52 protein-coding genes (1 of these 52 running past the window's edge) are annotated in these 57,671 nt (G+C 30.0%); 39 read left to right on the top strand and 13 right to left on the bottom strand.

Features of this window, described 5'->3' with window-relative positions:
* From CXF68_RS00270 to CXF68_RS00235, 8 genes are all read left to right on the top strand, one after another.
* On the top strand, nucleotides 1-461 hold the 3' portion of the coding sequence (locus CXF68_RS00270) for a hypothetical protein (RefSeq protein WP_101042372.1). Its footprint begins 358 nt before the window's first position; only the last 461 of its 819 coding nucleotides appear in the window; the start codon falls outside the window, past its left edge; its stop codon occupies nucleotides 459-461.
* Between the two features lie 147 nt (nucleotides 462-608).
* Nucleotides 609-1,193, top strand: coding sequence for a Crp/Fnr family transcriptional regulator (locus CXF68_RS00265; RefSeq protein WP_232771586.1), 585 nt, complete (start codon nucleotides 609-611; stop codon nucleotides 1,191-1,193).
* A 61-nt stretch (nucleotides 1,194-1,254) separates the two neighbouring features.
* Complete coding sequence (locus tag CXF68_RS00260; protein WP_101042370.1) at nucleotides 1,255-1,833, top strand: NAD(P)H-dependent oxidoreductase; 579 nt, start codon at nucleotides 1,255-1,257, stop codon at nucleotides 1,831-1,833.
* A gap of 129 nt (nucleotides 1,834-1,962) precedes the next feature.
* Nucleotides 1,963-2,451: a hypothetical protein gene (locus tag CXF68_RS00255; RefSeq protein ID WP_157821820.1), complete on the top strand. Its 489-nt coding sequence runs from the start codon at nucleotides 1,963-1,965 to the stop codon at nucleotides 2,449-2,451.
* Complete coding sequence (locus CXF68_RS00250) at nucleotides 2,452-2,787, top strand: hypothetical protein (RefSeq protein ID WP_101042368.1); 336 nt, start codon at nucleotides 2,452-2,454, stop codon at nucleotides 2,785-2,787.
* A gap of 309 nt (nucleotides 2,788-3,096) precedes the next feature.
* A complete protein-coding gene (locus tag CXF68_RS00245; protein ID WP_101042367.1) occupies nucleotides 3,097-6,252 on the top strand; it encodes a S41 family peptidase in 3,156 nt (1,051 codons plus the stop codon).
* Nucleotides 6,253-6,330: 78 nt separating this feature from the next.
* Entirely contained in the window at nucleotides 6,331-8,445 is a 2,115-nt protein-coding gene (gene recQ / locus CXF68_RS00240; protein ID WP_232771585.1) for a DNA helicase RecQ, read from the top strand.
* Between the two features lie 9 nt (nucleotides 8,446-8,454).
* Nucleotides 8,455-9,171, top strand: a complete 717-nt coding sequence (locus CXF68_RS00235; protein WP_101042366.1) for a hypothetical protein — start codon at nucleotides 8,455-8,457, stop codon at nucleotides 9,169-9,171.
* Between the two features lie 41 nt (nucleotides 9,172-9,212).
* Here CXF68_RS00235 and CXF68_RS00230 read toward each other — a convergent pair whose 3' ends face one another.
* Together CXF68_RS00230 and CXF68_RS00225 are read right to left on the bottom strand one after the other, a co-directional pair.
* Nucleotides 9,213-9,830, bottom strand: coding sequence for a hypothetical protein (locus CXF68_RS00230; RefSeq protein ID WP_101042365.1), 618 nt, complete (start codon nucleotides 9,828-9,830; stop codon nucleotides 9,213-9,215).
* A complete protein-coding gene (locus CXF68_RS00225; RefSeq protein WP_101042364.1) occupies nucleotides 9,814-10,296 on the bottom strand; it encodes an RNA polymerase sigma factor in 483 nt (160 codons plus the stop codon). Before CXF68_RS00225 ends, CXF68_RS00230 begins: the two co-directional genes overlap by 17 nt.
* Nucleotides 10,297-10,414: 118 nt before the next feature.
* Between CXF68_RS00225 and CXF68_RS00220 the strand changes: the two genes are divergently transcribed.
* From CXF68_RS00220 to CXF68_RS00170, 11 genes are read left to right on the top strand one after another with little or no spacing between them, the layout of a single operon-like run.
* Entirely contained in the window at nucleotides 10,415-10,921 is a 507-nt protein-coding gene (locus CXF68_RS00220) for a GbsR/MarR family transcriptional regulator (RefSeq protein WP_101042363.1), read from the top strand.
* Between the two features lie 38 nt (nucleotides 10,922-10,959).
* The gene (locus tag CXF68_RS00215; protein WP_101042362.1) at nucleotides 10,960-11,337 is read left to right on the top strand and encodes a hypothetical protein; all 378 of its coding nucleotides are present in this window, start codon (nucleotides 10,960-10,962) and stop codon (nucleotides 11,335-11,337) included.
* A complete protein-coding gene (locus tag CXF68_RS00210; protein WP_101042361.1) occupies nucleotides 11,334-11,684 on the top strand; it encodes a hypothetical protein in 351 nt (116 codons plus the stop codon). The genes CXF68_RS00215 and CXF68_RS00210 overlap by 4 nt, the downstream gene beginning before the upstream one ends.
* Nucleotides 11,681-12,172, top strand: coding sequence for a pyridoxamine 5'-phosphate oxidase (locus CXF68_RS00205; RefSeq protein WP_101042360.1), 492 nt, complete (start codon nucleotides 11,681-11,683; stop codon nucleotides 12,170-12,172). Before CXF68_RS00210 ends, CXF68_RS00205 begins: the two co-directional genes overlap by 4 nt.
* A gap of 23 nt (nucleotides 12,173-12,195) precedes the next feature.
* Nucleotides 12,196-12,570 (top strand): hypothetical protein, encoded by a 375-nt coding sequence (locus tag CXF68_RS00200; RefSeq protein WP_101042359.1) that lies wholly within the window; start codon nucleotides 12,196-12,198, stop codon nucleotides 12,568-12,570.
* 43 nt (nucleotides 12,571-12,613) lie between these two features.
* Nucleotides 12,614-13,087: an SRPBCC family protein gene (locus CXF68_RS00195; RefSeq protein ID WP_101042358.1), complete on the top strand. Its 474-nt coding sequence runs from the start codon at nucleotides 12,614-12,616 to the stop codon at nucleotides 13,085-13,087.
* Nucleotides 13,066-13,479, top strand: coding sequence for a DoxX-like family protein (locus CXF68_RS00190; RefSeq protein ID WP_232771584.1), 414 nt, complete (start codon nucleotides 13,066-13,068; stop codon nucleotides 13,477-13,479). The genes CXF68_RS00195 and CXF68_RS00190 overlap by 22 nt, the downstream gene beginning before the upstream one ends.
* On the top strand, nucleotides 13,466-14,200 hold the full coding sequence (locus CXF68_RS00185; protein WP_101042356.1) for a DUF2071 domain-containing protein: 735 nt from the start codon (nucleotides 13,466-13,468) through the stop codon (nucleotides 14,198-14,200). Before CXF68_RS00190 ends, CXF68_RS00185 begins: the two co-directional genes overlap by 14 nt.
* Nucleotides 14,191-14,937, top strand: coding sequence for a class I SAM-dependent methyltransferase (locus CXF68_RS00180; RefSeq protein ID WP_101042355.1), 747 nt, complete (start codon nucleotides 14,191-14,193; stop codon nucleotides 14,935-14,937). The genes CXF68_RS00185 and CXF68_RS00180 overlap by 10 nt, the downstream gene beginning before the upstream one ends.
* A 9-nt stretch (nucleotides 14,938-14,946) precedes the next feature.
* A complete protein-coding gene (locus CXF68_RS00175) occupies nucleotides 14,947-15,342 on the top strand; it encodes a hypothetical protein (protein WP_101042354.1) in 396 nt (131 codons plus the stop codon).
* A 6-nt stretch (nucleotides 15,343-15,348) separates the two neighbouring features.
* Complete coding sequence (locus tag CXF68_RS00170) at nucleotides 15,349-16,053, top strand: YqjF family protein (protein WP_101042353.1); 705 nt, start codon at nucleotides 15,349-15,351, stop codon at nucleotides 16,051-16,053.
* 51 nt (nucleotides 16,054-16,104) lie between these two features.
* Here the strand turns inward: CXF68_RS00170 and CXF68_RS00165 are convergent, their stop codons facing one another.
* The 6 genes from CXF68_RS00165 to CXF68_RS00140 all read right to left on the bottom strand — a co-directional run bounded on the left by CXF68_RS00165 (nucleotide 16,105) and on the right by CXF68_RS00140 (nucleotide 24,872).
* Entirely contained in the window at nucleotides 16,105-16,752 is a 648-nt protein-coding gene (locus tag CXF68_RS00165) for a DUF2459 domain-containing protein (protein ID WP_101042352.1), read from the bottom strand.
* A 159-nt stretch (nucleotides 16,753-16,911) separates the two neighbouring features.
* Nucleotides 16,912-18,819 carry a DUF4209 domain-containing protein gene (locus CXF68_RS00160; RefSeq protein ID WP_101042351.1) on the bottom strand — a complete coding sequence of 636 codons (1,908 nt, stop codon included), beginning with the start codon at nucleotides 18,817-18,819 and terminating at the stop codon, nucleotides 16,912-16,914.
* 273 nt (nucleotides 18,820-19,092) lie between these two features.
* A complete protein-coding gene (locus tag CXF68_RS00155; RefSeq protein WP_101042350.1) occupies nucleotides 19,093-19,515 on the bottom strand; it encodes a hypothetical protein in 423 nt (140 codons plus the stop codon).
* Nucleotides 19,516-19,968: 453 nt separating this feature from the next.
* Nucleotides 19,969-20,661: a DUF547 domain-containing protein gene (locus CXF68_RS00150; RefSeq protein WP_101042349.1), complete on the bottom strand. Its 693-nt coding sequence runs from the start codon at nucleotides 20,659-20,661 to the stop codon at nucleotides 19,969-19,971.
* Nucleotides 20,662-20,673: 12 nt separating this feature from the next.
* A complete protein-coding gene (locus tag CXF68_RS00145) occupies nucleotides 20,674-21,309 on the bottom strand; it encodes a peroxiredoxin-like family protein (protein WP_101042348.1) in 636 nt (211 codons plus the stop codon).
* A gap of 110 nt (nucleotides 21,310-21,419) precedes the next feature.
* The gene (locus CXF68_RS00140) at nucleotides 21,420-24,872 is read right to left on the bottom strand and encodes a methylmalonyl-CoA mutase family protein (protein WP_101042347.1); all 3,453 of its coding nucleotides are present in this window, start codon (nucleotides 24,870-24,872) and stop codon (nucleotides 21,420-21,422) included.
* Between the two features lie 1,180 nt (nucleotides 24,873-26,052).
* Here CXF68_RS00140 and CXF68_RS00130 point away from each other — a divergent pair.
* Entirely contained in the window at nucleotides 26,053-28,254 is a 2,202-nt protein-coding gene (locus tag CXF68_RS00130) for an alkaline phosphatase D family protein (protein ID WP_101042345.1), read from the top strand.
* Nucleotides 28,255-28,316: 62 nt separating this feature from the next.
* Here CXF68_RS00130 and CXF68_RS00125 read toward each other — a convergent pair whose 3' ends face one another.
* Entirely contained in the window at nucleotides 28,317-29,195 is an 879-nt protein-coding gene (locus CXF68_RS00125; protein WP_101042344.1) for a LysR family transcriptional regulator, read from the bottom strand.
* Nucleotides 29,196-29,274: 79 nt separating this feature from the next.
* Between CXF68_RS00125 and hutH the strand changes: the two genes are divergently transcribed.
* From hutH to CXF68_RS00110, 3 genes are read left to right on the top strand one after another with little or no spacing between them, the layout of a single operon-like run.
* Nucleotides 29,275-30,762, top strand: coding sequence for a histidine ammonia-lyase (hutH, locus tag CXF68_RS00120; protein WP_101042343.1), 1,488 nt, complete (start codon nucleotides 29,275-29,277; stop codon nucleotides 30,760-30,762).
* A gap of 15 nt (nucleotides 30,763-30,777) precedes the next feature.
* Nucleotides 30,778-32,772, top strand: a complete 1,995-nt coding sequence (locus CXF68_RS00115) for a urocanate hydratase (protein WP_101042342.1) — start codon at nucleotides 30,778-30,780, stop codon at nucleotides 32,770-32,772.
* Between the two features lie 11 nt (nucleotides 32,773-32,783).
* Nucleotides 32,784-33,314: a DUF4136 domain-containing protein gene (locus CXF68_RS00110; RefSeq protein ID WP_101042341.1), complete on the top strand. Its 531-nt coding sequence runs from the start codon at nucleotides 32,784-32,786 to the stop codon at nucleotides 33,312-33,314.
* A gap of 58 nt (nucleotides 33,315-33,372) precedes the next feature.
* Here the strand turns inward: CXF68_RS00110 and CXF68_RS00105 are convergent, their stop codons facing one another.
* A complete protein-coding gene (locus CXF68_RS00105) occupies nucleotides 33,373-34,422 on the bottom strand; it encodes a hypothetical protein (protein ID WP_101042340.1) in 1,050 nt (349 codons plus the stop codon).
* Nucleotides 34,423-34,588: 166 nt separating this feature from the next.
* Here CXF68_RS00105 and CXF68_RS00100 point away from each other — a divergent pair, with 166 nt between their 5' ends.
* The 5 genes from CXF68_RS00100 to CXF68_RS00085 all read left to right on the top strand — a co-directional run bounded on the left by CXF68_RS00100 (nucleotide 34,589) and on the right by CXF68_RS00085 (nucleotide 40,507).
* Nucleotides 34,589-35,476 (top strand): ABC transporter ATP-binding protein, encoded by an 888-nt coding sequence (locus CXF68_RS00100; protein ID WP_101042339.1) that lies wholly within the window; start codon nucleotides 34,589-34,591, stop codon nucleotides 35,474-35,476.
* Between the two features lie 42 nt (nucleotides 35,477-35,518).
* Nucleotides 35,519-39,172: a M1 family aminopeptidase gene (locus CXF68_RS00095; protein WP_101042338.1), complete on the top strand. Its 3,654-nt coding sequence runs from the start codon at nucleotides 35,519-35,521 to the stop codon at nucleotides 39,170-39,172.
* A 76-nt stretch (nucleotides 39,173-39,248) separates the two neighbouring features.
* Entirely contained in the window at nucleotides 39,249-39,413 is a 165-nt protein-coding gene (locus tag CXF68_RS20435; RefSeq protein ID WP_157821819.1) for a DUF5522 domain-containing protein, read from the top strand.
* Between the two features lie 51 nt (nucleotides 39,414-39,464).
* On the top strand, nucleotides 39,465-40,175 hold the full coding sequence (locus CXF68_RS00090; RefSeq protein WP_101042337.1) for a DUF4197 domain-containing protein: 711 nt from the start codon (nucleotides 39,465-39,467) through the stop codon (nucleotides 40,173-40,175).
* Nucleotides 40,176-40,309: 134 nt separating this feature from the next.
* On the top strand, nucleotides 40,310-40,507 hold the full coding sequence (locus tag CXF68_RS00085; RefSeq protein WP_028890082.1) for a hypothetical protein: 198 nt from the start codon (nucleotides 40,310-40,312) through the stop codon (nucleotides 40,505-40,507).
* Here CXF68_RS00085 and CXF68_RS00080 read toward each other — a convergent pair.
* Nucleotides 40,490-41,257, bottom strand: a complete 768-nt coding sequence (locus tag CXF68_RS00080) for an ABC transporter substrate-binding protein (RefSeq protein ID WP_101042336.1) — start codon at nucleotides 41,255-41,257, stop codon at nucleotides 40,490-40,492. The genes CXF68_RS00085 and CXF68_RS00080 overlap by 18 nt on opposite strands.
* A 20-nt stretch (nucleotides 41,258-41,277) precedes the next feature.
* Nucleotides 41,278-42,060 (bottom strand): LytTR family DNA-binding domain-containing protein, encoded by a 783-nt coding sequence (locus CXF68_RS00075; protein WP_101042335.1) that lies wholly within the window; start codon nucleotides 42,058-42,060, stop codon nucleotides 41,278-41,280.
* Between the two features lie 269 nt (nucleotides 42,061-42,329).
* On the opposite strand from CXF68_RS00075, the gene CXF68_RS00070 reads away from it, so the two are divergent.
* Together CXF68_RS00070 and CXF68_RS00065 are read left to right on the top strand one after the other, a co-directional pair.
* Nucleotides 42,330-45,404, top strand: coding sequence for a TonB-dependent receptor (locus CXF68_RS00070; protein ID WP_101042334.1), 3,075 nt, complete (start codon nucleotides 42,330-42,332; stop codon nucleotides 45,402-45,404).
* A gap of 10 nt (nucleotides 45,405-45,414) precedes the next feature.
* Nucleotides 45,415-46,611 (top strand): RagB/SusD family nutrient uptake outer membrane protein, encoded by a 1,197-nt coding sequence (locus CXF68_RS00065; protein ID WP_101042333.1) that lies wholly within the window; start codon nucleotides 45,415-45,417, stop codon nucleotides 46,609-46,611.
* 266 nt (nucleotides 46,612-46,877) lie between these two features.
* On the opposite strand, the gene pyrF is transcribed toward CXF68_RS00065, so the two are convergent.
* Nucleotides 46,878-47,687, bottom strand: a complete 810-nt coding sequence (gene pyrF, locus CXF68_RS00060) for an orotidine-5'-phosphate decarboxylase (protein ID WP_101042332.1) — start codon at nucleotides 47,685-47,687, stop codon at nucleotides 46,878-46,880.
* A gap of 63 nt (nucleotides 47,688-47,750) precedes the next feature.
* On the opposite strand from pyrF, the gene CXF68_RS00055 reads away from it, so the two are divergent.
* The 9 genes from CXF68_RS00055 to CXF68_RS00015 form a co-directional block, all read left to right on the top strand.
* Nucleotides 47,751-48,827, top strand: a complete 1,077-nt coding sequence (locus tag CXF68_RS00055) for an ABC transporter permease (RefSeq protein WP_101042331.1) — start codon at nucleotides 47,751-47,753, stop codon at nucleotides 48,825-48,827.
* Between the two features lies 1 nt (nucleotide 48,828).
* Nucleotides 48,829-49,311 carry a thioredoxin-like domain-containing protein gene (locus CXF68_RS00050; protein ID WP_101042330.1) on the top strand — a complete coding sequence of 161 codons (483 nt, stop codon included), beginning with the start codon at nucleotides 48,829-48,831 and terminating at the stop codon, nucleotides 49,309-49,311.
* Nucleotides 49,308-49,799 (top strand): redoxin family protein, encoded by a 492-nt coding sequence (locus CXF68_RS00045; protein WP_101042329.1) that lies wholly within the window; start codon nucleotides 49,308-49,310, stop codon nucleotides 49,797-49,799. The genes CXF68_RS00050 and CXF68_RS00045 overlap by 4 nt, the downstream gene beginning before the upstream one ends.
* Before the next feature lie 34 nt (nucleotides 49,800-49,833).
* Entirely contained in the window at nucleotides 49,834-50,328 is a 495-nt protein-coding gene (locus CXF68_RS00040) for a thioredoxin-like domain-containing protein (RefSeq protein ID WP_101042328.1), read from the top strand.
* A 22-nt stretch (nucleotides 50,329-50,350) separates the two neighbouring features.
* Nucleotides 50,351-51,109, top strand: coding sequence for a triose-phosphate isomerase (gene tpiA, locus CXF68_RS00035; RefSeq protein ID WP_101042327.1), 759 nt, complete (start codon nucleotides 50,351-50,353; stop codon nucleotides 51,107-51,109).
* Nucleotides 51,109-51,948: a 50S ribosomal protein L11 methyltransferase gene (prmA, locus tag CXF68_RS00030; protein WP_101042326.1), complete on the top strand. Its 840-nt coding sequence runs from the start codon at nucleotides 51,109-51,111 to the stop codon at nucleotides 51,946-51,948. The genes tpiA and prmA overlap by 1 nt, the downstream gene beginning before the upstream one ends.
* Nucleotides 51,949-52,224, top strand: a complete 276-nt coding sequence (locus tag CXF68_RS00025; protein ID WP_101042325.1) for an ATP-dependent Clp protease adaptor ClpS — start codon at nucleotides 51,949-51,951, stop codon at nucleotides 52,222-52,224.
* A gap of 1 nt (nucleotide 52,225) precedes the next feature.
* Nucleotides 52,226-52,498, top strand: a complete 273-nt coding sequence (locus CXF68_RS00020; protein ID WP_101042324.1) for a hypothetical protein — start codon at nucleotides 52,226-52,228, stop codon at nucleotides 52,496-52,498.
* Between the two features lie 1,563 nt (nucleotides 52,499-54,061).
* On the top strand, nucleotides 54,062-57,671 hold a 3,610-nt coding region (locus CXF68_RS00015; RefSeq protein WP_157821818.1), incomplete at its 3' end, for a choice-of-anchor L domain-containing protein.

Below are 57,671 nucleotides of genomic sequence, written 5' to 3'. Positions count from 1 at the left end.
AACTTTTAGATAGCTTAAATAAAGCAAATTTATTATCAGTTTCAGAAGCTAAAATTCACGATAAGTACAATGCTCTTTTAGAACCGTTAATAGTATTAGCATCTAAATCTCCCGAAAATTTCAATAATCCGACAACCGATAGTATTTGTGCAGAAAGACAATATTATCAATATAAAATGTTGACAAAAATCACGAATAAAAGAGATGAATTTAAAACTTATTTTCATAAGAAACCAAATGGGGAAAAAATAAGTTATAGAGAAGGATTTCAGTTAGCAGGTGATTTTTGGGATTTAAGAAATCAAACAATGGCTAAAAATATAATGCGAATATCTGAACAAAATCAAGGTAAAAGAATTGTCGTACTCTGCGGGTTTATGCATAGATATTATATTTTAAATCAATTGAAAGAATTGACAAAAAATAAAAACATTACCTTAAAAGAGTATTACGAAAAATAAAACAAGGTATTTATAAACAATGAAATTTTAGGTTCGCAATTTTGATGACTTGTGTATCTTTACATTCAGTGTAAAACCTTTTTATAAAATAAAAATACTGTCTTGTAGGAACGCTATGATCAGTAGATTTTATATTTCCTGTTAACTATGGTCGCAGTAATAAGTAAAATGAGAAGTTATTTAGAAACATTTAATATCTTAACCAGTGAGGATATTGATTTATTTGAACAAAAAGTAAGGTTAAAAAAAATTAAAAAAGGAGATCTCTACATTAGAGAAGGCCAAGTTTGTAAAGAAGTTAGTTTCGTAACCTCTGGTTTATTTAGGTCATTTTATCACTCCTCAATAGAAGAAGAAGTTACATATTGTTTTATTTTCTCCAATACCTTTGTTAGCGCTTATTCTTCATTTTTATTACAAAATAAAACAGCTGAAAATATTCAGGCTTTAACTGATGTTGAATTATTAACTATTTCAAGAGAAGATATTCTAAAATTAGAAGAATTAAGTATCAAATGGTTGAAGTTTTTAAAGATTATTGCAGAGCAAGAATATATTAAGCTAGAAAAAAGAGTTTTCTTATTACAAAGAGAAACAGCAGAGCAGCGATATCGTGATTTACTTACCAATCAGCCAGAACTCTTGCAGTTAATTCCACTTACCTATCTTTCTTCATATTTAGGTATTACTCAAAGACATTTAAGTAGAATACGAAAGTCTATCTCGAATTAGACATATGTCCTTTCAAAAAAGTTAAAAGGTGCAGTTCTTTGTAAAAATATATAGAACAAGCATGAAACAAATTTTAATAATTAACGGCCATCCAGATAAAGAGAGTTTTAATTACGCTTTATCAATAGCTTATATAAAAGGGGTAAGTAAAACGGATTCTGAACTTACTCAAATTAACATTTCTGATTTAGATTTTAACCCTAATTTAAGGTTTGGCTATCGAAAAAGAATGGAGTTAGAACTAGACCTTATTGATGCAATTGATAAAATTAAAAAAGCAGATCATATTGTATGGGTATTTCCAATATGGTGGGGAGGTTATCCTGCATTAATGAAAGGTTTTATTGATAGAACATTTTTACCAGGAATTACCTTTCAGCCAATTGAAGGAAAACCATTACCTCAGAAACTTTTAAAAGGAAAATCAGCACGGTTAATTATTACTTCAGACACACCAAAATGGTATGATTTTTTAATTATGAAACGACCAGCTATTAATCAGTTTAAAAAAGGGACGCTACAGTTTTGCGGAATAACGCCTGTTAAAGTTACTTTTATTTCAGTAATTAAAGGTTCTACTTTAAATTTTAGAGAAAAATGGTTGAAAAAGATAAGCTTGTTAGGAGAAAAAATGGGATAACTATAAGAAATTAGATGGTGATGGTATTGTAAAATTTAGTTTGATTTTATTTCTTTTTTAGCTAATTTCGTTAACATTGAATATAATTCATTAAAATGAAATTATATTCTTAACTGTGTTGGGTAAAAAGTGAAAAAAATGATAAATAAAGAAGAGTATAAAAGCTCATTTGAAGATGAAGTAGATTGGAAAATAATAGAACAATTACATTCAGCAACAGCCAGATTTAGTTCTGCAAGTACTGAGTTGAAAAAAATGTGTCTAATATTAATTGGGATATCAATTCCTGCAATTATAAAACTATCAAATAATTCATTAGATTTTTCCTTATTTGTCACGTTATACATACTAACCTTCACATTTTGGTATTTGGATAGCTACACCTATTTTCATCAAGAAAATTTGAGAGAAAAAATGGATGAAAGGTTTAAGAAATTAAAAGAGAGGAATACAATAAGCAATGAAAATTTTGATAGCGAAGAATTTACCTTAGAAGATAATAGAACAAAAATTGATAGATGGAAAAGAGCCCTAAAAAATCCGTCAGTTAGAATGTATCACGTTTTCATAGGATTAAATACTTTTACTTTAATTTTATTTCTCTTTAAAGTAATTTAAATGAAATATTTCATAAGCTATACGACAAGAGACAAAATAATATCATTAGATTTTTTGACAAGCGTAAATGATATGTTTTCTGAATATGGAGAGGTCTATATTGACCTTTTACATAATAATTCCATAAACAAACAACAAAGAGTTTTTGAGGAGCTAGAAAAGTGTGATGAAATTATTTTAATTGAAACTGAAAGTGTATTTAAATCGGACTGGGTTAAAATTGAAATAGAAAAGGCAAAGGAATTACAAAAAACGATTAGAAAATTTACTTACGCAGAATTAATTCAAAAAGTTAATAAAGGTATTAATAATAAAAGAATGAAAGTCATTTGTTAATAATTACTAAGTTTAGTGCTTAATCTAAAGCTAAGAACTTTTAATTAGATTTGCCAGATATTTTTGATTTGACTTTAGAATAAAAAAGGTAATAACAAAATAAAAAGTTATTATTAAGTGCTTAATCAGAAGTTCATTATTTTTATTCACATACTAACCGTAACGGAAACATTAATGAAATTACGCTTACAATAAAAATATACACATTTTAAGAATTATATATCGTTTATAAGTATAAACGTTAAAATTTCTTAAAATTTATGTAGAATATTCATAAAAATCTAACTTCGTTTATATAAAACCAAACGAATGTTTAAAAATACTTTATTCCTGCTAGGTACACTATTTAGTATAGGCGTATCAATATCACAAAATGCTTTAATTCGAAAACCTGCTATAAGCAATGATGCTTCCCAAATGGCATTTAGTTATTATGGAGATATTTGGATATATAATTTTAATAATAAGCAATCCAAAAGGGTAACAATTCATAAAGGGTATGAAAGTAACCCGGTTTGGAACACTAATGGAACAGCGTTAGCTTTTTCGTCAAATAGAAAAGGGAACGACAATATATTTACAACTTCTGTAAATGGAGGAGTACCAAAGCAATTAACATATTACCCTACGGCAAACATACCAACTAACTGGACAGAAAAAGGCGATGTTGTTTTTACAACTCGTCGTGTATTTAGAGGGCCAGAATGGGATGCGCAAATGTACACTGTAAACGAAAAAGGAGGAACACCACAACGTTTATTAACAGCCTATGGAGAAATGGCAACAGTTTCACCAAACGGAAAGTTAATAGCTTTTACTAAAGGAGCTTGTCGTATTGCACGTGAAGATTATTCAGGTTCAGCACAAAGAGATATTTGGATTTATAATACAGAAACGAAGAAGTACATTCAAATAACAAACAATAATATCAATGATCATTCTCCTATTTGGGATGCTGCTGGTAACTTATATTATGTAGGTGCAAAAAGTGGAAGATACAACGTTTATAAGCAATCAATTTCTTCAAACGGAACTTCGAATGGAGTTGCAACTCAATTAACTTCAGAGAAAAAAGATGGTGTTAGAGCATTTTCAGTAAGTAATAAGGGAATGTTTATTTATTTAAGCGGTGTAAATTTATTTAAAGTTGAAAACGGTTCGAAGCAAAAAATAAACTTAACTATTTTTTCTGATAATCGATTTGAAGAAGAAGAAACGAAAACAGTTTCTAACGGAATTAGTAGTTATGCAGTTTCACCAAACGGAAAAAGTATAGCACTCGAAATTAACGGAGAAATTTTTGTAAAAGAAAATAATAAAGAAAAGAAACGCTCGAACAATGTGAGTAAACATTCGTTTAGAGATCGCAATCCACAATGGGTAGATGATAAAACGGTTGTTTTTTCATCCGATAGAAGTGGTGTTTATCAGTTATATAGTACAGTTTCTACAGATACATTGGTTGGCTTACATCGTAGTTTAAAAACTAAAGTAACGAAGTTAACCAACAGTAAAGAAGATATAGAAAGTTCTTTAGTTTCTCCTGATGGTAAGAAAATAGCATATCAAGTTGGTCGAGGAGTTTTAATGATTGCCGATTTAAAAGACGGTAAAATTGTTAAATCGAAAGAGTACTCAAACTCATGGGCAGCAGCCGAAGGCGTTTCATGGAGTCCTGACAGTAATTATATCGCATACTCACAAGAAGATTTAAATTTTGATAGCGAAATATTTATTCAGTCTATTAAAAATCCTTCAACTAAGATGAATGTCTCAATGCACCCAAGAAGTGATGGAAATCCTGTTTGGAGTGCAGATGGTAAAAAGTTAGCGTTTTTATCAAATAGAAGCGGAATTAATTATGATGTTTGGATGGTTTGGTTAGATAAATCTGATTGGGAAAAATCTAAGAAAGATCATGAAGAAGGTTCTTATTATCCAGAGAAAAAAGAAAAATCTAGTAAAAAGGATAAGAAAAAGGAGAAAGAAGTAATTGTTAAGATTGATGAAGATAAAATATACAATCGTTTAGTTCAGGTAACTTCTTTACAAGACAATGAATATAGCCCAGTTTTTAGTGCAGATAGTAAGTTTATTTATTTTTCAGCAACAGATCCTGCAAGTAAAAAAAGAAGTACTTACAAAGTGAAGTGGGATGGAAGTAAACCAAAAGCAATTAAAGCAGTGCGAGGTGCAAGAGGAATCTCTGAAAATAAAGGAAAAGTTTACTTTACAACAAGAGGAAGTTTAAGTAATTTAGATACAAAGTCTGATAAAGTAACAAAATTACCACACTCGGCTACGTACACCAAAAATAGAGAGAAAGAATATGAGCAGGTTTTTAATGAAGGAATCAGAGCTTTAACGGCTGGTTTTTATGATCCTGAATTTCATGGATATGATTGGAGCGGGTTGGTTAAAAAATATAGACCTTGGGTATTATCTGCAAGCACACATCAAGATTATACGTATATGTATAATTTATTATTAGGCCAGTTAAACGCAAGTCACATGGGATATCGAGGAACTGCCCCTAAAAATACAAGTGATAAAGTAGGTTTATTAGGCTTAGATGTAACAAATTCTAATGACGGAGTAAAAGTGAACTATGTTTTAGAAAATACAGTTGCAGATAAATCGAAAAGTAAATTAAATAAGGGAGATATTATTGTTGCTATAAATGGTGCTAAAATTGCTAAAAATACAAACTTTTATAAATTATTAAAACAAACCCAAGGAAACGAAGTTTTGTTGAGTTTAAAAGGCAAAGAAGATGTGGTAATAAGACCACAAAGATCTATTAGAGGGCAACAGTATGAAGCGTGGATAACTTCTCGTAAAAAATTAGTAGATGAATATTCAAACGGAAAATTAGGATATATTCATATTCAAGGAATGAACATGCCAAGTTTCGAACGTTTTGAGCGTGAATTAAAAGCAAGTGGTTATGGTAAAAAAGGAATTGTAATTGATGTGCGTTATAATGGTGGTGGTTGGACAACCGACAGATTAATGGCTGTTTTAAATGTAGATCAACATGCTTATACAATACCTAGAGGAGCGGTTAAGAGTTTAAAAAATAATAAGAAGTTTGCAGGGAATTATCCGTTTAATGAACGTGCAATCTTATCAGTAAACACAAAACCAGTAGTTGCTTTGTGTAATGAGAATAGTTACTCGAATGCTGAAATTTTTTCACATGCTTTTAAAAATTTAGGATTAGGGAAGTTAGTAGGGCAACCAACATTCGGAGCCGTAGTTTCTACAGGAGGAAAAAGATTACAAAACGGAGCAATTCGTATGCCGTTTAGAGCTTGGTTTGTTAAAAAAACAGGAAAAAACATGGAAAATGAAGCGCCTGCAGTTCCTGATTATTTAGTTAAAAATGCACCAGGATGGAAAGAAAGAGGTGAAGATGCACAACTTAAAAAAGCAGTTGAGGTTTTATTGAAAGATTTAAACTAGAAATAACTGATTTTACTAAAAATAAAATGAAGCATAGAAATTATTTTCTATGCTTTTTTTATAGCTATTTTTGCAAATATGATGCAGATAACAGAGAACGATTTATTAGAGAAATTAAAAGCAAATTTTGGATATGATAGCTTTCGATTAGAGCAACAAAAAATCATTGAAAATGTTTTAGCTAAAAAAGATACCTTGGTAATAATGCCAACGGGTGGAGGAAAATCGATATGTTTTCAATTGCCTGCATTGTTTTTTGACGGAATAACATTAGTTATTTCACCATTAATTGCCTTAATGAAAGATCAAGTAGATAGTTTAAAGGCAAACGGAATAGCAGCAACATATTACAACAGTAGTCAATCACCTGAAGAGCAACAACAAGTTTTTGATGCGATTGTTAATAAAACAGTAAGATTAGTATACGTTGCTCCAGAAAGTTTAGCATTGCTTCAAAATATATTAAACCAAACGTATATAAGTTGTGTTGCTATTGATGAAGCGCATTGTATATCTGCTTGGGGGCATGATTTTAGACCTTCCTATAAACAATTATCATTTTTAAAAAGAACATTACCAGACGTACCTATTGTTGCATTAACAGCAACAGCAGATAAAGCAACTCAAGAAGATATATTAGAACAATTAGCAGTACCTCATGCAACTAAATATGTAAGCTCTTTTAATAGAGCAAATATAAGTTTAGAGGTACGACCTGCAAATGACAGGGTTCAACAGATACTTAAATTTATCAATAAAAGACCAAATGAAGCTGGTATTGTGTATTGTTTAAGTAGAAAAGCAACAGAGCAATTGGCAGGGAAGTTAAAGCAGCAAAAAATAAATGCAAAATCGTATCATGCGGGATTAACTTTTGAAGAACGCTCTAAGAATCAGGAAGATTTTATTAAAGATGAGGTTCAAATTATTTGTGCTACAGTTGCATTTGGTATGGGAATCGATAAATCGAATGTGCGTTGGGTGATTCATTATAATATGCCTAAAAATATTGAAGGTTATTACCAAGAAATAGGACGTTCTGGGCGTGATGGTTTGCCAGCAAAAGCATTGTTGTTTCATAGTTATGCAGATGTAATTCAGTTGCGTCAATTTATTGCGAATAGCAGTAATCAAGAAGTACAAGAAGCGAAGTTAGATCGTATGAAGCAGTTTGCAGAAGCAACTGCATGTAGACGAAAAGTTTTACTAAGTTATTTTGGTGAATTAATAGAAGATGATTGTGGTAACTGTGATGTGTGTAAAAATCCAGTGCAGTTTTTTGATGGAACAGTTATAGCTCAAAAAGCACTTTCTGCTATTTATAGATTGCAAGAAAAAGAAGCTATGGGTACGGTGGTTGACGTATTAAGAGGTGCAAAAAATGCAGGAGTTTTAGATAAAAATTATCAAACTTTAAAAACCTACGGAATTGGAGCAGATATTTCTTGGAAAGATTGGCAGCATTATATTATTCAGTTAATAAACCAAGGATATTGTCAGATAGCATTCCATTTAAATAACACATTACAATTAACTGATTTTTCTAAGAAAGTACTTTTTAATGGAGAGAAAATTCAATTAACAGTACCTGTTGAATTTAAGAAAGAAGAAAAGGTAACCAACTCTAAAGGAAGAAAGGTATCAAAAACAGCTGTTAAAGACACTTTGTTTGAACGTTTACGAAAACTACGTTATCGTATAGCGCAAGAAGAAAATATTGCCGCTTATTTAGTTTTTAGTGACGCGACTTTACGAGAATTAGAAAATGAACGCCCGCAAACAGATTCGGCATTTATGACAATAAGTGGCGTAGGGAAACGAAAACTAGAAGTGTATGGAGGCGAGTTTATGGAAGAGATTAAAACCTTTGTTAAAGAAAAAAAGAAAGGTAAAAAAGATACGACTTTAGAAACGTATGCTTTATATAAAGAAGGTTTTTCAATAGATGATATCGCAGAAAAACGAAACTTAAAAGCACAAACAATATTTTCTCATTTGTCTAAATTATATTTAGAAGGAAAAGATGTGAGTTTAGATGAATTTATTGATGCAAATACTATTAAGTTAATTGCAAATGCAAAAAAAGTATTAAAAAACGAACCTACTTTAAAACCTTATTTTGAGTTTTTAGGAGAGAAAGTACCTTATGAGCAAATAAGAATAGGACTTACTATTTTACAAAAGAAAAGATAAGGTTGTTGTATGAAAGATAGTGAATCTCTTATTAAAAAAACGGATGTAAATCTTTTAAAATTAAAAGAAAAGATAGTTTCTTTAAAGAAAGAAATTAATCAAATAGAGCAGGATTTATTTCCGTTTGAACAATCTTTAAGAAATGCTATTGCAGATTTATTAGTTGAAGAAAGAGAATTAACTATCTTATATAAAATCCAAAAGAAAGCTAAAAAAGAAAAACGTTTAGCGCAGAAAAAGAAAGATAAAAACGATGTTGCCACAACAGGCCTAAAAATAGTTAAAAAAAGAGCACTCCTTTCTGAAGACTCTAATCAAAAAGAAAAAAAGCGTTTATACAAAGAGGCTATGTTATATGTGCATCCTGATAAGTTTTCTTTGAAAGAAAATGAACAAGAACTAGCTACTGATATTACAACCAAACTTATTGAAATATATAAAACGGGAACATTAGAAGAATTACAAGCATATCACGCACATATTTTTAATGGAAACACTTCAATTACATTAAATAATGTGTCAATAAAGAGTAATGTTATTGATAATAATGCTTATTTGAAAAATCAAATAATAGCGTTAGAGCGTCAGTTAGAAAGTTTATTATCTTCACATACGTATACAGTTTTAACATCTTATGAAAAACCAATGTTATTTGTAAATGAACTAGTAGCTTACTATGATGACCGTATTTTTAAATTGAAAAAAAGAACACGTACCAAAAAGTAAAACGGAATTATATTATGATACAATTCCGTTATAATTTAAGTTTAGTTTTTTAACTCTTCCATTTCTTTAATAATGCTATCTAGTTTTGAAATTAGCGTTGCATATAAAATTTTAGTAGATAGTTTAAAAATTAGTATTCCAATAAAAGAAACAATAATAGCAACGATTAAACCAATACCTAAAACTTCAATAATTGTTGTGTCGCTTGAAATAAATTTTGATAAGAAGCTCTTTTCTTTAATAGTATATGCAATTGCGAAAATTGATAAAACTGCCATTGGAATCGCAAAAACAAAAAGTTTTTTAGTAGATTTTGTAATTAAAGTAATAATGTTTCTATAGCTTTTTAAATAAGTTAAGTTGTCAGATTTTACATCAATTGTCTTAAATTTATTCAATAAACGTTGGTTAAAAAAATACAAACTTAATAATAAGAAAGCGCCGTAAATTCCAATAATTGCTTCAGAAAACATACTCATTCCTATAACTAATATGAAAGCCATAGGTAGCAATCCTTTATTATCTATTTCATAAGTTCTTCTTATTTTATTGATAACCGACTTTGATTTTTGATTGTATAATCCATTTATTTTTGGAGCAATTAATGCTTGTTCGTTAATAAATGCTTCGTTCCATATTTTTTCAATTGATTTTTCCATCTAGTATAATTTTTAATTGTTTTTTAATTCTGTTAATACGAACTGCAATGTTATTTGGGCTCGTTCCTATAATTGTAGCAATTTCTTTGTGCGGATTTTCTTCCAGATGCAATAAAATAACTGCCCTATCTGTCTCTGACAATTTTTTGATAGCATCATACAGTAAATTCAAATTCTCATCTTTAAAAGCGGTGTTTTTTTCAGACTCTTCATGAAGTATTTCTACATTAGTCCCTCTTCGTTTGTTCTTCTTATTTAAAGTTAGACAAACATTTAGTGTGATTCTGTATATCCAAGTACTCCACTTCGATTTTTCTTTAAAAGCATCTCTGCTTTTCCAAATTTGTAAGCATGCCTCTTGATAAAAATCTTCAAAATCTTCCTGAGAATCTGTATATGCTCTACATATTTTAATTATAAGACCTGCATGCGGTACTATAGATGTTGTGTAAAAGTCGTTACTCAAAATTGTTTTATTGATTAGTATTCATAGAATTAAAAGTATTACAAGATAACATAAAAAAATATATTATTTTATTTTCAATAATTATTGAAAGTTTAATAATATGTTATATATTTGCTGTATGAATTTAGAAGCTGCAAAATTAAAGTACATACATACCTGGGGAAGTTTAGCAACTAGTTGGGGAATAAACAAAACCATGGCGCAAGTTCATGCACTTTTATTAGTATCTACAAACCCTTTATCAGCAGATGATATTATGGGAATTTTACAAATTTCGAGAGGAAATGTAAACATGAATGTAAGAGCATTGATTGATTGGGGAATTGTAAGGAAAGAGTTTGTTATGGGAGAACGTAAAGAGTTTTTTGTTGCAGATAAAGATATTTGGGAGTTGTTTAAACAAGTTACCAAAGAGCGAAAGAAGCGTGAAATTGAACCTGTTTTAAAAGTTTTAGAAGAATTACAAACGGATGTTGAAGAAGAATCGGAAGATGTTGAAGCTTTTAAAAAGGTTATGAAAGACTTATCTACCGTAACAACTACCGTAAATAATATTCTAGATAAAACGATAAAGGCTGATGAACATTGGTTATTATCAAGCTTTACAAAAATGATAAAAAAGTAAAAAAATTTGAAAATTAACTTTCAATAATTTCTGAAACTATGAAAATAAATATCTCGATTATGACATGGATTAATAGAATTTTAATGATTCCATTTTTAATACTGCTATTAATTGGAATAGTAGAAAAAGACTATTTTTCATTAGCAGCCATTTTAGCTTTCGGAATAGGTGTATACCAAGTTTTTTCATCTTTAATGACTCTTTTTTATTTAAGGTTTATAGATATGAAATATTGTAGGCAAATTCTAGGTTATTTTAGTACGGTAATAATCTATTTTATCTTACTGTATGTTTTAGCTCATTTTTATAAAAACTCTACAAATGAAGGGTTTATTTCGATAGTAATGTGTGTTGTACCTGTATTGTTATCACTCTTCTGGACATATATTTTAGAATCTCTAAAACAGGAAGTATGAATCAACTCACCTATGTTATTTATATTTTATTATCAAGTGCGATCGTTATTTGGGTAGGAAACATGTGTTATAAAAATGGACAGGTATATATATTAAATTATTTTCCAGATAGAATAGCTTTTGGAAACGGTATTAACAAACTACTAAGAATTGCATATTATTTATTAAATATAGGATTAACTGTTTGGAGTTTAAATTCACTAAAAGAAATTAACAGTGCGACAATGATGATTCTCGAAATATGTAATCGATTAAGTTATATTTTGTTGATTATAGCTTCGCTACATATTATAAACATTTACACAGTATATATAATCCATAAACAATTTAAAAGCACAACAATATGAAACTAAGTTTAGAAAAAGATTGGCCAAAAATTAAGGTACACTTTAAAAAAAGTTTCGGAGTAAACATGCACGTTTCTATAGCTTCAGTAAACGTACATAATGAACCAACAGTTACACCAATAGGTTCTTTGTTTTTAAATAAGAATCAAACAGGTTTTTATTTTGAAAAATTTGCAACGAAACTAGGTGAAAATGCTAAAGAAAATAAAAACGTTTGCATACTAGCAGTGAATTCTAGTAAATGGTTTTGGCTTAAGAGTTTATTTAAAGGTACGTTTTCTCAGTATCCAGCAGTGAAATTATATGGTGAGTTAGGTGTAAAAAGAAATGCTACAAGTAATGAATTACGTGCTATGCAACGAAGAGTAAAATCAACTAAAATGTTAAAAGGTAATAAGTATTTATGGAATGATATGCCCATGGTACGTGAAATAAAATTTATAAAAATAGAAAAAATAAACCTAGGTAAAATGACTAGAGAATTATAATAAAAACAATTAAAAATAAAATTATGAACACATCATTAGAATTAATCGCGTATTTAATTTATTTACCAATTAGTATTGGATTAACAACACTTGTATCTCAACATCTTTTTAAAAATAGTAAAATATTTATGTTAGATATATTTCATCAAAAAGTTGAAATAGCCATGGCTACCAATAAGCTTTTTAAAATTGGTTTTTATTTATTAAATATTGGTTTTGCGTTAAGAATTATCAAAATTTATGGATTGGTAGATTATAAAGATTTAGTTGAAACTTTAAGTAGTAAAATAGGTGGTTTTTCAATCTATTTAGGAGTTGTAATGATCTGTTTTATTCTTTTTTTCTTAAAAGGAAGAAAAGCAAGCAGGCAAGGAGAAACGGAACTAGTAAATGAATAAATAATTTGTGTGAAAAAATAATGAACACCTAAAAACAGAAATTATGCCTACAATTGTATTATTCACCAAAATAAAAGCGGCTCAAAAATTAGTTTTTGACCTTTCTAGAAGTATAGAACTACATAAAATTTCTACTAAAAAAACAAATGAAAAAGCAATTTCAGGGAAAACGGAAGGATTAATAGAACTAGATGAAACAGTTACATGGAGAGCGAAACATTTGGGTGTATATCAGAATTTCACATCAAAAGTAATAGGATGTGACTCACCAAATTATTTTGCCGACATAATGCTTTCAGGTGCTTTTAAAAGTTTTAGGCATGAACATTATTTTTCATATGAAGATAATATAACAACTTTGGTGGATGTTTTACAGTATGTTTCTCCATTAGGAATATTGGGTAAATTAGTAGACCTATTGTTCTTGAAAAAATATATGACCAACTTTCTAATTCTTAGAAATGATACCATAAAAGCATTTGCAGAAACAGAAAAATGGAAAGAAATACTTACATGAATTTAAAAGTAATCAATAGTTTAGTAACTTATTTTATTAGTGCGGTTTGGCTAATAAATGGACTTTTCTGTAAGGTTTTAAATTTTGAACCAAGGCATCAACAAATTGTTTCAAGAATTTTAGGTGGTGAATATACTAGTGAATTAACCATATTAATAGGATTGTCAGAACTAGTAATGGTGGTTTGGGTTTTAAGTCGATTTAAATCTAGGTTAAATGCTATTTTTCAAATAACAATAGTTCTTGTAATGAATATTATAGAATTCTTCTTTGCTTCAGATATATTGCTCTGGGGTAAGTTCAATATTATTTATGGCTGCTTGTTTGTTGCATTGGTGTATTACAATGAGTTTGTACTAATTAAAAAAATAAATAAAGATGTCGTTTCTTAAGAATCATTTATTCGGAGTAGAAGCTTTTTTTGAAAGTTCACTTGTTTTAACTTTTGCTGTACCAAAGGAAGAATTAGCAGAGTTAATACCGGAATGTTTGGAGTTGGATTTGTTTAAAGATAAATGGGCGTTTATAGCAATGGCAACCGTGCAAACAAAAAACTTAAGGCCAAAAGGGTTTCCGAATTTTTTAGGAAATGATTTCTTTCTAATAGGGTACCGTGTTTTCGTTCGCTATACGAATGCAAAAGGAAAAAAATTACGAGGGTTGTATATTTTAAAGTCAGAAACAAATAAAAAGAAGATGGCTTTTATGGGGAATATCTTCACACATTATAATTATACAGCTACAGATATCAATCAAATTAAAAAAGAAGATGTTACAGAAATATATTCAAAAAAATCTAATTTTAAGATCGTAATAAAAGAAACGATAGGTGCTATTGATTTACCTAAGTCATCACCTTTTGATAATTGGAAAGAAGCAAGAAGGTTTGCAGGCCCGTTACCATTTACGTTTACGTATAATGAAAAATCAAAAGAAGTTTTAATTATTGAAGGAGTACGAAAGAACTGGAAGCCAAAACCTGTAAATATAACAGCGTATGATATTTCTTTTTTAGAAGATTTAAAACTAGAAAAAAGTGTGCTAGCCAATGCTTTTAAAATAGAGAACGTACCGTATTACTGGAAAAAAGGAGTAGTAGAATTATGGAAATAGCGAGAAGAAAATTTCAAGGAGTTTTAAATATTTTAAGTTTTAATAGACACTTCTATATTATCGGTTTAATCGTTCTAGCAGTATTAGTTGGTAGTCAATTTTTATTAAAATGGCCAGATAGTTTGTTTTTGAGTGTTCTATTGTTATTTCTTTATGGATTTATAATGCCATTAATAGTCTCGATGTATGTGTATGATTTCTCAAAGTATTATACATTGTCTTGGTTAGATAGTATTATAAAATTTAAGACTAAAGATATCGTAAATATAAATGCAGGTTTTGATGAAACAAGTTTTATCATTAAACATAAATTTCCAAATGCGACTTTAAAAGTTTTTGATTTTTACAATGTAAAAGAACATACTGAAGCAGCTATTGTAAGAGCTAGAAAGGTCACAATGGAATATCCAAACACACAAGAAATTAAGACAAGTTATATACCATTAGAAAATGCATCTGTAGATGTTGTTTTTCTGTTGTCAGCAGCTCATGAAATAAGGAAAGAGTCTGAGAAAGTTCAGTTTTTAAAAGAGTGTTACAGAATTTGTAAACCAGAAGGAAAAATAATAATGGTAGAACATTTACGAGATTTTCCAAATTTCATAGCATTTTCAATAGGGTTCACACATTTTTTTTCTCGAAAAGTGTGGGAAAGAGTATTTAAAAAAGCAGGTTTTAATTCTGTTTCAGAAGTTAAGTTTACGCCATTTATGTCTGTTTTTAGTTGCAATCCATAAAAAATATCTATGTATATTCATTTAAAAATAATAGGAGTATTATTAACTCTACTAGCCTTTTTGCATATCGGATTTTCAAAATATTTTAATTGGAAAGAAGAGTTAAGTACATTGAGTTTAATTAATCAACAAATGATGAAGGTTCATACCTTTTTTATAGCTTTTGTTGTTTTTTTGATAGGTGTTTTATGTTTTACATTAACAGAAGAAATTATTGAAACAAACTTAGGTAGAAAAATAGCTTTTGGCTTGTCTCTTTTTTGGTTCGTGAGGCTCGTTTTTCAATTATTTGTATATTCTCCGATGTTATGGAAAGGGAAAATATTTGAAACAATAATGCATGTTTTGTTTACATTGTTTTGGGTGTATTTAAGTGTGGTTTTTTTTATAATATATTTAAATTAAAAAAATATGAGTTTTTTAAATGCAGCATGGCGAAAGTTGGTAATGATTAATTACGAAGTAAATCCAGGAATATTACAAAAGTATGTGCCGAATGGTACTGAACTCGATTTTTTTAATGACAAATGCTATGTTAGCGTTATTGGTTTTATGTTTTTAGACACTAAAATATTAGGAATGAAGATTCCGTTTCATAGAAACTTTGAAGAAGTAAATCTTCGGTTTTATGTAAAAAGAAAAGTTAAGAATGAATACAAAAGAGGAGTAGTGTTTATTAAAGAAATTGTACCAAAATCGGCAATAACATTTGTTGCAAATACCATTTACAACGAAAATTATGAAACCTTACCAATGAAACATATATGGGAGGAATCTGATGAAAAATTAAAGGTTTCTTACCAATGGAAAAAAGCTAAGAAGTGGAATGAAATTTCTGTTGAGGTTTCAAATACTTTGTGTGAAGTTGAAGAGAATTCAGAAGCTGAATTTATTGCAGAGCATTATTGGGGCTATGCTAAAAATATAAATATAACAACAGAGTATGAAGTGAAACACCCAAAATGGAAACAGTATTTAGTAGAAGATTATAAGGTTGCTATAGATTTTTTAGCAACTTACGGAAAGTGCTTTAAAGAGTTAGAAAATCAAAAACCAACTTCCGTATTTTTAATGGAAGGTTCAGAGATTTCTGTAGAAAATAAGATCGTGTTCTAAAAGAGTAATTGTTGAATTTATAGAATGGAGTATTTTTTATGTGCTAGATTTTTATTCATACTTGTTCATTAATCCAAAGTCGAAAGGTGTCCATAAACAAGATTTTAATCCGCTTTCTTTAAATCCTATATTTACCCAGCTATTACAAGTTTTAAAACATGAATAACTCCCTTTTGCTTTATAAAAATTATCTATTGATGAATAACTTTTATTTTTAAGGATTGTTTTCATTCCGTTTTTATTAATTTCAAATGTATTTAGTAAATAACTGTTTAGTTTTTGTAATTCAGATTCGTTTACTTTTATTTCAATCCAATCTGAACGTTTTTGTTTATAGCGAGTTACGTGTATTAAAGTTGAACTTTCCAAAAATAATGCTCTAAAAGCATTATTGATAGTCAAATCTCCCCAAGTTGGTGTATTGATATAAAAGTTTTTATCTCCCCAACCAAAAGATAAATACTTTTCGTTTCTATTGTGTTTTATTCCAGATAACACTAAGTCCTCAACGTTTTCTATTGGAATTACAATATCTAAATGAACTCCATTTGTATTTAAATAAACCAGTTTTTCAGAACTTTCATTATTTACAATTCTACCGACTGTTATTGAAGATAGTATTAAAGAAATAATTATATATACTATTGGAATTAACAGTAAGTATAAAATCCATTTAATTATTTTTTTTCCTATTTTCATATAGATCAACTCTTATGTTTGCTAACGTGTTTTACATGATTTGTTTGCGTGAATTTAACAAATAATTACAAGCCTTTGAAGTCCACGAGATTTTTCCGAATGAAAAACTTATTAAGTAATTAATTATGCACGGTGTTGGTGGTAGTGTTTTTCAATTCGTTATTTTTCTGTGAATGAATATTTACTGATTTTTAAAATTATCGATAACGTGACAATGATATTTGAAAATGTATATTCGTAAATATCCAATAAACCGTGTGCAACAGTATTCCTTAAATTCAATCCGGCTTTTTCGGATAAAACATACTTTATAAAAATTCTATCTTCTTCGTCAAATCCAGTTTGATTTATGACAGAATGTTTAATATCAGCGAGCATATCATCTAGTAATTTTTCCATTACTAATTTGTCTTTACCTTTTTGCCTTGTCTTAAATGTAGCAATTCCAATTTTTTCACAAAAGTTTCTGATTAAAGTTTCTATTTTTAAAACTAAACTGTCAGTTATAGTTACACAATCTACCTCATATTCATTATTGGTTGAATAATTATCCAATTCTTCAAAAATTCTTTTTATACTAGGTTTAATTAAGTCAATTGGAATAATCTCAACATCTTCTCCATTATATTTTCTAATAATTGGTTCATTCAACCAAGTATTTTCTAAATAACTTATAATAGATTTAAAACTAATTTTTCCCGATGTATATGCTACTACAAAAAATTGATGCATATTTTGTTTACCAACTTGAAAATTGAAACCATAAGATCGCCAAAAATTAAATAAATTTTTTTCTTCTTCTGTGTGAAAAGTTTCAATAGTATTACCGAATTTATCTAAAATTGAAGAACCTAATATTGGTATAAAAACATTTTCCTTTTTAGACTCTTTTGCTATAGATTGAATAGATTCAATTTTATTAAACCAAGGTGTGCTTATTAGGTAATATATAATTTGATTTTCACTACTTGAACTTACAACCTCGTTTATATACGAAGTTATATTTTCATTATATTCTTTAGGGAAATCTTGCCGAATTGTTGCTAGTTTAAATTTCCCTCTTTGTTCTGAATATTTTTTTTCAATTTCAGATATTTTGCTTTTGTTTTTTAATTGCTGGTAAATTCTTAATGCGTTTTCTGTAAACGTTACCGCAGCCATATTGTTTCCCTTTTCTGCATTATCAGAAAGTTTTATATATAATTCAGCTTTGTATTCTAATAAATAATTAATGTTCTTATTGGTTTTTTCTCCAATGTCAATAGTTAAGTCTGTTATGTATATAGCTCCCCAAATATGAGTTTTTTCTTGTTCTTTAGCCCCTAATATATTTTTAGAGATTATCTTATCATAATCAACTTTAGTCTTGAATATTTTATAGTATTCAGAAGTTAAACCAGATAAATCAAGTAAAATACGAAGTGAACCACCTCGAGTTATATCCCAAGTATTGTGCGTTTTGTATATTGATTCTATTATTAGGTTAAGTTCTTCTTTCAGTTTGGATTTATGAGCAATAAGAAATGCATTATTAAGAGTTGTAATATAATCTAAATTGTAGCGTTTTTTATCACTAGGGTTTATAGCATTTTCTAAATATTGTTGACTTAAGGAATACAATTTATTAAAGAGCTGTTTTTTAAAATCAGTATGTTTGGAATAGACTGTTTTACTACCAAAATAAACTAAAAGACCAAATTCAGTTTTTGCATAGAGGTTACTACAATTCTTATATCTATCTTCGAAATATTGAAAATCTTTTTCTTGTAAATCTCTTACATCTGGCCAATAAAAAGGTCCAGTTGTTCCATCTTCGAAAGTTTGTGTTCCAGCTGTTTTCCAACCAAGTCCATCAATTGTTCCATCATAGTCATTTTGTTTTTTACCAAATGATTTTGAAATGGAAAAAGCTTGTCTTTCAAGTTCTGATATTTCTAGAGTAGAAAAGTCTCCTTTTTCATTAAGAATTTGAGATATTTCTTGTAATTCAGAGTTTATAGTATGGTTTGAACGACAGTCATAACCGCTTTCATTTAGCTTTTCATAAAATTGTTCTAGTTCGTTCATCTTTAATTATGGACTGTTGTCAGCATACCCTATTATTCTGATATATTAGAAGGCTATGCAGAGTTTTTGAATTAAAAAAGGCTTTTTATTCTTCATAATTTTTAAGTAATAAATGTAGCACTTTTTTAGAAGCTATCAAATGAGTTTTTATGTTAGATAGTTTTTTTGTTGAAACATGTGTGTGAATGATTGTGCTTACAACCAAAAATTCTCAGGTAAATGCTACCTGAGAATTTTAAAACCTGTATGATTTATTAGATGTCACTAATTAAATTAGTGTCCTTGTTCTTCTAAGAAGTTAAAACTACTCGAATTTTTAATATTAACTTCTTCAGAAAAATCACCATGAATAATTAAATTATTTTCGTGACGATTAATTAATTTACTCATTTTGTTACGGTTTAATAATAAAACAGTTTTAGAACCAGAATGATCTTTGGCTTCTAAAATATTCTCACCATTAAATTCAATAATCCATCCACTTTCTTTGATGTTCTTTTCGTACTCTAATTCGATTATTGGCATTTTATAAAAACGATAATCTTGTATATACCCTAACTCTATTTTTAAACGTAAATTACCACCTTCAACAGTGTACGAACTTTCTTTTAAACCAGCTTCTTTTAAAGAAAATTTGTTAAAAGCAGGTTTATCCATTACAATTTTTAACTGTCCTTCTGTTGTACTTAATTTCATAATTGATCTTTTGATTTTTGTTTATACTAATTTACGACTACTAATTTTTTAGAAAAATGACATTTATCATTATTCCTTAAAATTATGTGATTTCGATATGAAAATTTTTGATTTTTAAATTGTCACTTCGAGTGATTTTTGATGGAAAATAGTATCGAGAAGTATAATTTAAAAACGAAAAAGGTTGTTCTCTATACTAAATTCTTCCAGAATTTCACTCGAACTGACACCTTTTCCTTATGTTGAATTCACGTTAAAATTGAATAGTTTTTTGTTAAATATTTAAAGTTACAAGTATTCTATAAGTAGAAAATTTAGTAAACAAAAAACCTCACAAATAGATGTGAGGAGTTAAGTGTTTATCTGAAGGCATTGCCTTCTATATTGCTTACCAATTTTAAATAAAGCTTCGGTAATTTGGCTTAGAAAAGGAGAACTTGGTAGCTGTGGTATTTAAACTTCAGCTCTAAAGTTGGCTAAATCTTCTTCCCAAGAATATTCTTTGTACTTTATTTTATAATCAGAAATATCTTTACCTAGTTGCGTTTTAAATATACTTTTAATTCCTTTTATGCCTCCGAAATCTGCTAAAAACCATTTAAAAAGAACAGTTGTATGTATTTCTTTTTTATCAGGATGAAAATCTGTCTCACTTTCTAAAAAAGATTGAGTAGCTAAGTTTAATTCTTCTTCGATATTTAAAGGAGTATAAAAGGCAATTGGCGGACAACTTTTTGCGCCACAATTTAAAGCAAAGTGAATACGATAATCAATTTTAGAAACAGCAAGTTTTTTAATTATTTTAGGAGGAAATAAATTAGCAATAAAACCCAATGAATATTTATAGCGATACCTTCTTAATATTCCGTGTTCTACATCATCTAAACTAAATATTGTACCAGCAATTGTGAATAGTTTTTTCTTGTAGATGATTTGTTTGTCAATTTTCTCTTTTTCTCTTAATATTTGATAAAAAGCATTGTAGATATTAATCCAAAATGCTTTTTTTTGAGTGTCATTAATAAGCGTATTGTTTAATTTTTTAAAATCGAAACACTCTAACTCTAAACGAATTTCTGAGACGTTTTTATCTAGTTTTACATGAAGTAAAAGTTGCTCAGAAAGTTTATTTAAGTGTTTAGGCATTATTAAGGTATTTTAAAGAGCAGCGATAATAGCTAAAGGATCGGCTCTTAGTTTATAATCTTCAACAATATAATCGTACGTTATTTTTTTATCTGTATCAATAATATAAGTTGCAGCAATAGGTAATTCATTCTCATTGTTCCCTTGACTTTTAAGAAGGTTAATTCCAAAACTATTATAAAGAGTTGTTAAGTTTTCTGGTAATTTATATAACAAGCCTAAAGACCTTGCTAAATCATTATTGCTATCTGTTAATATTTCAAACTCTAAATTGTTTTTTTCTTTTGAATTAAGAGAGTTGTCAGGCGTTTCTGGGGTAATTGCAATAAGCGTAGCTCCTTTGTCATTAATTTCAGGAAGTGCGTTTTGCAATGCTTTTAAAGCTAAATTACAATACGGGCACCAACCACCTCTGTAAAAAGTAAGTACTATTTTTCCTTTTTTAAGAAGCGTATCAAGAGCGGTTAATTCACCAGTTGCATTAGGTAAAGAAAAGTCAGGAAATGTATCACCAGTTTTTGTAACCTTGGCTAATATAGTTGTTTTTTCTAGTTCGGTAATAGCAGCTTTCATGATGTTTTGAGGTTCACCAGGATGCCTTTTTTCACTATTGTCGGCTAATTCTTTTAATTGTTGTGTAAGTGTCATAATTACATTTTAAAATGTAGTCTCTTTTTTAGGATTAACATTACATCTTAAAAACAAAAAACCTCACAAATAAATGTGAGGCTTTATAACTGTATGTAAACTTTGTTTGCTTACATATTTCTTCTGTATTGTCCACCAACTTTAAATAAAGCTTCGGTAATTTGACCTAAAGAACAGAATTTTGTAGCTTCCATTAATTTGTCAAATAAGTTTTCATTCTGAACAGCTGCTTTTTGAAGAATAGCTAATTGTTCTTGAACTTTACCGTCATTGGCTTTGTTTAATAACTCTTTTGTTTTTATTTGATATCTCTTTTCTTCTTCCGTAGCACGAATAACTTCGGCAGGAACTACTGTTGGAGATCCTTTTGAACTTAAAAAAGTATTAACACCGATAATAGGGAATTCTCCAGTATGCTTTAAAGTCTCATAATACAAACTTTCTTCTTGTATTTTAGAACGCTGATACATGGTTTCCATGGCTCCTAAAACACCACCACGTTCCGTAATTCTATCAAACTCTAATAAAACAGCTTCTTCTACTAAATCGGTTAACTCTTCAATAATAAAAGCTCCTTGAATAGGGTTTTCATTTTTAGTTAAACCTAATTCTTTATTGATAATTAACTGAATTGCCATTGCTCTACGTACCGACTCTTCAGTAGGTGTTGTAATAGCCTCGTCATACGCATTTGTATGTAGTGAGTTACAGTTATCATTAATAGCGTATAAAGCTTGAAGTGTTGTACGAATATCGTTAAAATCAATTTCCTGAGCGTGTAAAGAACGACCAGAAGTTTGAATGTGATATTTTAACATTTGCGCTCTTGGATTTGCGCCATATTTATTTTTCATTGCTTTTGCCCATATTTTACGAGCTACACGACCAATTACTGAATATTCAGGGTCAATTCCGTTAGAGAAAAAGAATGATAAGTTTGGTCCGAATTTATTAATGTCCATACCACGAGATAAGTAGTATTCAACATAGGTAAATCCGTTAGATAATGTTAAAGCCAATTGTGTAATTGGGTTGGCACCAGCTTCGGCAATATGGTACCCAGAAATTGAAACAGAATAGAAATTACGTACTTGTTCTTTAATAAAGTATTCTTGTACATCACCCATTAAGCGCAATGCAAATTCCGTAGAAAAAATACATGTATTTTGTGCTTGATCTTCTTTTAAAATATCAGCTTGTACCGTACCACGAACTTGAGCTAGTGTTGTTTTTTTGATTTCTGCATATACATCTGCAGGTAAAATCATATCACCAGTTAACCCTAGCAATAGTAATCCTAAACCATCATTTCCTTGAGGTAAATCTCCTTGGTAAACAGGTCTTTCTAAATTTTTTGAATCATAGATTTCCTTAAATTTAGCTTCAACTAATTCTTCTAAGTTATTTTCTTTGATGTACTTCTCACAATTCTGATCGATAGCCGCATTCATGAAAAAACCTAACAACATTGGCGCAGGGCCATTAATTGTTAAACTTACAGAGGTTAAAGCATGTGTTAATTCGAAACCAGAAAATAATTTCTTAGCATCATCTAAACAACAAATAGAAACTCCCGCATTACCGATTTTTCCGTAAATATCAGGTCTTTCACCAGGGTCATTACCATACAGCGTTACACTATCAAAAGCTGTAGATAAACGTTTTGCAGGCATCCCTAAACTTACATAGTGAAAACGTCTGTTGGTACGTTCTGGTCCACCTTCACCAGCAAACATTCTTGTTGGGTCTTCACCAGTTCTTTTAAACGGATATAATCCTGCGGTATACGGAAATTCACCAGGAACATTTTCTTGTAAATTCCAACGTAATAAATCTCCCCAAGCTTTGTATTTGGGTAAGGCTACTTTCGGAATTTGTGTATGCGATAAAGATTCACTGTGTGTATCTATATTTATAACTTTATCTCTTACTTTAAAACTATAAACAGGGTCTTTGTATTTCTTAACTTTAGTAGCCCAATTTAAAATAACTTCCCAATTATGTGGGTCAAGATTTAGTTTTATCTTGTCGAATTGAGCAATTAATAACTTTAAAAACTCTTTGTCGTCTCGAGCGGAGTCGAGAGACAGGATTTCATCCTGATCAATTCCATTTTTCGAAAGGAAAGACGTCTCGACTGCGCTCGACGTAACATTCACAATAGAAAGAATTGTTTGATGAATACCGTATAGTTTTTGAGCAACGATAACTTGGTCATCAACTTTTTTATCATACGCTCTGTTACTTTCTGATATTTCAGATAAATAACGAACTCTTCTTGGTGGAATTACAAATATCTTTTCAGACATTTCTTTGGTAATTTCCATCTTAGAATTTAAATCAACTCCAGTTTTTTCAACCAACTTATCCATAATACGTTTGTACAACGTATTCATTCCTGGGTCATTAAATTGAGAAGCAATGGTTCCAAAAACAGGCATATCATCCATATGAACATCCCATAGGTTGTTGTTACGCATGTATTGTTTTTTTACATCACGAATCGCATCTAAAGCACCACGTTTGTCAAATTTATTAAGAGCTACTAAATCAGCAAAATCAAGCATGTCGATTTTCTCTAGTTGAGTCGCAGCACCAAATTCAGGTGTCATTACATATAACGAGGTATCCGAATGTTCTATAATCTCAGTATCAGATTGCCCAATACCAGAAGTTTCTAGAATAATTAAATCAAACTCAGCGGCTTTTAAAACCTCAATTGCTTCGTTTACATATTTTGATAACGCTAAGTTAGATTGTCGTGTTGCTAAAGAACGCATATAAACACGTTCGTTATTAATAGCATTCATACGAATACGGTCACCTAATAAAGCGCCTCCTGTTTTACGTTTAGATGGGTCAACAGAAATTAATCCAATAGTTTTTTCAGGGAAATCTACTAAGAAACGACGTACTAGTTCGTCTACTAAACTTGATTTTCCAGAACCACCAGTTCCTGTAATTCCTAAAACAGGTGTTTTAGAATTTTTATTTTTTTCGTGAATTGCATTTAAGGTTTCTTTTGCTACTTCAGGAAAGTTTTCTGCAGAAGAAATAATACGAGCAATGCTTCCAATTTCTTTGTTCTCTAAATTATTAATTTCTCCGTTTAAAACGTCTCCAACTGCAAAATCAGAAGTTTTAACTAAATCGTTAATCATTCCTTGTAATCCTAATTCACGACCATCATCTGGAGAGTAGATACGAGTAATTCCATAATCCATGAGTTCTTTAATCTCATCAGGAAGAATTACACCACCACCACCACCAAAAACTTTGATATGACTGGCACCTTTTTCTTTTAATAAATCATACATGTATTTAAAATACTCATTATGCCCTCCTTGGTAAGACGTAATAGCAATCGCATTTGCATCTTCTTGTATGGCGCAGTTTACTACTTCTTCTACGCTTCTATCGTGTCCTAGATGAATTACTTCAACTCCGGTAGACTGAATAATTCTACGCATAATATTTATGGCAGCATCGTGCCCATCAAATAATGCAGCAGCAGTTACAATTCGTACTTTATGTATAGGTTTATAGGGTGCTATTTGTTCCATTCGTAAATTTTATAGAAAATTGATGGTGCAATTTACGAATTTCTTAAAAGAAATTTGAATTCTTTCATTAATTATAAATAGTTAAGGAAAGTCCAAGTTTTTCTTTTTTCTAAATAATACAAATTTTCTTCATTTAGATAGGCTTCTCGTTCAAAACTTAAATTTTTATATGCTTTAAAACTATTTCGGTATTTTAAAAATTTAACAGCCCATTCAAAAAAATAAAAAAGATAAAAGAAAACAATAAGGAGTTCTTTTTGTTGTTGTAAATGAATTTTTTCATGATTTACAAGTTCATAATTATGCTTTAAATCTTTTCGTTTTAAAAAGATAAAGGGAAATAGGGTAATACCAACAAAACCTTTGGGAACTATATGTTTAGAGACGAAAATCACAGGGCAAAGATACTCGTTTTTTTTGTGAAATGACTCAACATTGAATATACAAGTATATGAAATAGTCCATAAGGAATCGATAAATAGTTAAATAAAAGTATTGATAATGAACTAGCTAAATTATTATATGTAACGTTTGTAAGTGTTAAATATTAGTTAGTGTTTTTTTAAGAAAAAGTTATTGTAAGGTTATGAAATTTAACTTTGGGTTAAATTATTATGCGTGCATAATATTAGCTTAAAAAATAGTTTAGTTTCGTTTAAAATTTTAAAATATGTCCCTTCAAAAACCATTAACTACATTTTGTTTAAGTATTGTATTCAACCCATTGGCAGACAATGATAGAATACCGATTAATTTTAACCGAGAATCCTTTAACTACTATTATAATTGGTTGGAATCAAACTTCAGGAGATAATCCTAAGGTGTATTATGAAGCTAAAAATTTTTGGTAAAAGATTGGTGTAATTATCCTTTATAAAAATAAATCACTAATCCGGTGAATTTTAAATCAATGAATAACAATTTTGTAAAGCGATAGAACTTAATTACTAATACTGCTTACTTTTTGTGACTAAAGACTCTAAAGACTCTAAAGAAGTTAAGAATATTGAAATAGTGATATACCCAGCTTTAGTGAATTTGATATATAAAGATGATTGTGCTATAAAAAGTCAAAACATTAAGATTAATACTGAAAATTATTCTAGCGGAAAGTACTTTATTAAAGTAAAAAAATACTAACAAAGCTTATTACCAAACAACTTATTAAAAACTAACTCAAATGTATAAAAGATTAAATTACATTATAATAGCAGTTTTATTACTAGCTATTACAACGATTAATGCCCAAGAAGAAGGTATTGTAACTAAAATTGCGAGATCATCGAAAAATGGAACTGTAGAAGATTATTTTGATACTTCTTTAGCACCGTTTTATCATGGAGTAGCTTCAGGAGACCCTTTAAAAGATGCTGTGGTTATATGGACACGTATAACAACAAACAATGCAACAGCGAATGTTAGTTGGAAAATGGCAACAGATGTTAATTTTACAAGTATTGTAAAACAAGGAAGTGTAATCACAAACGATAGGGTAGATTATACAATTAAAGTAGATGTTAGAGATTTACAACCGAATACATCATACTATTATCAATTTGAAGCACTAGGGAAAAAGTCGGTAATAGGAAAAACAAGAACCTCACCAACAGGCAATGTAAGTAACGTACGCTTTGGTGTAGTTTCATGTTCAAATTATCAAAATGGATATTTTAATGCTTATAAAGAGTTAGCAAAAAGAAAAGATATTGATGCGGTAATACACTTAGGAGATTACATTTATGAATATGAAAGTGGAGGTTATGGGTATAAAAAATCTATAGGTAGAGGGCATTTGCCTAAAAACGAGATTGTAACTTTAAATGATTATAGAATTCGCTATTCATATTATCGTTTAGACCCAATGTTGAGAGAGCTACATCAGCAACATCCTTTTATTCTTATTTGGGATGATCATGAGTTTGCGAATGATGCAGACAAATTTGGAGCTGAAAATCATACAGAATCAAAGGAAGGAAGTTGGGAAACAAGGAAGGGGAATGCTTATAAAGCATATTTTGAATGGCTACCAGTTAGAGCGAATTCAATACAAGAATATCGATTATACAGAAGTTTTTCTTATGGCGATCTAGCAGATTTGTTAATGTTAGATACTCGAATAGAAGGAAGAGGGGAAACATTAGCTAATAAAGGAGTCGTTGTAAAAGAAAAGAAAAAACATACTACAGAAGAAAAGCTAAAAAGTAAGGTAGAAAGGATGATTAAAACAAAAGCTGTTGAAACTCCAGAAGAGATTAAAATAGCTTTAGAAGAAATTATGCCATATTTTATTGAAACATCAAAGCTAACAAAATCAGAAAAAGAATTTGTATTAGATGGAATAACAAGTTTGGTATATAGTTATAAAACTGTTGGGAAAAGAAGGGCAGATTCAAGGTTTAATGAAGATAAATTAGTTTCATTACTTGAAAAATCACTTAAAAAAGGGGATTTAAAAAAAGTGTCAATAGAAAATATGGCAGGACGAAGCGCATCGTATAAATCAATATTAGGAAAACCACAATTTGATTGGTTGTTAAATAAATTATCGAGTTCAAGTGCTACATGGCGAATTATAGGGAATCAAGTAATGATGATGTATTATAAGGGAGTGCCAACAAAAGATGCTTGGGATGGATTTACAGAAGAGAGAGCTAAGATTTATAAATATATAAGTGATAATAGCATTGATAATATTGTAGTGCTAACAGGAGATATTCACAGTACTTATGTTGGCAATACCATGTACAATGATAAATGTTTAGCTGCAGAATTTGTTGTACCAAGTGTAACTTCACAAAATTTAGATGCTGTAGGAGGTGTTGCTGCAAACATTGCAGAATGGTATACAAAAAAGTTAAATAAACATATGAAAGAAGTTAATTTAACAAAGCATGGTTATTATATTTTAGATGTAAAAGAAGATAGAGTACAAGCAGATTGGTATTTTATGAAAGATATTACAAAACCAAATACAGGACAATATCATTACAAAAGTTATTACGTAAGTAAAGGAGTATGCGGTGTGAAATCAACAAATAGCGTATCAAAAAAATCTGCTGATAAAAATTATGGAGGCTATGTTAATTATAAAAAAGTAGAAGAAAATAAAGATATTAAAGAAACATTTGTTGTGTTAGGAATATATCCTAATCCAATGTCTGAAAAAGGTAATGTTCACTATTTTGTTCAAAAAGAATGTAGTATTACTGTAGAGATATACAATCTTACAGGTGTGAAAATAAATACTTTAATTTCAAATAAAAAACATGCTAAAGGAATTTACAACATTGGTTTTAATGTAAATAAATTAGCAAAAGGAACTTATGTCGTAAAGATGAATTCAGGAGACGTGAATTATACCAAAAAAATTAGAATTAAATAGTGATATAGTTTTCGTTGCAAAACTTAAAAGGTTGTCTAAAATATTTAGACAACCTTTTTTATTTAAATTATCTTTAGGAGGGAGTCAACAATAGGATTTCTATTATTTTTATCCCAAACTATAGATAAAGTGGTACGTTGAGAAATGTTAGAGAGTTCAATAAACTTAACATCCATATCATAGCCGTACTGTAGCGACTTAGGAACAATTGATAAGCCAAAATTATTTTCGACCAGTTTATAAATTGATGCAGCGTGAATTGTATTGTGAGATACTATAGGAACAAATTTACTATCATCAAAAATCTGCATTACTTTTTCGTAATAAGAAGGGCTATATGAGGGATCGAATAGAATGAAAGATTCATCTTTTAATTGATGTAAACCTTTAAAATTATCTTTATTTACTAAATGATTTTTAGGTAATACTAAGCAAAATGATTCTTTTAAAATTGGTTTAATTGAAAGTCCTCTTGGTACGCGGTCTAATCTTACAAAACCTATATCAATATCTTGAGACAATAAGCTATCAATTTGTTTTTCGTTATCTAGTTCTTTTAAACCAAATTGAACATTAGGGTGTTCTTTTTTAAATTCAATTAATAGGTTAGGAATAATTTCTTGCATTGCAGAACCTACATAACCAAAATTTAAATGTCCATCTTTTCCATCTTGTAATAATCTGGCGTAGTTAAAAACGTGCGCTAAGTTTTTTAAATTCTGCGTAAGTTCTTTTTTTAAGTATTTACCAACTTCTGTTAATTCGACTTTTCTATTATTGCGAATAAATAGCTTAATATCTAAGTCATCTTCCATTTGTTTAATTTGTCTACTCAATCCAGGTTGAGAAATATAAAGACGTTCAGCAGCTTTTCTAAAATGTAAATCTTCAGCAACGGCTAAAAAATAACGTAAATGACGAAGTTCTATTTGATTACTCATAGTTATCAGTTGATGACTTTATAAGTCTTGTTGGTTATCAAAAATAAAAATAACTTTGTTAAAAATAAAACAAAAGCAGATGTTTAAATACGGAATAGATAAATTAACTGTAAATAAAGTAATTGCAATTGCAGAAGGAACTTTAAAAGCTGTAATTACTAGTGATGCAGAAACTAAAGTAAATGAGTGTAGGAGAAAGGTAGAGGTGATGGCAAATTCAGACGTTGCTACTTACGGTATAAATACTGGTTTTGGTCCTTTATGTGATGTGCAAATTTCACCTGCGGAAACAAGTAAATTACAAGAGAATTTATTAATTACGCATGCTGTTGGTGTTGGGAACCCTATTGATAAAAAATTATCTAAAATAATGATGATTTGTAAGGTGCAGGCACTTTGTCAAGGTTTTTCAGGAGTACGTATAGAGTTAATTGAGCGTATTATTTATTTTATTGAAAATGATTTATTACCGGTAGTTCCAGAGCAAGGTTCAGTAGGTGCTTCAGGAGATTTAGCTCCATTATCTCATCTTTTTTTACCGTTATTAGGAGAAGGAGAATTTTGGCAAGAAGGAGAAATAGTTTCTGCAAAGGAAGTATTAAAAAAATATAATTTAGCGCCATTAACATTAATGGCTAAAGAAGGTTTAGGTTTAATAAACGGAACGCAGTTTATTTTAGCACATGCTATTTTAGGGTTGAATAAAATGGAGTATGTATTAGATTTAGCAGATGTTACTGGAGCTATGACATTAGAAGGGTATTCAGGGAATGTGTCTCCGTTTAAAGAAGAATTGCATAAGATTCGCCCGTTTAAAGGGAATTTAAAAGTAGCAGAACGTATGCGTATGTTGTTAAAAGATTCTGAAAACGCAGCTGATGATAGTTTTCCGAGAGTACAAGATCCTTATTCAATACGTTGTATGCCTCAAGTGCACGGAGCATCTAGAAATGCGTATGCGCATTTAGAAGAATTAGCAGAAATAGAAATGAACTCCGTGACCGATAACCCTATTGTGTTAAGTGAAACAGAAGCAATTTCAGGAGGTAATTTTCATGGTCAACCTTTAGCAATGGCATTAGATTACACATCAATAGCAGCTTCTGAATTAGGGAATATTGCTGATAGACGTTGTTACTTATTATTAGAAGGAAAGCACGGTTTACCAAGATTGTTAACAGAAGCGGGTGGTTTAAATTCTGGATTTATGATTCCTCAATATACAACTGCAGCATTGGTAACTGAAAATAAATCATTATGTTTTCCGCCATCGGCAGATAGTGTTCCAACGTCATTAGGGCAAGAAGATCACGTTTCTATGGGGAGTATCTCTGGACGAAAATTCAATCAAATTCTAGGAAATATAGATAAGATATTAGCAATTGAGTTTATGTATGCTGCACAAGCGATGGATTTTAGAAGACCCAATACATTTTCTCCTATAATAGAAGAGAATTTTAAAATTATTAGAAATAAAGTAGCTAAATTAGAAGAAGATCGTGTACTTAAAGATGATATAAATGCATTAATAAGTATGGTTAAGAATAGAGAATTTACAGTTCGTTAAAAAAAAGAAATTATGATGTCATTTAAAAAACAAATAAAACAAGGTATTCCAAGCGAGTTACCAGAAATGCCAGTTTATGATTCTTCAATAAACAGAGCGCCAAAACGTAAAGACATTTTAACTGCTGAAGAAAAAAAGTTAGCGTTAAGAAATGCCTTACGATATTTTGATAAAAAACATCACGAAGTCTTATTACCTGAGTTTGCTGATGAATTAGAGCAATATGGTAGAATTTATATGTACCGTTTTCGTCCTACCTATAAAATGCATGCTAGGGGTATTAAAGAATATCCAGGTAAATGTGAGCAAGCAAAATCAATCATGTTAATGATTCAGAATAATTTAGATTATGCAGTAGCACAACACCCGCATGAATTAATTACTTATGGTGGTAATGGAGCTGTTTTTTCTAATTGGGCACAGTATTTATTAACCATGCAGTATTTGTCTAAAATGACGGATAAGCAAACATTAACAATGTACTCTGGTCATCCAATGGGATTGTTTCCTTCTCATAAAGATGCACCAAGAGTTGTGGTTACTAACGGAATGGTAATTCCTAATTACTCTAAGCCAGATGATTTAGAAAAATTTAATGCTTTAGGAGTTTCTCAATACGGGCAAATGACTGCTGGTAGTTACATGTATATTGGCCCACAAGGAATTGTACACGGAACAACAATTACTGTTTTAAATGGTTTTCGTAAAATAAATAAAGAGCCAAAAGGAAACTTATTTGTAACTGCAGGTTTAGGAGGGATGAGTGGAGCACAACCAAAAGCAGGTAATATTGCTGGTTGTATAACAGTGTGTGCTGAGGTAAACCCAAAGATTACACAAATTCGTTTAGAACAAGGTTGGATTGATGAAAAAATTACAGATTTAGATGCTTTAGTAACACGTGTAAACGAAGCTAAAGAAAACAAAGAAACAGTATCACTAGCTTATTTAGGAAACATTGTAGAGGTATGGGAAAAATTTGATGAAGCAAATGTTCATATTGATTTAGGTTCTGATCAAACATCATTACACAATCCTTGGGCAGGAGGATATTATCCTGTAGATATTTCTTTTGATGATGCAAATGAAATGATGGCAAATGAGCCTGAATTATTTAAAGAAAAAGTACAAGAAACCTTACGCCGTCATGCAAAAGCGATTAATAAACACACGGCCAAAGGAACTTATTTCTTTGATTACGGAAATGCTTTTTTACTAGAAGCAAGTAGAGCGGGAGCAGATGTAATGTCAGATAATCCAACAATTGGAAGAGAGTTTAAATATCCATCTTACGTGCAAGATATAATGGGGCCAATGTGTTTTGATTATGGTTTCGGACCATTTCGTTGGGTATGTGCTTCAGGAGATCCAAAAGATTTAGCCAAAACGGACGCAATTGCGTGTAAAGTTTTAGAAAAGATAAAAAAGAATTCACCAGAAGAAATTCAGCAACAAATGGCTGATAATATTCAGTGGATTAAAGGAGCTCAAGAAAATAAGTTGGTAGTGGGCTCTCAAGCGCGTATTTTATATGCAGATGCAGAAGGGCGTACGAAAATAGCAGAGGCTTTTAATAAAGCGATTAAGAAAGGTAAAATAGGAAATGTAGTATTAGGTCGTGATCATCATGATGTTTCTGGTACCGATTCTCCATACCGTGAAACCTCTAATATTTATGATGGATCTCGGTATACAGCTGATATGGCAATACAAAATGTAATTGGAGATAGTTTTAGAGGAGCTACTTGGGTTTCTATTCACAATGGTGGTGGAGTAGGTTGGGGAGAAGTTGTTAATGGTGGTTTTGGCATGCTTCTTGATGGTTCTAAAGACGCATCAAGACGCTTAAAATCAATGCTTTTTTGGGATGTTAATAACGGAATAGCAAGAAGAAGTTGGGCAAGAAATGAAGAAGCTGTTTTTACTATAAAACGAGCAATGAAATCAGAAAAAGACTTGCAAGTAACAGTACCTAATTTAGTGGATGATGCATTATTTGAAAGCATGTAAATCCTAAGAAAATGAAAATAAATAAATTACTTTTATTGCCAATTATAGCTTTAGTTATTACATCATGTAACTCTGTAAGAGTAGCTACTGATTATGATACTAAAGTAAATTTTAATCAATACAAAACATTTGCGTTTTATAAAAAAGGAATTGATAAAGCATCAATTTCTGATTTAGATAAGAAACGTATAATGCGTGCTGTTGAATCAGAATTAGTAGCGAAAGGAATGACAAAATCTTCTTCTCCAGATATTTTAGTAAGTTTATTTACAAAATCAAGAGAGCGAGTAAATATAGATGATAATATGTTTGGCGGGTTTTATTATCCGCAGTATTATGGGATGAGTCGAATTAGAGTATCTCAGCATACCGAAGGAACATTGTTTATAGATTTGTTAGATGCTAAAAAGAAAGATTTAGTTTGGCAAGGTATTGGAACAGGAGCTTTAAAAACAACTAGTGTTGAGCAAAAAGAAGCTCGTGTTAAAGAGTTTGTACATGCAATAATAGCAAAATACCCTCCTGGGAGCGATAAGAAATAAGAAATTTTTTAAAATTGTAAAAAAGGGTGCTTGAAATATTTCAAGCACCCTTTTTTATTTATTTGTTAATTTCTAATGAGTACATACTTAGCGCTTGTATATAATTTTGCGCTCTTTTGCATTTTATTAATGTTGGTTCAAAAATCATTGTATAGTAAGAAATACTTCCAGAATAAGGATCGCAACAAGGAATACATCTCCAAAAAGTATTACACGTTTCATTGGCTAAAGCTTGCATTTTTTCAGTGTAAGTATTCATTTCAGGACTTCCACAAATGAAACTATAGTAACCATTACAACCATTAGGTAGATCAATATAAGTTTGGTACATTATATTACTTTGTGATATAGAATATGTTTCTTTATTTTCATTAATTGTAAATTGATTATAGTGTTTTTTATTATTAATTTCAAAGGAAGCAATGGTAGAATTACCTTCTTTAAGAACCATAATATGACCTTGATTTTCTCTAGCCGCTATTATTGAAATAACGTCTGATTTTGAAATGTAGTAGTTCTCATATTCTTGCTTATATTTTTTAAGAAGTTTATTAAAGTTATCGACTCCAACTAATTTAATAGCTTCTTCTTTGTTTATTTTTTGTAGTTTATTATTGTCCGCATCATAACTTTTAGCTAAAATAGGGAAACCACTTTCTTTCCATATATCATAATTTTTTAAAGCAGATACAGGAAAACCAAAATGTAGTTTTGGAAGTTGTTTTAAAATAGCAGTGTAATTAATATTATCTTCAGGATAAAGAGCGTTATAAATTTCTGAAAAAGTATTTTTAAAAGAGGTTTTTCCAATAAAAACATCATCTTTAATAGTAAAAGCATTCATTATAAAATAATCTTCGAAAATATTATTACTTTTAAACATAACATGATCTTCAGTAACAAAAGTCTTTATTTTTTTCCAAGCCTCTTCATTTTGAACAATTTTATTAAAAGTAGCTGAAACTTTTCTTATAAGAGGAATATCTTCCGAACGCTGTTTAACAGTTAGCGTTTCTTTTTTTTCGTTATCTAAAGCATCAGAATCTGTAGTTTGACATCCAATAATTAACATGCAATAAGCAATTGGTAATAGAAATAATTTTTTCATAATAGTATAATTTATTTGTAGCGAATATTTCACTTTTAAATAAATAGTTGTACTTATTGTTTCCGTATGTAGAAAAGTTTTTTCCGAAAAGAGTTTTTTTTTGTAACAATTTGATCTTAAAGTCTACTGATATGTAAACTATTAAAAATCAATAAAACCAAAGAATATGAAACTAGTTATTGAAGGCTTAACCAAAACCTATAAAAATGGTGTAAAAGCTATTGATGGTTTAAATTTAGAAATAGGAACAGGTATGTTTGGTTTATTAGGACCAAACGGAGCAGGTAAATCGTCTTTAATGAGAACGATTGCAACATTGCAAAGCCCTGACTCTGGATCAATAACTTTTGGAGATATTAATGTTTTAGAAGATAAGATGTCTTTGCGTAAAGTATTGGGGTATTTACCACAGTCTTTTGGAGTATACCCAAAGATGTCTGCTGAAGATTTATTGGATTATTTCGCAACTTTAAAAGGAATTAGTTCAAAATCTGATCGTAAAAAAATAGTTACAAAAGTATTAGAAATTACAAACTTGTATGAAGTTCGTAAGAAGCATGTCGCGGGTTATTCAGGAGGAATGAAGCAGCGATTTGGAATTGCTCAATTACTTTTAAATAATCCTAAATTAATTATTGTTGATGAGCCAACAGCAGGTTTAGATCCTGCAGAACGTCACCGTTTTTTAAATGTACTACGTGAAGTAGGAACCAATTGTACGGTTATTTTTTCTACCCATATTGTAGAAGATGTTAAGGAATTATGTAAGGAAATGGCAATTTTAAACGGAGGTCGTATTTTAAAACATACCACTCCAATGGAAGCTACAAAAGAAATTGAAGGGAAAATTTGGGTAAAAGTTATTAAAAGAGATGATTTAGAAAGTATAGAAGCTACTTTTAATGTGCTTTCTTCTAATTACAATCAAGATAATACGTTAAATGTTCGTGTTTTTTCAAACGAAAAACCAGCAGAAGATTTTGTGTCAACAGAACCTCAATTAGACGATGTGTATTTTATCGCTTTAAAAGATGATCAGCCAGTAACGGCGTAATTAATTAACGAAATCATTTTTTAACTCAAAAAAATAAAATATATGTTTTTTACCATATTTAAACACGAATTAAAGTACTGGTTTAATAAGCCCGCAATTTATATATATGCCGCAATTTTCTTTTTGTTAGCATTATTTTTATCTGCAAGTTCTGCGGGTATTTTTGACTTTTTAACTGTAACAACAGGGTCTTCTAAAATTGTAAATTCACCAACGGCAATTAACGGGATGTTTAATACCTTGGCGATTTTCTTATTCTTTTTATTTCCGTCTATTATAGGAGCATCGGTATATAGAGATTATAAAAGTAATATGCATTCAATTTTATATTCCTATCCGTTTAGTAAGGTTAATTATTTATCAGCAAAATTTTTAAGTTCTTTCTTAATTGTATTATTAATTATTTTAGTTGCTGGTTTAGGTTTGTTTATAGGATTTATATTGCCAGGAACAAATTCTGAAATTGTTGGAGCCTTTAATTTTTCAGCATATCTGCATTCTTATTTAGTATATATTATTCCGAATGTATTGTTATTTGGAGCGATTGTTTTTGGTGTCGTAACTTTTACAAGAAATATAGCAGCAGGTTTTATAACTGTTTTATTGTTAATTTTTGTTCAGGGAATGGCAGAAAGTTTATTAGAAAATCCGGACAATCGTTTTTGGACTGCTTTATTCGATCCTTTCGGAGGTCAGGCAGCTAATTATTATACGCGTTATTGGACAGTTGCAGAGCAAAACGAATTAATGCCGCCGTTTAAAGGAGTTGTTATTTATAACCGATTGTTATGGTTAGGAATAGCGAGTTTGATGTTGGCAGGAGTTTATAAATTATTTTCATTCAGTCAGAATGCAATCTCATTCAGTTTTAAAAAGAATAAAGGTGAGCGTGTTATTAAACAAAACTTTGGAGGAATAACTCGTGTTGAATTACCTAAAGTAGCATATGAGTATTCATTTTGGAATGATATAAAAACTACTTGGAAATTATCAAATATCGATTTTAAATACATTGTTACAAGCTTACCTTTTATTAGTATTTTATTAGTTGGATTAATTTTTATTTTAATAAGTGCTGTAACAGCAGGAGAAATGTTTGGCACAAAAACATATCCTACTACATGGCAGATGTTATTAGTTCCAGGAGGGTCGTTTAGTTTGTTTATTAATTTAATGACCTTTTTATATGCGGGTATGTTAGTTCATAGGGCTAAAATTGCTGGGGCAAATCATATTGTGGATGTAACACCAGTTAAAAACTGGGCATTATTAGTATCAAAGTTTGTGGCATTATTAAAAATGCAGTTAGTAATGTTGGCTGTAATTGTAGTTGCAGGTATATTATTTCAAATTTATAAAGGTTATTATAATTTTGAAATTGGGCATTATTTATATGAAGTGTATGCTTTAAAATTTATCCACTTTGTTATTTGGGCATTATTAGCATTGTTTATTCAATCCTTGCTGGGGAATCCGTACTTAGGGTTGTTCGTGTTATTGGTGTTATCAATAGGAATACAATTTTTAAGTTTAGCAGGCTTAGAGCAGGCAGTATTTAAATATAATCAAGGGCCAAATTATTCGTATTCAGATATGAATGGATATGGAGCTTCGTTAGGTATATATATTACGTATAAAATATATTGGTTACTAGGAGGATTAATAGCCTTGGTTTTGGCAAGTTTATTCTGGGTACGTGGTTTACCGCATTCATTTAAAGAGAGATTAACAATTTTTAAACAACGACTCAATTTAAAAGTAGTTGGAGTTTTAACCATGCTATTAATAGGTTTCTTTAGCTTAGGAGCACGTATTTATTATGAGAACAATACTTTAAATACAAGACGTTCTTCGAAAGAAAGTGAACAATTACAAGTTAGTTGGGAAAAAGACTATAAAAAGTATGAAGGTAAAGTACAACCTCGTATTGTAGCTGTAAATGTTGCTATGAATATTTTTCCAAAAACGAGGAATTTCAAATCTTCAGGAACTTATAAAATGATTAATAAAACCAATGAAGCAATTGATAGTGTTTTCTTAAATCATAATCAATACCCAAGTACGTTTGAGTTTAATAAACCAAATACATTGGTGTTAGAAGATTCGATACAAAATTTTGACATCTATAAATTTGATACGCCAATACAGCCAGGTGATAGCTTAGAATTAAAGTTTACGATTCAGAATAAAGAAAATACTTTTTTACGTAGCCACTCTCCAGTATTAGAAAATGGAACGTTTATGAATAGTAGTATTTATCCATCTTTAGGGTACTCTTCTTCAGGTGAATTAACGGATGATAAAACGCGAAAAAAATTCGATTTACCAAAGAATGAATTACGTCCACATCCAACAGATAGCACAGCTTTAGGAGATACCTATATTTCTAAAGATGCAGATTGGATAGATTTTGAAGCAACTGTTTCAACATCTGAAGATCAAATAGCAATTGCTCCAGGGTACTTGCAAAAAGAATGGGTAAAAGATGGTCGTCGTTATTTTCATTATAAAATGGATAGTAAAATTTTAAATTTCTATGCGTTTAATTCTGCCAAATATGAAATTAAAAAAGATACATGGAACGACGTAAACTTGGAAATTTATTATCAAAAAGGACACGAATACAACTTAGATAGAATGTTTAAAGGTATTAAAGCATCTTTAGAGTATAACTCTAAGAATTTTAGTCCGTATCAACATAAGCAAGTCCGTATTATTGAGTTTCCGAGAAGAGATGTGAATTTTGCGCAATCATTTCCAAACACAATTCCGTTTTCAGAAACAATTGGTTTTATTGCAGATGTAGATGATACTGATGAAGGAGGAGTGGATTATCCGTTTGCAGTTACTGTACATGAGGTTGCGCACCAATGGTTTGCACATCAGGTAATAGGTGCAGATGTTTTAGGAGCAACTATGATGTCTGAAAGTATGTCTGAATATGTTTCTTTAAAAGTATTAGAAAAAGAATATGGCAAAGGTAAAATGCGAAAGTTTTTAAAGAAAGCTTTAGATGGGTATTTACAGCAACGTACTTTTGAGCGTAAACGAGAAAAAGCGTTAATGTATAATGATGGTCAAGGGTATATTCATTATCAAAAAGGGTCGATGGTTTTATATGCATTAAGTGACTATATTGGAGAAGAAAAGTTAAACGGTACATTGAAAGAATATGTAGAAAAAGTGAGGTTTCAAGAAGCACCATATACTACTTCAATCGAAATGGTTGATTATATAAGAAAAGTAACACCAGATAGTTTACAATATGTAATAAAAGACATGTTCGAAACAATTACTTTGTATAAAAATAGAGTAACAAAAGTTGATTCTAAAAAATTAGAAAATGGTAAATATCAAGTAGATATTGAGTTTGAGGTTTCTAAATATCGTAATAATGAAAAAGGAAAACGTTATTATGGAGAACAGGTTGGAGATACATTAACTTATAAAACAGATAAAATGAAAAAACCAGTATTATCAGTTAAATTGGCTGATTATATTGATATTGGTATTTTTGGAGAAGAAGAAGTTGATGGTAAGAAAAAAGAAGTAGAATTGTATTTGCAAAAACACAAGGTTACTCAAATAGATAACAAAATTTCTATTATTGTAGATAAAAAACCTGTTGAGGTGGGGGTAGATCCTTACAATAAGTTAATAGATACTAAATCTGATGATAATAGAAGGAAATTGTAATAAAAATTAGTTTTAAAATAAAAGACTGTCAAATTTGACAGTCTTTTTGTGTTTAAAAAAGAATACTTTTGTAACTATGTACAATAAACGAATAGAGTTAACTGATGAAGATTACTATTTAAATGAAGATGGTTATAAAGTATTTACAGAGAGTTTTCATTTAAAAAGAGGGTATTGCTGTAAAAGCGGTTGTAGACATTGCCCCTACGGTTATGATAAAAAAACAGATAGTTTTAAATAATGTGACAATTAATAGATAATTGTTTCTAAAAGTATATAAACCAAATTAAGAATGAAAAAAATAGTAGCAGTAGCATTTGTAGTTTTATTAACAGGATGTGCAGAATTACAAAAAGTAGTGAATCAATTACCTCAAGGTGGAGGTGTTTTATCACAACAACAAATAGGGAATGGATTGCGACAAGCTTTAGATAACGGGATTAAACACCAGGTTACTAAATTAACAGCTAAGGATGGTTTTTATAGAAATGAATTAGTTAAAATTATTTTGCCAAAAGAATTACAGGCTGTTGATAAAGGTTTACGTAAAATAGGTTTAAGTAATTTAGCTAATGAAGGGTTAAAAGCAATTAATAGAACAGCAGAGGACGCTGTTAAAACAGCAACACCAATTTTTGTAAATGCGGTTAAAGAAATAAGTTTTAACGATGCTAAAAATATTTTATTAGGTCAGCAAAACGCAGCAACTTCTTATTTACAAGGAAAAACAAATACAGCATTGTACAACCAATTTAATCCAGTAATTAAAAAATCTTTTGCGAAAGTAGGGGCTGATAAAATTTGGTCAAATTTGATTAATAAATATAATAGTATTCCTTTTGTAAAAAGAGTAAATCCAGATTTAACAGATTACGTAACAGGAGAAGCTTTAAAAGGAGTTTTTACAATGATAGCTGTTGAGGAAAAAGGAATTCGTGAAAAAGTAGGTTTACGTAATACAACTTTGTTAAAGAAAGTTTTTGCTTTGCAAGACAAGTTTTAAGTTTTTATAAAAACACAAAAAAGGGTTCGCTAATTTGCGAACCCTTTTTTGTTTGGGAAAAGAATGTTTTTTTATTTATGTTTTTGTTAGTCAAATATTTACGTATATTTATAAAGCCCTTAATTATATTAAAAATGTCAAGAATTAATCAATTACAGAATTATAGAACACATCTTGAGGATAGGTATCGTAAATTAGTTGAAAGAGCTAATGATTATAAATATGAAGACGAGTGTAAAAGCGATCGATCTGCATTTAAAGCAATGCAAATATTAGAAAAGTTGAACCGAGTAAAGTATTTATACAAAGAATTATCAAATACTATTGTGTAGTTTTTTAAAATAATCAAAAGCTTTTAGTAATCTGCTGCCGTACCAAGAAAACATTTCTCCATCTACCAAAATTACTTTTGATTGAGTGGCGTGAGATGCTATTTCATTAATGTGTTTTTCTTTAAAAGGAAAAGGTTCAGATGAGAGTAAAATTAAATTAGGATTTCCTTTTTTAATATCCTGTAGTTCAATTTCAGGATAACGGTTTAAGTTCTTGTAAATATTTTTAAAATTATTTAGCTCAATAAGGTGGTTAATAAAAGTGTTATTTGCAGCAACCATCCATGGATTTTTCCAAATAAAATAAGCAACTGTTCTCTCTCTTTTGTTTTTAATGAATTTCTGAAATTGTAAAATTTCAGAATCTAATTTTTTAATGATGATTTGAGCTTGCGTCTTACAAGAAAAAATATCGCCATATTCCTTTATAAGTTTTTTAGAATCATCAAGCGTAAAAATATCTGAAACATGTGTAGGTGCAATTTGTAGACAAGCTTCAACAATTTCTTTCGTATTTTCTTCTTTATTACAAAGAATAATATCTGGGTTTAATTTTTTTATTTTATCAAGTTTAATATTTTTTGTTCCACCAATAATTGTTTTATTTTTTCTTAAGTTTATTGGATGTATACAAAATTTTGTAACACCAACAATAGAGTCTTCAAGCCCTAAATCAACCAGTAATTCTGTTTGACTTGGAACTAATGAAATGATTTTTTTATAAGAGGGGTTTACACTTTTTTTATTCATAAATAAGGTGAAGCTTAATGCTATTTAACACCCATGATTTCTTGAAACTCTTTTTTGTAACTTTTACTAACTCTAAAAGTTTTATTATCATTTATTTTTACATCTGTTTCTCCGTAGTTAGAAGCAATTATTTCGTCTATAAAATTTGAGTTGATAATTGTAGATCTATGTATTCTAATAAATTGGCTAGAGTTTAGTCTTTTTATTATACTAGATAAAGATTCTCGTAATAAATACTTTCTGTTGTCTGTTGTAAAAATTTCAACATAATAACCAGAAGCAGATATATATTTAATTATGTTTCGCTCTAATAAAATAACTTTATTTCCTGACTTGATATTTATCTTTTTCCCTTTTACAGAGATTTCGTTATTAGATTTTTCTTTTATAAAACTTAAAATATCGTCTAAATCATCTTTTATATTAGGTTGTTTTTCTATTTTTTTATAATCTATTATTTTTTTAATAGAATGTGAAAAACGTTCCTTATTTAATGGTTTTAGTAAATAATCAAAAGCAAAGTAATCAAAAGCTTTTAAAGCCTCTTTATTTGAACAAGTAGTAAAAATAAAAAGAGGTTTTTTAGGTAAGGTTATTTTTTCAATAATATCAAAACCAGTCATGTTTTTTACTTGAGTATCAAGGTAAATAATATCTGGGTTTAAAGAGTTTATTTTTTCAATGGCATCAATTCCTGTAGAGGACTCATGAATAATTTTTAAAAAATCAAACTGTTGTAATAGTTTCTTTAGAATCTCTCGGGAATTAAGATCGTTATCAACAATAAGGATAGACGTTTTCATAAAAGGGGAGTTTTATAGAACCGTTGAGGGGATAGTCCATGTAAAATCAATTTTTTTTGTATTAGAGTACAAAGATAAATAAGAAGTATTTAAAATAAATAAGAATATCCTGTTTTTGTTAAAAATTAACAAAAATTAATTTTTAAGTAGTTAACTTCTTAAAAAAAGTTTCTCACATCAAAATATAGGTTGTTAGAATCAAAATGCTCTTGAGCAATAATTAATGCCGTTAAATTTACAAACTACAATTAATAAAAAATTAACAATTTATGAATCAACGTTACAAAAACGTAGTCTGTGTGTTATTCTTTTTAGGATTCCTACTAAATACTTATGCGCAGCAGAAAGAAATCACAGGGTCAGTATCTGATAGTTCGGGTTTATTACCAGGTGTAAATGTAATTTTAAAAGGAACAACTAAAGGTACTGAAACAAATTTTGATGGTGAGTACTCTGTAAAAGCTAAACAAGGAGATGTTTTAGTTTTTAGTTTTGTTGGTATGAAAACTGTAGAGAAAACAGTAGGGTTATCATCTAAGTTAAATGTTGTATTGATAGGAGATGATAACATACTAGATGAAATAGTTGTTGTAGGTTATGGATCTACTTCAAAGAAGGATTTGACAGGGTCAGTATCAAGTATTGGTGTTGATCAATTAGAGGATAAGCCTGTCGCTAATATTGCACAAGCATTACAAGGAAAAACTTCTGGTTTACAAATTTCAAGTACTGGTGGACGAAGTGGAGATGCGACCCAAATTAGTATTAGAGGAAACGGTTCTTTAAGTGCTTCTAATAATGCATTATATGTTATAGATGGAGTACCTCAAGAAGATATGAGTGGGATATCTCCAGAAGATGTTAAGAGTATTAGTATCTTAAAAGATGCTGCTTCTACTGCAATTTATGGTTCTAGAGCATCTAATGGTGTTATTTTAATTCAAACTAATAGAGGTAGTTATGAGCAAGATCTTTCAGTGTCTTTTAATACATCTTATGGTTTTCAAAATATTATTAAAAGACCTAACTTGTTAAATGCTGCAGGTTATAAGCAAGTATCTGATGCTGCTAGATTAAATTATCAAGCAGACATTACTTCAGGGGCTTTAGCGGGACCTAAAGACCCAACAGTCTTAACTCCATTACCTAATAGTTCTTATGATACTGATTGGTTAAAGTTAGTATTAAGAGAAAATGCTGCTGTAAAAAGGTATCAAATGAGCATTGCTGGAGGTGGTGAGAATACAAAAGCTTATTTATCTGCTTCTTTATTCGATCAAGAAGGTATTATAAAAGATGACACATATAAAATTGGACGTGTTAAGCTTAATGTTGAGCAAAAAATGAATGATTATGTGAAATTTGGTGTTAATTCAAATTTTGCTTTTTCTGAAGCTACACCTGTAGCAGATGATAATAATACATATCAGCCTTATTCTAATGCTTTGAATGCAAGACCTGATGTTAGTCCTTATGATAGTGAAGGTAAAATAGCTGTTCATAATTTCACAAACCCTTTATTTGCTTTCGAAAGAAAAGTAACTGATAAATGGCAAAACTTAGGAGGAACTCTTTTCTTTGATATAACTCCAATTAAAAGTGTCGTATGGCATTCTGCTTTTAGTGGAAACATTAGAAGTCAAAGATATAACAGGTATGATGCTCCAAATACAAGGAGAGGTTTAAATGGAGATGCTGTACCTACAGGTTATGGTTATTATAGTACTTCAAATAACAGAGATTATTTGATTGAAAATACGGTAACTTTTACTGAGAAATTTGCTGATGAAAAGTTAAAAGTAAATGTATTAGCTGGTCATTCATTTCAAAATTGGGATTATGAAGATTCATTTGTTCAAGGGGAAAACTTTCCTTCAAGTGACTTAGAGTGGTTAGTTTCAGCAGGAGAAATTAATCAAGGACGTAGTTTCTTTAAAGGAATGGCTTTAGAGTCTTATTTTGCTAGATTACAAATGTCATGGGATTCTAAATACCATTTAATGGTATCAACAAGATACGATGGTTCTTCTAAATTTACAAAAGACAATAGATGGGGGAGTTTTCCAGCAGTATCTGCAGGATGGACGGTTTCAAACGAACAATTCTTTCAAGTTCCAGCAATTAATTTATTAAAATTAAGAGGGTCATTTGGTTATACTGGTAATCAAGCAGGTATTTCATATGCATCAGGACAAAACTTAATTAGTTCAGGTGAAAATTATGATCAACAACCTGGTTTAGCAACAACAAATATTTTTAATCCTAATTTAAAGTGGGAAAGAGGAAGAGCATTTAATGCAGGTTTAGATCTTACTTTATTTAATAGATTTGATCTTAACTTGGATTACTATAAAAAAGAGACAGAAGACCTTTTAAGTAGGGTAAATGTTCCTCAAGAAAGTGGATTTAGAACAATGTTAGCTAATGTTGGAAATATTTCTAATGAAGGTTTTGAAGTTAATCTTAATGCAAGAATTATTGAAAAAGAAAACTTTAATTGGAATTTTGGAGCTAACTTTTCATATAATTTAAATAAGGTAACAAAAGTAGGGTCTGAAACAGGACAATACACAACAGGTTTTGTTTCTATTGTTAAAGAAGGTAGTCCTTTAGGTTCTTTCTTTATTCTAGAATCTGCAGGTGTTACTTCAGAAGAATATACATATAAAGATAAAGATGGTGTTGATGGTAAAACCGTTGCAGCAGGAGATATGATATATGTAGATCAGAATGGTGACGGTCAAATTACAGATTTAGATAAAAAAGTATTCGAAGGTGGTATTGCTCCAATTTATGGAGGATTTAATACTTCTATAGATTACAAAGGATTTGATTTAGGAATTAGTGGTCAATATTCTATAGGTAAGAAAGTTTATGCTTCTTATAAAGAAAGATTATTAAATGGTGGAGCAGTAGGTTCTCCTTCATTTTCTACAAACATGTTAGAAGAGATGTTAGATTACTGGACGCCTACTAATACAGGTGCTTCAAACCCAAGACCACATTTAGGAACAACCATTTCTTCTTGGAACTCGCAAAGATCTACAAGATTTTTAGAAAATGCAGACTATTTAAGAATTTCAGATATTACTTTAGGTTATAACTTCGATTTCTTAGAAGAGTCACAAGTTAAGTTTATCAAAAGTTTAAGAATTTATGCTCAGGTAAGAAACCCTTTTACATTTACTAAATATTCAGGAGCAGATCCAGAGACTAATTATGTAAATCAAACGAATGAAAGTAGTCAAGATAGGTCTGATGGAAGTAAAATTCAAGCAGGTGTTGATTTAGGAGGTATTCCTAATGTTAAGTCGTTTTTAGTAGGGTTAAATGTTAAATTTTAATAAATAAAACATGATTAAAAAAATTTCAAAAATACTTTTTATAGGAGTATTCGCAGTATTAACTTCTTCATGTACTAGTGAATTAGATATTCCTTCAGAAGCATCTCTTTCTGCAACTGCAGAACTAGCTAATGAAGATGTAGATAAATTATTAACAGGGTTGTATAAAAAATTAAGACACCCTAATAATTATGGTTATTTTGCTATTATGAACACTGAAATAATGGGAGATAACTACAAGCCTGTTAAATTTCAGTGGCCTCAAGTTCAAAATATTTTTGAAAACACTGTGCCTCCAGGAGATATTTTACTAAGTTATTTCTATGCAGATTTTTACGCTGGTATTGATAGATCTAATACTATTTTAAAGGTGTCTACAGCAAATGAAGCTCAAAAAGGAGCTGCAAGATATGCTAGAGCATTAAGCTATTTGAGATTATATGATATGTTTGAAAGAGTTCCTTTAATTGATGAAAATTATGATAGAAAGCCTATCGCACCTTCATCAAAAGAAGATGTTTTAAACTTCATCGTTGAAGATTTAAAATATTCAAAGGCTAATAATGTTAGTTTTAATATACTTAATCTTATTGATAATCAAAAAACTCCAACTAAAGAAGCTGCAACAGCTCTTTTAGCTAGAATTTATAAACTTCAAGGAAACAAAGTAGCTGCAGCAATTGAAGCAGAAGAAGTAATCGAAACTGGAAAGTTTTCTTTAGCAGTAAACCCTTTAGAAAGAGATTCAGAAGTTATCTTTATGTTTAAAGGAACAAAAGCTGAAACTGCTGGTTCTTGGGGATGGATTATGAGTCCTGAGTCTAGAACTTGGAATAATTTTGGAGCTGCAGATGATTTAACAGCTTTAGTTAAAGGAGAAGATACTAGAAGAATTTTATTTGATTTTGATGGTAAAGTAGCTAATAAAGGATATATTTATTCTAAAAAATATAAGACTGAGGATAATTCAGACTTATTAGTGTCAAGAATTGCAGAGATGTACTTAATCTCAGCAGAAGCAGGAAACACAAATAGATTAAACGAATTACAATTAGCAAGAAAGTCATCATTAACTTTAGCTGAAGAAAGACGTTTAGAGATGTCTTTTGAATGGACAAGATGGGAAGAGTTAAAATTAACAGGTGAAACATCTTATGTATTACCTTACCCAACTAGAGCAGTAGATTCTAATCCATTACTTAAGTAAATTTACTTATTAATTTATATAAAAAAAAGCTGAGGATTTATCCTCAGCTTTTTGTGTTTATATACATTAAGTATTAATGTCAATTATGGTGATTAAGGCATTTAGTTTTAGTTCTAATTCAAAAAATAAGGTGTTCAAATCAAAGTGTAAAATAGGAGTAATAAAGGTTTATACATTTGCACAACTTATACTAAAAAAAAATATTTTCATTAGTGTAATTATTTGAATTAATTAATAAGCCAAGGAGTCATTAACCTTGGCTTTTTTTATAATATTTCACTCATTTGTAATTGTAACTCTTCAGCTTTCCTTGTAGCTTTGTAAGCAAAATCTTCTTCATTAGAAGCGTAAATAATTCCTCGAGAAGAATTAATTAATAAACCTACATTGCTGTTCATTCCGTATTTACAAACATCTTGTAAATTTCCACCCTGAGCACCTACTCCAGGAACTAATAAAAAACTATCAGGAACAATTTTACGTATTTCTGAAAAATACTCAGCCTTGGTAGCACCAACAACGTACATTAAATTTTCTGAGTTTTTCCAAGACTTAGAAGTTTCTAAAACTTGTTTGTATAGTTCTTTTCCATCAACAGTTTTTGTTTGAAAATCGAAAGCACCTTCATTAGATGTTAAAGCAAGCATAATTGTATGCCTATCATCAAAAGCTAAAAAAGGCTCAACAGAATCTTTTCCCATATATGGAGCAACAGTAATAGAATCAAAAGCTAAATCTTCAAAAAAGGCTTTAGCATACATTGTTGATGTGTTTCCTATATCTCCACGTTTAGCATCAGCTATCGTGAAAATTTCAGGATGTTTTTCGTTGATGTACCTTATTGTCCTTTCAAGAGATTTCCAACCTTTTATTCCATAAGCTTCATAAAAAGCCGTATTTGGTTTATAGGCAACACATAAATGATGAGTTGCATCAATAATGGCTTTATTAAAGGCGAAAATAGGATCTTCTTTTTCTAATAAATGTTGCGGTATTTTAGTTAAATCGACATCTAAACCGATGCATAAAAACGATTTCTTTTTTTTAATTTCGTTAACTAATTGTTGTGTAGTCATGAGTTGTTGTAAAAGTTAAGCAAAAGTACACTTTTTTAACACTTTCTTTTATCTTTGTTATATATGTTTCAATATGTAATTAATAAATTTTCATACGGTTTTTTGACACTCTTTGGTGTTGTAACCGTTATTTTCTTTTTATTTAACGTGCTACCTGGCGACCCTGCTAGAATGATGTTAGATCAACGAGAGGATACAGAACAACTTCAAAATATTCGAAAAAAATATGGTTTTGATAAACCTATATTTACACAGTATTTATATTATTTAAATGATGTTTCTTTATTGTCATTACATAGTAAACAGGTTGATGATTATACGTTTTTAACTAAAGATAAATATAAAGCATTAAAATTGTTTTCGATAAGTGATGTAAATGTTGTTGTTAAATACCCATATTTGAGACAATCTTTTCAAAAAAACGGAAAAAATGTGTCAGAAGTTATTTATGAAACATTACCCAATACAGCAATTCTTGCTGTTTTTGCAATAGTAATCGCCTTAGGATTAGGTATTATTTTAGGAATTTTATCAGCACTATATAAAGATACTATTTTCGATAGCGTTATTGCGGTAATAAGTACTTTAGGTATGAGTGTACCATCTTTCTTTTCAGCAATTTTATTCGCATGGTTTTTTGGTTTTGTACTACATGAGTATACTAATTTAGAAATGACAGGTAGTTTGTTTGAGGTTGATGATTTTGGAGAAGGAACCCACATTCAATGGAAAAACTTATTATTGCCAGCAATAGTACTAGGTATTCGTCCGCTAGCAGTTGTAATACAGTTAATGAGAAATTCTTTATTAGAGACCTTGAATCAAGATTACATAAGAACAGCCAAGGCAAAAGGATTAACAATGTATCAAGTAGTTTATAAACATGCTCTAAAAAACTCACTTAACCCTGTAGTAACAGCAATTTCAGGATGGTTTGCCTCTATGTTAGCAGGTGCCGTTTTTGTAGAGTATATTTTTAATTGGAATGGGTTAGGGAAAGAAATTGTAAATTCATTAAATACGCTTGATTTACCTGTTATAATGGGGAGTGTTTTAGTAGTCGCAACATTATTTATTCTTATAAATATATTAGTTGATATTATTTATAGTTGGTTAGATCCTCGAATTAAATTAAATTAAAATGAAAATATCTTTATTTTTTGTAGTGCTTTTAACACTAAATAGTTGTGCTGTCTTTCAGCCTAAATCTTTTGACAAATATGCATTAGAGGAGAAATTGGTTACAATAAATAGAGATTCAATTACTTTAAAAGAAATTTTAGCGATAAATAAAGGTAAGCAATTGTTTATACAGGTTTTTGCAACCTACTGCCCGGTAAGTCAAGATAGTTTTAATGATGTTATTGCCTTTCAGAAAGAAAATCCATCAATTGAATATGTTTTTTTGTCAGTAGATCATTCTTATTTCGATTGGAAAAGAGGGTTGCAAAACATAAAGGTAAAAGGGCAACATTATTACATTCCTAAAAAAGGAAAAGGGAAATTAGGAGCGTTTTTAAAACTAAAAACAATACCAAGGTTTTTAATACTAGATGAAAACGGAGAAATAAAGCTTTACAAATCATCAAGTGTATCACAGAAATTGAAAAATAAAATAAAATGAGAAAAAATTTAGTATTGGTTATAGCAACCTATTTATTGTTTAGTTGCTCAGTTTATAACCCCGTAGAGTTTTCGAGTAAAGCATTGGAAGATACTTTTATATCAATGAATAACGAAGAGGTTAAGTTTAAAGATATTTTAATAAAAAATAAAGGAAAAAAAATTGTGATTGATATTTGGGCATCTTGGTGTAAAGATTGTTTAAAGGGGCTGCCAAAAATAAAGAAGCTTCAAGAGACAAATCTCGAAATTGTATATTTGTATTTGTCATTAGACAGAGGTGTCGGACCTTGGAAAGAAGGAGTTAGTCGGTTAGGAATAAAAGGACAGCATTACTATATAAAAACGGGGTGGGAAGGAGATTTTTGTAAATTTCTTGGATTAAGCTGGATTCCTCGTTATTTAGTGGTAGATGAAGAAGGTAAAATAATTATTTTTAACGAAACTAAAATAACTGACAATTTAATAACTGAGATATTAAAAAAATAACTTATTTTTAACAGTTGTAAAACTAATTTTTCCCATGAAAATAATATTATACTTAACCGTTTTTGTTTTATTTGCATCTTGTAATGCAGAAAAACCAGCCGCTTTTTCAAAAGAGGTTTTAAATGAAGAATTTTTAACAATAAACGAAGAAACAATTACGTTTAAAGAAATCCTTGCAAAATATAAAGGTAAAAAGGTAATGTTTGAAGTTTGTGCTTCTTGGTGTGCAGAGTGTGTTTCTGGGATACCACAAATTAAAAAATTAAAAGCAGAAAACCCTGATGTTGTTTTTGTGTTTTTATCAATAGATAAAACCATTTCTCAATGGAAAAAAGGAATAGAAAGATTCTTTAATATTGAAGGAGATCATTATTTCTTGCCAGCATCGCTTAAATCAGGATACGCAAAAAGTTTAGGTATTAATGATGTTCCAAGTTACATGGTGGTAAACGAAAGAGGTATTATTTCTTTAGCGAGTGTTATGGAATCGTTTGATCCAAGATTAGAGGCAGCATTAAAAGAAAAATAAGAATATAAATTATAAGGTGATTTTGAGAAAAAAGATAATAGCAGGTAACTGGAAGATGAATAACAACCTTGATGAAACTAAAAAGTTAATCAAAGGAATTAAGAAAGGGATCAAGAAAAAAGTAGACGATAATACTAGGGTGATTATTGCACCTAGTTTTGTAAACTTAAGTACTGCTGTAAAAAGAACAAAAAAATCTAAAATAGAAGTAGCTGCGCAAAATATGCATCAAACAAAAAGTGGTGCTTTTACTGGAGAGATTTCAGCTGATATGTTAACTTCATTAGGATTAAAGTTAGTACTTATTGGTCATTCAGAACGTAGAGAGTATTTCGGAGAAACAGACGAGATTCTTGCAGAGAAAGTAAATGCAGCGTTAGCCAACAAATTAGAAGTGATTTTTTGTTTTGGTGAATTATTAGCAGATAGAAAATCAGGTAATCATTTTAGTGTTGTTGAAAGCCAACTTAAAAAAGGGTTGTTTCATCTTAAAAAAGAAGATTTTTCTAAAATAATTTTGGCTTATGAACCAGTTTGGGCAATCGGAACAGGAGAAACAGCTTCTCCAGAACAAGCACAAGAGATGCATGCTTTTGTTAGAGGTATTATAAAAGATGAATACGGAAACGAAGTGGCGAATAATATTTCTGTATTATATGGAGGTAGTGTAAAACCAGCCAACGCTAAAGAGATTTTTTCAAAAGAAGATGTAGATGGAGGATTAATTGGAGGAGCTGCTTTAAAAGCAGACGACTTTATTGATATTATTAAATCGATTTAATGGATAATATTTATATAGAATATGTTTTTGAGATAACACCTAAAGAACCAGCAACTGAAATTTTAATAGCTGAGTTAGGAGAAGTTGGTTTTGAGAGTTTTGTCGAAAACGAAAACGGAGTTGTAGCATACATTCAAAAAAATGAATGGAAAGAAAACATGTTAGAAGACGTTTATATTTTAAAATCAGAAGCGTTTGTAATTAACTTTAATTACAAAGAAATAGCGCAAACAAATTGGAATGCTGAATGGGAGAAGAACTTTAATCAAATTAAAGTTAATGATTTAGTGAGTATAAGAGCGCCGTTTCATGAAAACCCAAACTTAAAGTATGATATTGTTATTGAACCTAAAATGAGTTTTGGTACAGGGCATCATGAAACTACTCATATGATGGTGCAACACTTACTTGATTTAGATGTTAAGAATAAGAAAGTGTTAGATATGGGATGTGGAACAGGGATTTTAGCAATTTTTGCTGAAAAGAAAGGAGCACAACCAATTGATGCAATTGATATTGATGCTTGGTGTTATGAAAATTCATTAGAAAACGTCGAAAGAAATGGTTGTAAAAATATTTCTGTTTTCGAAGGAGATTCATCATTACTAGTAAATAAGAAATATGACTTAATTATTGCGAATATTAACCGTAATATTCTATTGAGTGATATTGAGGTATATACAAATTGTTTGAATAAAACGGGTGTATTATTGTTAAGTGGATTTTATAGTGAAGATATTATAATTATTGATGAAGAGGTGTCTAAATATGGTTTAACATTAAATAAGACAATTAAAAGAAATAATTGGGTAGCTTTGCAGTATCAAAAAACGGCATAAATGAGTACGATAGAAAAAATACAAGAAGAGCTAGATGTTTTAATTCAGGAAACAAAAAAGCACGAAATTATCTTACATAATGATGATGTAAATACTTTTGATTTTGTAATTGATAGCCTAGTAAGTGTTTGTGATCATACATTAGAGCAGGCAGAGCAATGTTCTGTTTTAGTTCATTATAAAGGTAAGTGTGCTGTGAAAACAGGAGAGTATAAAGATTTAGAAGGTAAATGTTCTAGGTTATTGCAGTTAGGTTTATCCGCAGAGATTGTTTAATATGGAAAGTGTTTTTAGATATTACGAGTTTTCTGAATTTATGAGCGATAAATCAGAAGCCTTTTCAGGAAATGAAATTTGTTTTTCGATATTAAATGAACATCATTTTTTAATATTTGAAAAAAAGAAAGAAGCCTATAAATTATATGTTTCTAAATATAAATCAAAATTAGAAGTTGGTTTTGAACAACCAGAAATACTTGAATTGCTTGTAAATGATTATGATAAATCTAAGCCAGAACATCGAATAATTTTAAGAAAATATTTATATTAAAAACTCAAAAAAAACTTTTTTTTGAGTTTTTTTTTGAACTTATGTGACTTATCATAAATAAGAGTGTCTTATAAATGTAGACAAGATTTTGTAGTTCTAAAAAATATAGTTTAAAAAAAATAAAAGATATATCCCCTTACATAACTTCTCTGACTAAGAGAAATCTTTTTAAGAAGTATCTAAAAAGAGAAGTTTATTATTATTAAAGGGATTAAAAATAGTAGTAGTTAGTTTTTATACTAAGTTTGGTTAGATGAAAAGGCCTTAGACGAAAGTTTAAGGTCTTTTCTATTACAGTGCATTTTACAGTTCTCTTTCAGTATTATGAAAAAGAGTAATTATTTTCAATTTTAGGGCTTATAATATAACTTCATTGCTGTACAGTAAGATGACTTATAATGATGCTATTTTTAATCGTTTCTAAATATTAAATAAAAGATGTTTGAGTAGTGAGACTAAAGCAAATTATTGTTGCTCATGAAATACGTGTTAGCCTCTTGGTAATTCCGTTTTGTAAATAATAAATTAGTACACTTCTTTTTCTGTAGATTACAAAGAGTATTGACTTCTTATAGTAATTGTTTTTTCAATTTAAAAGCTCTTTTTTTGCTTTCTGTTAACTTGATAACCTCTTCTTTTTAGTTTTTTATTGTGGTATTTTTATTTAATTAACATTTTTAACACTTCATTTTATTTTTTTTAACAATAACTAAAAAATTAATTTGTGTGACTTGCTAAAAATAAAAGTGTCTTACTATTATGATTAATGTAGTAAGTATTTAATGAAGAGTAATAATTTATTTGTGAAATAGCTTGTATATGTATCTTTTTTATAGGGATTTAATTTTCTAATAAACTATAAGTTAGCTCTTTATATGTTTTTTGTGCAGTTTAATACTCGCTTAATATATGTGTTAACTATTTTGTAAATTTTACGGTTTTACCATACTTCTTTTATGGTAAAATAAGTTGTTTTACTTTTTTTATTAAATACATTGAGTAATTATTTAGGCACACTTTTTTATTGAAATATATTTTAATTGTTTGCTAGTTAGTTGGTTGATTTTTTATGAAATATAAATAAAAATATTTTTTTTGGATTTACTCAGATTATTTGTTAAATTGTTGTTAATATCTTGAGTGTTGCTTCCAATGGGGGGATCAGTTACCAAATGATTTTTTTATTAACATTTTTAGCTAATAGTTAAGTAGTCTAGCTTTTAGTAATTGGTGCGTTTTTTTTGAAAATAGTTTTCAAGATAAGTAGGTGTATCAGTTAATAGCAAACGTTGTTATTCTTTTATTGAAACCAATAAGTAGTTTAATACATAAGTTAACAGATAAATTCGATAATAATATGTTTTTTCTATTTTCAGAAAAGTCATTTACACTTAAAAAGTATTAATTTTTTTAAGAAACTGAAGTGTAATAATCATATAAAAATAAGGTGTTTAAGTATGTTTTAAATGAACACTTAAATAATATAAACACATAAATAGGTTAACTACTTATTTATGAACTATAAATCAATAACCAAAATTAATTAATCTAATCTTCTAAATTATGATTAAAAAGTACTTTTTAAAGAATAAACTATTTTTACTATTTGTTGTATTTTTATTTATAAAAATAAATACTGCCTTTTCGCAAGCAACATATAGTACAAACCCTACAGCTGCAGCAATAGCTACGGAGTTGCAATCATCAGGTATTATTATTAGTAATCCTGTAATAACATCAGGAGCAGCAAATCAGATAGGTATTTTTTCAAATGGAACTGCTGGAGCTGCTTTAGAAGTTGATAGTGGAATTGCATTTACTACTTCATCTATAGCAACAACTTTTAATAATAGCAATCTAAATAGTTATACTTCTGAAGGATTTGATGGAGGTTTTGCTTTTAATGACGAAGATTTAACAAATATAAATACGTCAGCAAACAGAGATGTTGTTGTTTTTGAATTTGATTTTGTTGCACAACCTAATTATGTAGGTGTTTTGGTTGAGTATCAATTTGGTTCAGAAGAATTTCCAGATTATGTAGGGTCAGTTTTTAATGATGTATTTGGTTTCTTTGTTTCAGATCCCACAGGGTCTGATCCTGGAGTTCCAGATGGAGATGTAAATAATAACAATACTTATGATTTTGGAGAAACACCTGCTTTAAATTTAGCGATAGTACCAGGTACTTCTAATGCGGTGTCAATAAATAATATAAATGCGGGATTTAAAGGTTGTGCACAAGATGGTGTAACCTTAACAGATTTAACGCAATCAGCTTTATATATAAATAATGGGCATAGTCTTGATAATGATGCGGATCCTAATAATTCGGCTTCATGTAGTTTAAATGATCAAGCAAAGCCTATTCATGTAGAGTTTAATGGAATAACTAAGAAATTTACAACAAACATAAACTTAATAGTTGGAGTTACTTATCATATGAAAATAGCTATTGCTGACGTAGGTGATGCAAGTTTAGATTCTGGAGTATTTGTATCAAGTGTAGGTGGACTTCCAATTATTATAACTAGTGATGATTCAGGAAGTGTTGTTACAACTTCAGGTGGTGTAGCAGTAGCAAATGTTTTAGTAAACGATACTGTAGGTATTGTAACAAACCCTCCAATTGCAGAGGTAGATTTAGTAGAAGTAAGTTCAACAAATGCAGGAGTTAGCTTAAATACAAGTACTGGAGCGATTAATGTAGCTCCAGGAACAATGCCAGGTGTATATTCATTAGTTTACAGTACATGTAAACCAGCTCCTACTAATTGTAGTTCATCTACGGTTACGGTTACGGTTTTGCCAGATAATGATGGGGATGGTATAGATGATGCTACTGATTTAGATGATGATAATGATGGGATATTAGATACAGCTGAAGGTTTCTGTGGTTCTACCGAAGTAAATCTATTAGACGGAGCGGTTAGTGTTGGTCTTTCAGTGTTTGATACTTCCAATAATACCGATTACACGCAATTACAAACTGTGCAAGGACAGCCATCACCATTAGCTCCAGAAATATTTATAAATGCCTATGATACTACAGGAGGAAGAGGTATATTTTCTTTTACATATGCAAGTCCAAAAATGGTTTCAATAGATTCAAATGGATTGTTAAACTTAGTTTTTCACCAATATGATAATATTGCAAATACGTCTGGAGGATATGTCGGTACAAATAGAAATGTTAGTATAGTAACAGATCAAGGTACATTAACAGCAACTTGGGTTATTTCTCCTGCACAGGCAACAATTCTAGATGCAGGAGGATGGGTAAAACAATCATTAACATTTGCCGTTACTCCAAATACAGATTTAGAAGTTACTAGTTTAGAAATTGACATGGAAGCAAATAGTGGAGGTACAGCTTCTACCACTTTTTTTCCAGGAACATCAGAGGTATATGCTTTAGCTATAGAGCCACTTTTTGGATGTGGTACCAGTATTGATACAGATGATGATGGAACACCAGATTATTTAGATCTAGATAGTGATAATGACGGCTGTAACGATGTTTTAGAATCAGGAGGAGTAGATGCTAATTCAGATGGTATATTAGATGGAGACGGATTTAATGCATCAGGTCAAGTAACAACTGGAGGTGCAATTTTAGGAACGAGTTATGACGGAGTAGTAGGTGGAGAAATATTAGCAGTAAATATAGATATAGATACTGCTCCCAGCAATGTTTCTACATCTGTTAGTGCAAGTTCAGTGAGTTTCACAGTTGTATCATCAGCTGATCAAGCGACGTCATTCACAACAGGAACACCTAATTATAGTGTACCAAATAACGCGACTGGAGGTTTAACGTATCAGTGGTATGATGGGGATCCCGATTCAGGAGGTACTATGCTTACGAATTTCGCTCCATATAGTAATGTGACAACTTCAGTTTTAGGAATAAATCCAAATGCGAGTTTAAATGGTAAAACGTATTACGTTGTAGCTAAACATGCTAATAATTCATGTGGAGAAAAAACTAGTGCTACTTTGTGTGTTGTAGATGACACGCTAGCTGTAAGTGATGATACAATTTGTTTAGGAGCTACAGCAACAATAACGCTAAGCTTGAGTGTTTCTGGTGTGAATTACCAATTAAGATTGGATAGTGACGACAGTAATGTAGGTTCAGTAGTAGCAGGAACTGGAGGTAATATTAATTTTAATGTAACTCCAATAGTGAATACAACATATAACATTCTTGCATCAAATGGTACTTGTAGTAGTGAACTTGTTGATAAGCCAATTGTAACAGTTACGCCAACAGTAACAATCGCCGCGTTTAGTCCAACAACGAGCACAAGATGCCAAGGAGCAGGAAATGTAACGACAACGACAACCGGAACAAATACAACCGGAATCACGTATAGTTTAGATGCCGCTTCCTTAACAGGTGGAAATAGCATCAACGGAGCAACCGGAGAAGTAACCTATGTAGCAGGTTGGAGTGGCACCACAACAATCACGGCAAGTGCCGCAGGATGTAGTGGCCCAGCAACAACGACACATGTAGTAACAATTACACCAACAGTAACCATTGCAGCATTCAGTCCAACAACAAGTACCCGTTGTCAAGGAGCAGGAACTGTAACCACTACGACTACCGGAATAAATACAACCGGAATCACGTATAGTTTAGATGCCGCTTCCTTAACAGGCGGAAATAGTATTAACGGAGCAACTGGAGAAGTAACCTATGTAGCAGGTTGGAGTGGAACAAGTACAATCACGGCAAGTGCCGCAGGATGTAATGGCCCAGCAACAACGACGCATGCAGTAACAATTACACCAACAGTAACGATTGCAGCATTTAGTCCAACAACAAGTACCCGTTGTCAAGGAGCAGGAACTGTAACCACTACGACTACCGGAACAAATACAACTGGAATCACGTATAGTTTAGATGCCGCTTCCTTAACAGGTGGAAATAGTATCAACGGAGCAACCGGAGAAGTAACCTATGTCGCAGGTTGGAGTGGCACCACAACAATCACGGCAAGTGCTACAGGTTGTAGTGGCCCAGCAATGACAACACATGCAGTAACAGTTACACCAACAGTAACAATTGCAGCATTTAGTCCAACAACAAGTACCCGTTGTCAAGGAGCAGGAACAGTAACCACTACGACTACCGGAACAAATACAACCGGAATCACGTATAGTT

The organism is Tenacibaculum sp. Bg11-29 (assembly GCF_002836595.1).
Taxonomy (GTDB): domain Bacteria; phylum Bacteroidota; class Bacteroidia; order Flavobacteriales; family Flavobacteriaceae; genus Polaribacter.
This window is presented reverse-complemented; position numbering and strand designations above follow the sequence as displayed.

Bases quoted from the DNA above. Each gene is read 5' to 3' on its own strand.
- CXF68_RS00265 (WP_232771586.1), top strand. From the start codon at position 609: ATGGTCGCAGTAATAAGTAAAATGAGAAGTTATTTAGAAACATTTAAT.
- CXF68_RS00260 (WP_101042370.1), top strand. From the start codon at position 1,255: ATGAAACAAATTTTAATAATTAACGGCCATCCAGATAAAGAGAGTTTT.
- CXF68_RS00250 (WP_101042368.1), top strand. From the start codon at position 2,452: ATGAAATATTTCATAAGCTATACGACAAGAGACAAAATAATATCATTA.
- CXF68_RS00245 (WP_101042367.1), top strand. From the start codon at position 3,097: ATGTTTAAAAATACTTTATTCCTGCTAGGTACACTATTTAGTATAGGC.
- recQ (WP_232771585.1), top strand. From the start codon at position 6,331: ATGATGCAGATAACAGAGAACGATTTATTAGAGAAATTAAAAGCAAAT.
- CXF68_RS00235 (WP_101042366.1), top strand. From the start codon at position 8,455: ATGAAAGATAGTGAATCTCTTATTAAAAAAACGGATGTAAATCTTTTA.
- CXF68_RS00230 (WP_101042365.1), bottom strand. From the start codon at position 9,830: ATGGAAAAATCAATTGAAAAAATATGGAACGAAGCATTTATTAACGAA.
- CXF68_RS00220 (WP_101042363.1), top strand. From the start codon at position 10,415: ATGAATTTAGAAGCTGCAAAATTAAAGTACATACATACCTGGGGAAGT.
- CXF68_RS00215 (WP_101042362.1), top strand. From the start codon at position 10,960: ATGAAAATAAATATCTCGATTATGACATGGATTAATAGAATTTTAATG.
- CXF68_RS00210 (WP_101042361.1), top strand. From the start codon at position 11,334: ATGAATCAACTCACCTATGTTATTTATATTTTATTATCAAGTGCGATC.
- CXF68_RS00205 (WP_101042360.1), top strand. From the start codon at position 11,681: ATGAAACTAAGTTTAGAAAAAGATTGGCCAAAAATTAAGGTACACTTT.
- CXF68_RS00200 (WP_101042359.1), top strand. From the start codon at position 12,196: ATGAACACATCATTAGAATTAATCGCGTATTTAATTTATTTACCAATT.
- CXF68_RS00195 (WP_101042358.1), top strand. From the start codon at position 12,614: ATGCCTACAATTGTATTATTCACCAAAATAAAAGCGGCTCAAAAATTA.
- CXF68_RS00190 (WP_232771584.1), top strand. From the start codon at position 13,066: ATGGAAAGAAATACTTACATGAATTTAAAAGTAATCAATAGTTTAGTA.
- CXF68_RS00185 (WP_101042356.1), top strand. From the start codon at position 13,466: ATGTCGTTTCTTAAGAATCATTTATTCGGAGTAGAAGCTTTTTTTGAA.
- CXF68_RS00180 (WP_101042355.1), top strand. From the start codon at position 14,191: ATGGAAATAGCGAGAAGAAAATTTCAAGGAGTTTTAAATATTTTAAGT.
- CXF68_RS00175 (WP_101042354.1), top strand. From the start codon at position 14,947: ATGTATATTCATTTAAAAATAATAGGAGTATTATTAACTCTACTAGCC.
- CXF68_RS00170 (WP_101042353.1), top strand. From the start codon at position 15,349: ATGAGTTTTTTAAATGCAGCATGGCGAAAGTTGGTAATGATTAATTAC.
- CXF68_RS00165 (WP_101042352.1), bottom strand. From the start codon at position 16,752: ATGAAAATAGGAAAAAAAATAATTAAATGGATTTTATACTTACTGTTA.
- CXF68_RS00160 (WP_101042351.1), bottom strand. From the start codon at position 18,819: ATGAACGAACTAGAACAATTTTATGAAAAGCTAAATGAAAGCGGTTAT.
- CXF68_RS00155 (WP_101042350.1), bottom strand. From the start codon at position 19,515: ATGAAATTAAGTACAACAGAAGGACAGTTAAAAATTGTAATGGATAAA.
- CXF68_RS00150 (WP_101042349.1), bottom strand. From the start codon at position 20,661: ATGCCTAAACACTTAAATAAACTTTCTGAGCAACTTTTACTTCATGTA.
- CXF68_RS00145 (WP_101042348.1), bottom strand. From the start codon at position 21,309: ATGACACTTACACAACAATTAAAAGAATTAGCCGACAATAGTGAAAAA.
- CXF68_RS00140 (WP_101042347.1), bottom strand. From the start codon at position 24,872: ATGGAACAAATAGCACCCTATAAACCTATACATAAAGTACGAATTGTA.
- CXF68_RS00130 (WP_101042345.1), top strand. From the start codon at position 26,053: ATGTATAAAAGATTAAATTACATTATAATAGCAGTTTTATTACTAGCT.
- CXF68_RS00125 (WP_101042344.1), bottom strand. From the start codon at position 29,195: ATGAGTAATCAAATAGAACTTCGTCATTTACGTTATTTTTTAGCCGTT.
- hutH (WP_101042343.1), top strand. From the start codon at position 29,275: ATGTTTAAATACGGAATAGATAAATTAACTGTAAATAAAGTAATTGCA.
- CXF68_RS00115 (WP_101042342.1), top strand. From the start codon at position 30,778: ATGTCATTTAAAAAACAAATAAAACAAGGTATTCCAAGCGAGTTACCA.
- CXF68_RS00110 (WP_101042341.1), top strand. From the start codon at position 32,784: ATGAAAATAAATAAATTACTTTTATTGCCAATTATAGCTTTAGTTATT.
- CXF68_RS00105 (WP_101042340.1), bottom strand. From the start codon at position 34,422: ATGAAAAAATTATTTCTATTACCAATTGCTTATTGCATGTTAATTATT.
- CXF68_RS00100 (WP_101042339.1), top strand. From the start codon at position 34,589: ATGAAACTAGTTATTGAAGGCTTAACCAAAACCTATAAAAATGGTGTA.
- CXF68_RS00095 (WP_101042338.1), top strand. From the start codon at position 35,519: ATGTTTTTTACCATATTTAAACACGAATTAAAGTACTGGTTTAATAAG.
- CXF68_RS20435 (WP_157821819.1), top strand. From the start codon at position 39,249: ATGTACAATAAACGAATAGAGTTAACTGATGAAGATTACTATTTAAAT.
- CXF68_RS00090 (WP_101042337.1), top strand. From the start codon at position 39,465: ATGAAAAAAATAGTAGCAGTAGCATTTGTAGTTTTATTAACAGGATGT.
- CXF68_RS00085 (WP_028890082.1), top strand. From the start codon at position 40,310: ATGTCAAGAATTAATCAATTACAGAATTATAGAACACATCTTGAGGAT.
- CXF68_RS00080 (WP_101042336.1), bottom strand. From the start codon at position 41,257: ATGAATAAAAAAAGTGTAAACCCCTCTTATAAAAAAATCATTTCATTA.
- CXF68_RS00075 (WP_101042335.1), bottom strand. From the start codon at position 42,060: ATGAAAACGTCTATCCTTATTGTTGATAACGATCTTAATTCCCGAGAG.
- CXF68_RS00070 (WP_101042334.1), top strand. From the start codon at position 42,330: ATGAATCAACGTTACAAAAACGTAGTCTGTGTGTTATTCTTTTTAGGA.
- CXF68_RS00065 (WP_101042333.1), top strand. From the start codon at position 45,415: ATGATTAAAAAAATTTCAAAAATACTTTTTATAGGAGTATTCGCAGTA.
- pyrF (WP_101042332.1), bottom strand. From the start codon at position 47,687: ATGACTACACAACAATTAGTTAACGAAATTAAAAAAAAGAAATCGTTT.
- CXF68_RS00055 (WP_101042331.1), top strand. From the start codon at position 47,751: ATGTTTCAATATGTAATTAATAAATTTTCATACGGTTTTTTGACACTC.
- CXF68_RS00050 (WP_101042330.1), top strand. From the start codon at position 48,829: ATGAAAATATCTTTATTTTTTGTAGTGCTTTTAACACTAAATAGTTGT.
- CXF68_RS00045 (WP_101042329.1), top strand. From the start codon at position 49,308: ATGAGAAAAAATTTAGTATTGGTTATAGCAACCTATTTATTGTTTAGT.
- CXF68_RS00040 (WP_101042328.1), top strand. From the start codon at position 49,834: ATGAAAATAATATTATACTTAACCGTTTTTGTTTTATTTGCATCTTGT.
- prmA (WP_101042326.1), top strand. From the start codon at position 51,109: ATGGATAATATTTATATAGAATATGTTTTTGAGATAACACCTAAAGAA.
- CXF68_RS00025 (WP_101042325.1), top strand. From the start codon at position 51,949: ATGAGTACGATAGAAAAAATACAAGAAGAGCTAGATGTTTTAATTCAG.
- CXF68_RS00020 (WP_101042324.1), top strand. From the start codon at position 52,226: ATGGAAAGTGTTTTTAGATATTACGAGTTTTCTGAATTTATGAGCGAT.